Below are 57671 nucleotides of genomic sequence, written 5' to 3'. Positions count from 1 at the left end.
AAACAAGTTACCGAATTCGTACCTTTGAATATTGCTGTTCTGACCGTATCTGACACCAGAACGGAAGAGAACGACACCTCCGGTCATCTGCTGGTCGACAGTGTCAAGACTGCAGGCCACAAACTGGCTGACAAGGCCATTGTAAAAGACGATATCTATAAGATTCGTGAAGTGATTTCCCGCTGGATTGCCTCTGAAACAGTGCAGGCTGTTGTCGTTACTGGCGGTACGGGTTTCTCCGGTCGTGACAGCACGCCTGAAGCACTGCTGCCCATTTTTGATAAAGAAGTAGACGGTTACGGAGAGCTTTTCCGTCAGATTTCCTATGAGCAGATTGGTACTTCAACCATTCAGTCCAGAACTGTGGCGGGTTTTGCTAACGGCACTGTCATCTTTGTTATGCCGGGCTCCAACAACGCCTGTCGTACAGCATGGGATGGTATTATCCGTGAACAACTGGATAGCCGTCAGCGCCCGTGTAACTTCGTAGAGCAGCTAAAGAAGGTGGAAGGGTGAGCAGTATCGACCAGTCAGCACTGACTCACACCAACGAAGATGGCAAAGCCAGCATGGTGGATGTGGGTGATAAAGATAGCACTCGACGTGAAGCCAGAGCAGAAGCTTTTATCACCATGAAGCCAGAGACTATGGCTCTGGTGGCAGAAAATGGTCTGAAAAAAGGTGATGTACTTGCAGTAGCTCGTATTGCTGGCATTCAGGCAGCCAAACAGTGCGGTAACCTGATTCCACTCTGCCATCCTTTGATGCTGAATTTTATTGGCGTTGAGTTTGAAATGCCGCTAGAGCAAAGTGATGGAAATAGCAGAATCCGTATTGAAAGCTGCTGTCGTTTAAGTGGCAAGACCGGCGTTGAAATGGAAGCACTGACAGCAGCCTCTGTTGCGGCCTTAACCATTTACGATATGTGCAAGGCTGTTGATAAAGATATGGTCATCAGCGGTGTCCGCGTGCTGGAAAAGAGCGGTGGTAAGAGTGGTCTCTACCTTGCCGAAGGAGTCGAGGCATGATTAAAATTCTGTTCTTTGCTGGTTATCGTGAAAAGCTTGGCTGCGACAGTCTGAAACTGAACTCTGGTGAATACCCTGAAACGCTTGAAGCACTGCGTGTGAAGCTTTCAGAGAAAGGTGCTGACTGGCAGGAAGTATTGGAAGATAAGCGCACATTAGTAGCCCATAATCAGGCCATGACCCGTAAGGATTTCACCATCAGTGAAGGTGATGAGATTGCCTTTTTCCCTCCGGTTACCGGCGGCTAATAAGGGTTAAGTTTTATATATGATTTCCATCCAGCAGGAAGATTTTAACCCCGGGCTTGAGCAGGATAACCTCAGCAAGCTGACAGGTACGGGAGCTGTTGTGACTTTTACTGGTCTGGTTCGGGATGAAAACCTGGGTGATGATGTTGGTGGCTTATACCTTGAACATTATCCGGGCATGACCGAGAAAGCATTGCAGGAAATTATTGATGAAGCAGCTGCTCGCTGGCCACTGCAGGCGATCAAGGTCATTCATCGAGTGGGCCAACTTCATCCGGGTGACCGTATTGTTTACGTGGGTGTTGCCAGTGCTCATCGTAGAGCAGCTTTTGAAATCTGTGAGTTTGTTATGGATTATCTGAAAACCCGGGCACCTTTCTGGAAACGGGAAACAACCGTTGATGGTGAGCGTTGGGTTGATGCCAGAGAGTCTGACAAACAATCAGCAGAGCGCTGGTATGAAGAGTGAGGTAAGAGTTGCGTTATCATTCACTGCTTTTCTAGCCAGCGTACTGTTGAGTTTCAGCTTGCAGGCACAGACACTGCGTGTAGCCGTGTCTGCAAATTTTAAACCTGTACTTGAGTCACTTGCTGAGCGATTTGAAAAACAACTTGAAGAACAACAGGAAAAGCAGCATCAAAAGAAAGCAGACAAGATTCTGCTTTCTACAGGTTCAACAGGCACCCTGTATAACCAGATTATTAATGGTGCCCCGTACGACCTGTTTTTGTCTGCAGACTCTGCAAGGCCGATGAAGCTTGAACAGAAAGACAGGATTGTTGCAGGCAGTCGTAAAACTTACGCTTATGGTCGTTTGGTTTTATGGGACAGGCGAGCATCTGATCAGAAAGCGCCAATAACTCTGGAACAGCTTTCCGGTTGGAAAGAGCGACTTGCTATCGCAAACCCCGGTACAGCGCCTTATGGTGTTGCTGCTCAACAGACTCTGGAACACCTGAATTTATGGAATAAATTGCAGGGTAAACTGGTTATGGGCAACAGTGTTCAGCAAACATGGCAGTTTGTTGCCAGTGGCAATGTCAGTATTGGTATGGTGGCACTGTCTCAATTAAAGCAATCTCAATTAAAAGATAGTCAATTAAAAGATAGCCAGCTAAAACAGGCGACACTGATCCCTGATAGTTTTTATCAACCCATCAAGCAAGAAATGGTTGTGTTGAAAGAGAGTCAGTTGGCCACACAGTTTGCGGACTTTATTCTTTCTGAATCCAGCCAACAGTTTATTACAGAGCATGGTTACTACTCCTTTTCAGGAAGGCATGCTATAGCTAGGGATGCTGCCCCTTAATGCTTCTGACTGCGATACTGCTAACAACAAAACTGGCTTTAATCACCACGCTGATACTGTTGATGATTGGTATTCCTCTAGCCTGGCGGCTTTCTGTGATGAAAAGCCGATTCAGACCCGTTATTGAAGCGGTTGTTGGTTTGCCACTGGTATTACCTCCAACAGTGTTGGGTTTCTATCTACTGGTCATGTTTTCACCCGATAATGCTTTAGGCAACTATTGGCAGGAAATGACAGGCAGCACGTTGGCATTCAGTTTTTCCGGTTTAGTATTGGCTTCGGTTATTTATTCCCTGCCTTTTGTCGTACAGCCGTTGCAGCGAGCATTTGAGCAAATGGACCACGGCTTGCTTGAGGCTGCGGCAATGCTGGGTGCGACGCCTTTCGATCGTTTTATGAATGTTGTTATACCCAACAGTCTCAGAGCTTTACTGTTAGCGGGTTGCATGGGTTTTGCTCATACTGTCGGTGAGTTTGGTGTTGTGCTGATGATTGGAGGCAATATCCCGGGTGAAACACAGGTGTTATCTATTGCCCTGTTTGATGCGGTAGAAACTCAGCAGTTCAATGAAGCGCATACCATTGCTGGTGGTTTGCTGTTGTTCTCTATGGTGTTGCTGGTTGCGCTCTACAGTATTGGTCAGCGCAAATGAAAATAAACATACAGCTTCCCAGAGACAGTTTTGACCTGACAGTGGATACCAGCCTGAGTCTCGATGGTATCTGGGCGATTATGGGACCATCCGGTTGCGGTAAAACGTCATTATTGCGATGCATTGCAGGCTTGGAAAAAAAAGCGAAAGGCAAGATCGTTTTTAATAGCCAAACATGGCTTGATACAGAGCTAAGAATATTTGTCGCACCAGAACATCGCCGAATAGGTTATATCTTTCAAGAAGCCCGTCTGTTTCCTCATTTAACCGTGTCAGGAAATTTACAATTTGCGGTGAAACGAGCAGGAAGAAATACACCGCAAGCAAGTAGTTATTCCTGGGATGATATTATTGACCAGTGTGGCATTGCTCATTTAATGGACCGTAATATCGATAAGCTGTCTGGTGGTGAGAAGCAGAGAGTCGCCATTGCCCGAGCCTTGTTAAGTTCACCAGAGCTTTTGTTGATGGATGAACCGCTGGCTTCACTTGACTGGCAATCTAAAGCAGAATTATTGCCCTGCCTGAAAAACATTCATCGTCATTTTAACATTCCTGTTGTTATGGTCAGCCATTCCCACGAAGAAATTGCCCGACTGGCTGACTTTGTCGCCGTGATGGAAAAAGGCGCAATTCTCAGAAAAGGTTCGGTGTCGTATATAGTCTCAGACTATTTCGATAGTCAGGCTGCACTGGCGCCGCTGAGCCCTTTGAATGCAACAGTTATGGGACACGACAGAGAGTATCTTCTGACTGAATTGGATATTGAAGGTATTAGATTTCTAGCGAACCAGTCTGAAAAGAACATAGGTGAAAAGGTCAGACTGGTTATTTCTGCACAGGAAATCAGTCTGGTGCTGGATGATGTTCAACAAACCAGTGTTCAAAATAAAATCGGGCTTTTCATCTCAGGTATTAAAGCGGCAGATGATTATCATCAGCTCATTGACCTTTCTCTTGGCCAGCAAAAACTGACCGCTCTTATTACCCGTAAATCTGCTGAAAGTCTAAACCTGAAAACAGGGCAGAAGGTGTTTGCTCATTTTAAGGCTTCGGGGCTGGAGGTTATTTAGGTGGGAGGGCAATAGGATTCCATGCCTTGAAGAGAACCCCGACACCGTAAACCTTTAATTCATATCGTTTGAAGCGTTTAGCCAGTGCCGCTTCAAGTTCTTCCAGGCTGTCCTCGGTGTTATGGAAAATGCCCTTGTCGTTATAGAAAGACATTAAACGACGAGAGAAAAAGTTATGCGCTCCTCCCTTATTTAATAAGGTGCTTCCAAAAATAACACCGTCTTTAGCAAGGTAGGGAAGCAGATGGTCGAACACAACTGACTTGGTTGCTATAGAGCCTGGTAAACAGTGCAGAAGGTAATTCACCGCTATGGATTGAAAGGGTTGTTCCTTAACATTCAGCGGCTCAAGGATATTGATCTGATGGCTGACTGGGTGGTAACGCATAACACGCTGAGATGTTTCCTCAAGGCAGTTCAGGTTCATGTCCAATAATACAAGCTCCGGGTAACTGACAGGAAAAGAACATTTATCGAGAAAATAGCCTGTGCCAACCCCTACATCGAGATGCCTGACAGAGAGGTTTTGCTCATAAAGTCTTTTTATATGAGCAGTGCGACATCGCCATATAAAAGGGTTTGAAATTCTGAGCACCAGCCAGTCATAGATGTTAAGTATCTTCTTTGAATACACTGCCTGACCTTGCTGAACGGCCTGTTGAGAGGGAGGCGCTGTCATTACTTTAACCACGATTATAAGAATCTTGCTTTGACCATTAAATCAGTCATTAGTTCATCTTTCTTACACCTTCAGCTATCCGGTAGTCAGGATCAGGAGATAGCTCTCTGAGGGTTAAACCCACATTACTCAGTATATATTAAGTGGTACGCCTTACATGTGTTAACTAAGTGCCAAAAAAGCCTTGTTTTCTAGGTTTAAATACATAATTTAACTTGCATTTTGTACTGTTGAAGATAAGGTATTGACCTCAGGAATAACCCTTATTTATTAGGGTGTGTATGAATTGGCTAATGATCGATCAATAGAGAGATTGTTGGAGCAACTGATCTCGTGCACAGGCTCCCAGCGAGCAGTCAGGATGACATATAAACGACCATAGATGACTGATGTGAACACTCCTTGAGTGATAACAATAAGACATCATGGATGAGGCTTCTGCCGGGTTCCGCGGGTAGCAACTGCTATGTATAAGGCAGACTACAACTCGGCAGGGCAGTTTGATCAAACTTTTTATGTCCTCAGGGGGCGAAAAATGAAAAAACAACAAGGCGGTTTTACGCTGATTGAATTGATGATCGTTGTTGCGATTATCGGTATTTTGGCGGCTGTGGCTTTGCCGGCTTACCAGAACTATACAAAGCGTGCAAAGTTCTCAGAAGTAGTTCTGGCTACAAGCCCGTATAAGACAGCAGTTGAGATTGCTTTTCAAGTAGATGGTAGATCTTCAGGGTTTGCTCAAGGAAAGTATGGTATTCCTGCTAATGCTTCTGCCGCAGGTTACTTGAAGTCATTATCTATTTCGGGTACTGGAGAAATTACAGCGACAGCGACAGATGACATTGGTGGTGAAGACTATATTCTGACTCCTACTTACGCTAATAACCGTGTTAGCTGGGGTCTTAAGTCATCATCTGGTTGTATTAACGCAGGTCTCTGTAACTAAATCAAGAAAATAGAAATGAGTCAGCAGTTTTTGCTGACTCATCAGGTTAATATGTCAAACTATCAGCGCTTATTTTTTTCATTAAATTTTTTTATTCTTTTTGTTTTTTCAGTTCTATACACAGGGGAGAATCTCCCTCAATTCTTTCTCATATTTGCTTCTTGCATGCTTTTTGTCTTGTTTTTTTTGGATAGACAGTTTGAAAAAAACATATCCATTAAAGTAATGTTGTTTTTTGTTTTATATGTTTTTTTAAATACTGTTTATAGTAAAACACCTGGCCCAAGTATTTATCAGGCATGGAATCTTGTAATAATTCCAATTGTGTTTCTTGCGTATAGAAATGCTGAGGAAAAAATATTTAATATTGCATTGATATTAGTTTTAATGGTTTCTTCTGTTGCTTCTATTAATGGATTGGTGGAATATTTTGAAACTTTTAAACGAGTTGATTCAGTATATTTGGATGCTAATATTTTTTCATCGTTGATGTATTTGTCATGTTTCATTACTTTGTTTGAGCTGTATAGGCAGCCTAAGTATTTAAGCTATAAAATTATATTATATATTTTTGTGTTTTTGTTTTTTTGCTCTTTTTGGGCGGCCTATTCACGTGGTGGAATTGCATCTTTTTTAGTTGGGTTTATCTTGGTAACTATTTTTAGTTATAGGTATAATGACTCTCTCTTAAAGAAAATAATATTTAATTTTATTTTTATATCACTATCTTCATTTTTTATAATAAAGTTTTCACCACTTATTTTTGGTGAGGATTTGTTATCTCGAAATTTTGGGATTTCCACAGAAAGCGCTAGATGGAAGTTGTTTTCATCAGCAATAGAAATGATAGAAATAAATCCGTTTTTTGGGAGTGGCCTTGGTAGTTTTTTTCTTATTTACCCCCAGTATCGTCAAGAAACTGGTTCATATGGAGCATATGTTCATAACGACTATTTACAGTTTTTAGTTGAGGGCGGTTTTTTTCTTTTTTTGTTTCTTGTTTTTATACTTTTATCTCATGTATGGCTAATAGGAAAACTATTTTTCAGGAAAATAGCTAATACAAAATTAGTGATACTTCTGGCGAGCAGTTTTTCACTGTTAGTACATGCTTCTGTAAATTATATTTTTTATATTCCTAGTCTTGCTGTAATTACAGGATTGATATTAGCTGGAGTATATAGAGAGATAGAATCCCTTGAGGTGCAAAATGGTAAAAAAGATACGCTACATTCTTTATATGTTTTTATATTTTATTTTCTAATTGTTGTGTTTGGCTTTAGATTCGTTGTGAGTGCAGGTCTGACATCAATATTTGATCATAAAACATCAAAAGAATACTATAGAAATTCACAGTTAATAGATATCTCTAGAATTGTTGATCCAAACAATTTAGCTGTAGGTCACACAATTATTTCTCATTCATCTTACGCTTTGATTAATGAGAATAAAAAAGAAAGGCGTCAATCAATACTTGACTACTCTTTTGATTTGTTTGATGAAATGATAGATGCAAACTCTTATGATCCATCACTATATTTTAGAAAAGGAAATTTCATATCACTGTGCAAAAAATATGAACTTTCTTGCGACCAAGTTGCATCTGAAGAAAAATTATGGCTCATGACACTAGAAATTGATCCTGGTTTTTTGCCAGCTTATGTAGCCTTATCAAAAATATCAAATAAGTATGGTTTGATATTCTTGAAAAAAGCACTTATTTGGGTACCTTCTAGAAGTAAGTCAGAAATAATTGCTTTCTTGAAAAGGCTGGTTATTTTATCTGAGGGAGAAAATGAGCATGACTTATATTTGAAATTATATGAGAATTATCAAGATAAAAAAGTTACTAAATTTCGAAAGGAATTAAAATTATTAATAGAGGAGATTTAAGGAATATAAGATGTTCATATATTCTTTGATGAAACGCTGGGCGTGATTGAACTCAGAGGCTGTTTTAAAACTACACAAGGCGCCTCACCATTATTCGGATCATACATATATAGATAAAGGACTCTGAACTCTCTGGCAGTTGCTCATAGTCCTTTGCTAGACGGCGAGAGCCTTCAAACCAGCCAAATGTTCGCTCGACGACCCAACGCTTTGCCTGAACAATAGTCAGAGGAAGAATATAGGACATCCATATATTCTTTGATCAAATAGAGAATATAGGACACCCATATATTCTTTGATCAAAAGCCGAACGTGATTGAACTCATGTTCGGCTTTTTGTTTTTTGGATGTCCTTTTTTTTTCTTCTTCTCTCCCTTCCCTCGTCTACTTTACTTCCGGTAAGTCTAAAAACCGGACACATCATGACAACCGCACGCAAGCACCAGATCGACCCAAAAAGTACTCCGTACTACCACTGCATCGCCCGCTGTGTTCGCCGTGCCTTCCTGTGTGGCAAAGATAAATACTCCGGCATAAATTATGAGCACCGTCGCCAGTGGGTGGTTGAGCGTATCAAGGAGCTGTCCGGAATATTTGCCATTGAAACCTGTGCCTATGCGGTGATGTCCAACCATTATCATGTAGTTTTGCATATTAACCTTGAACAATGTCGGTCATGGGATCGGAGGGAAGTGCTGTCACGCTGGTGTAAATTGTTTTCCGGACATCCACTGGTGCAACGTTTTTTGGCCAATGACAAAATGAGTAAGGCTGAGCTGGACAGGGTTGATGAATTTGCCGAAGAGTACCGTTGTCGCCTTATGGATATCAGTTGGTATATGCGTTGTCTCAATGAGTATCTGGCAAGAGAGGCTAACAGGGAAGATGGTTGCAAAGGTCGTTTCTGGGAAGGCCGTTATAAGTCTCAGGCGTTACTGGATGAAGCGGCTCTGTTGACCTGTATGGCGTATGTTGATTTGAATCCGATTCGTGCCAGGCTGGCAGAGACTCCGGAAACCTCTGAATACACATCAATAAAGGAGCGGATAGAGAAGAACGCCCAGCCAGCACTCGGTAAAGACAAGCTGACAGCTCTCAAAGCTTTTCAGGCTCAGGGGGGAAATCCCGACACAACTATTCCTTTTCAGCTGAATGATTATCTGGAATTGGTAGACTGGACTGGTCGTGCAGTTCGTCAGGATAAAAGAGGTTATATTCCCGAAGATGTACCTTCGGTTCTGCAGAGATTGAACATTGATTCAGAAGAGTGGCTGAAAACCATGCGCTGGAATAACCGTTTTCGCCAGGCTGTTGGCAAGTTGGCTGCCCTGAAAGCTTATGCAGAGCAGCAGGGTAAGCAATGGGTTCAGGGAGTGGGTTCTAGCCAGAGGCTCTATCAATAAGCTGCGGAATTCGAAGTACTCAGCATCAAGCAGTTAATGTAGACTCATACAAAAGGTAACTGACAAGTGCTTATACACAGGAAATCAGCTTGATTGAAACTCTCCAGCAGCTCACAGAGGCCATCTGCCATCAGACTGAAGTTGATGCAATCTATTTGTATGGTTCTCGTGCGAAAGGAACCCACAGAGAAGAGAGTGATTGGGATCTTGCTGTTCTGTACACATCTTTTGAACAAGATATATTTGAGAGAGCGGTTCGTCCTCAAATGCTGGAAGCAGAACTTGAGAAGCAGTTTCCTGATCTCGATCTCAGCATGGTTGACTTGCGGGAGGTGCCTGTGCCCTTGCAGTGGAATATTATTCAGGGCAACACCCTTTATGACCGTGGTGTTCCAGCGGTTCGACGTATGGAAAATGCGATAATTTCTGCCTGGGAAAAAGACTATGAGAGATAAGGCTTATGAGCAGGAAATCGAATTGACCCAGCAAGAGATGATACTGGTTCTTGATGAGCTTCATGATGATCTGGGTAGCTGGAAAGCGCGGGATATATTGGCTGCACAAAGGGCTCTTCAGGTTTTAATCGAATCTATGATCGGTCTTTCCAGATACGTTTACCTGATTAGTTTTGGTGTGAAAGTTGGGAGATCCAGAGAAGGCCTTGATGGCCTTGCAAAACGTGGAGCTCTTCCGAAAGCAGACTATGAGTTAGCAATGAAGATGGTCGGGTTCAGAAATGTATTGGTCCATGATTATCTTGACGTTAACCGTAAGGTGATTGAGTCCATTGTGTCTAAAAAAAGTTATTTGGATATCCAGAGAATGTCACAGGATTTATCATCACGGCTATGATTTTTTTATAGGATCAAAGATTTACTGATCCTATTTTGTCAGATCAGAAAATCTTTGTGTCCTTTTCATTTTTTCTCTTCAGACAACTCAAGGCAACAGCCTCACTTGCCTCCCAATCAACTTCCTCTCAAACAATCCAGCAAAAACAAACTCCTGTTCAGTAGCCCCTCGCTCATAATCCACCCGATAAATCATCACAAACGGAAAACTGTCAGGGTGGCTCAGTTCTGAAAAATCAGCATGCCAGCCGACAGGCTTATGACTTTTGTAGTCACCTAGCTCATTAGAAAGAACATCGGTAAAAGAAAGAAGGCTGTCCTTTTTAGTCGTAACACGATAATTGCCAGAGTGAATGCTGAGAATCTGCTCAGAACCAGATTCACCACTGGTGAAGTAACGATCAACTATCGGTTTATAGAAATAATTCAGGCTGACAGCCAGGGTAAATATGGATGTCCCCAAAATAGCTAGAAAGCTAATCGACCGAATTAAGCGTGAAGAGTTTACGTTTTTAATAATGACCGAATTTTTAATTACCATTTGATTTAACCCTATCTTGAAAAACAAGTGTTCGGGCAATAACCGGCATGGTTAAGCAGAAATCCTCTAACTACTCTTAATTCTAAAGCCGCTCTGGACAGCGCCAATTTATAGCTGCTCATTCAGAGTGTCATTTTGGGAAAGAGATTTCAATGACCGAGGATCGGACGATGGAAACAAGGAAGTTAAGGCAATCGGGCTTTACGCTTATCGAACTGATGATCGTTGTTGCGATTATCGGTATTTTGGCTGCTGTGGCCCTGCCTGCTTATCAGTCTTATACAGAGAGAGCTAAGTTCTCAGAAGTGATACTAGCGACTTCAACCGTTAAATCAGCTGTAGAATTGTGTGCTCAAACAACTGCTACTACTGCGAACTTCAGTACTACCTGTATTGCTACCTTGAATGGTGTTCCTGCGAATATCACAGCGGCAGACGGATATATTGGCAGTATTACCACAGCAGCAGGTACTACAACTGCAAAAGTTTCAATCACTGCTGCATCCGCTGGTCTTACAAATATAGGCTCAAACCAGCCTACCTATATTCTTATAGGCACACTTGCTGCCGGTAAAGTTTCTTGGTCGAAAACAGAAGTAGCTGGTACATGCATCGCTGCAGGGCTTTGCTAAATGGTTTTGTAGGCCAAGTTATAGTGTTTGTTCCCACGTTGCACGTGGGAACAAACACTATAACTATTTTCATTCAACCTTCTCCCTTCTAAGAACAGCAATAATCTGTCTGATTTCAGATAACTCTAAATACATCTCAAATTTCAGCACGTCTCTTTTATCTAATCTTTTAATATTTCCCCAATTTTTATATTTCAAAGAAATCTTCCCAGCCCTTTTCTTCCCAACCCCAGGAATACTCAAAGCCAACAGTTGCGCCTTAAAAGACTTCTTATGAATACTATACAAAGCATTAACAACTTGAATAGCCTGATCCTTACCCAACCCAGCCCGCACCAAAACGTCAGCTTTCAAAGCAACAATCTGATCAAAAGACCTAAGCGACCCATTAGCAATCAAGGTTCTTAACAAAGGCTCATCAATTATCGGAACAGCCAGCTGTTTAATAAACCATTTCAAGCGAGCCAGAAACTGTTCATCACAAGCTTCAGACCATTTCAAACAGGTGTAACCATCGTATTGAGATACATCAGGCAGGTCAGGGTGAATTCTGTGCTTTGGGCGGTTAATAACCTTACCAAATACAGGCGTAGCATCACCCTTCAAAATTACAGTGATGCGGTCTCCTACGGCAACATTCTTTTTCTTTAACTGCTTGATACTGCCCAGAGAGATCTGCTGAATAACCTCGCCACGGATTTTGGCGGGTGAAATGGTCAGTACAGGCGTAATTTGCCCCGTCCTGCCAATATTGAATCTTATTCCTGTAACCTGGCTGATCGTACTGCCTGCAACAAACTTCCAGGCAATGGCCCAGTTAGGGTGATTGCTGCTCCAGCCCATAGTGTTTCTGAGAGTCAGGTCATCCAGCTTGAGAACAATACCGTCCATCAGAAAAGGTTCGTTGCTGCGGTTACGGTAGAAATCATGACGAATTTTCTTAACGTCCTTAAGTGACTTTGCAGACATGGTGTAAATGGTGGGGAGATCAAAGCCAATACTGTAAAGAGCATTAAGAACAGCGTTATCGCTTTTGAAAGGGCTGTTTACCCATAACCATGGGAAGTAGTTGACATTAACCAGTGCCAGAACATCGGGTTCAGATTTAGCCAGTTGTCCAGCAACATAGTGCCTTGCTGAGGAATAACCGGAATAGTCGACACCAATATCCATGCGGGCAAACAGTTCGCCATGGAGAACCACTTCCGGATACTGGTCAGGAATGCTTTTGGGAATGGAAGGCATCAATTGAACAGCTCTCAAAATGTCCCTGCCTCTATCACCCGTACCACGGGTTGACGCTGAAACAAGCTTACCTTCCTGATAGACCAGCTCAGCTGCAACACCATCGATTTTGGGTTGAACCAGAATCGGGCTCTTACCTGCTTTTTTCAAAAATCTCTGGATGTCTTTTTCATCTTTTGCTTTATCAAGGCTGCCCATAAAAGCGCGGTGATTAATTTTACCTTCACTGTCTTCCACAGGTTTCAAGGGTTGCGCCAGATTTGGGTAGCAGTTTTCCATAAACTTCAGCTGGGATTTCAGATCATCGTATTCGCTGTCGGTAATCTCAGGAGCGTGTTTGTTGTAGTAAAGGTCATCGTGATGCTTTATTTCATGTCTTAATTCTTTGAGCTGTTTATTGACCTCTGAAGATGGCCAGTCGGGGCAGCCAGCATAGGTGATGACAGGAAAGAAAATCAGGAGAGAAAATAGTAGGAAAAATCGCTGAAAAGATAGCTGAGAAAATAGCGGAAAAGAAAGTTTCATAAGGCCGATGTCCAGATAGATATGAATCTACTTTTCATCGGCCGATGGTGGCTTCAATCAATAATCAGGAAGCATAACCGTTAGGGTTCTGTGACTGCCAACGCCAGGCGTCCGTCACCATCTCTTCCAGCTCGCGCTCTGCTTTCCAGTTCAGCTCTTTCAGGGCTTTTTCAGGGTTGGCGTAGCAGGCGGCAATGTCACCGGAGCGACGATCAACAATTTCATAGGGAACATCTTTACCGGAAGCTTTTTCAAAAGCAGCAACCATTTCAAGAACGCTGTAGCCTTTACCAACACCAAGGTTCCATATCTGAACACCTTTGTTGCTCTTCAGACGTTCTATAGCCCGAACATGACCAATAGCCAGGTCCACAACATGGATATAATCCCTGACACCGGTGCCATCAACAGTCGGGTAATCGTTACCAAACACCCGCAGCTTTTCCAGTTTGCCAATAGCCACCTGGCTGACAAAAGGCATCAGGTTATTGGGAATGTCGTTAGGGTCTTCACCAATCTGGCCTGAAGGGTGTGCGCCCACAGGATTGAAGTAACGAAGCAGGGCAATGCCCCAGTCGTTATCAGATTTGAAGAGGTCGCCCATCATCTCTTCTACCATCAGCTTGGAACGACCATAAGGGTTGGTTGCACTGAGTGGGAAGTCTTCCATAATCGGCAGACTGGCTGGGTCACCGTAAACCGTGGCGGAAGAGCTGAAGACAATGGATTTCACATTGGCTGCTTTCATGGCCTGACACAGAACGATAGTTCCGTAAACATTGTTGTCGTAGTAATCCAGCGGAATCTCGCAGGACTCACCAACAGCTTTAAAGCCAGCAAAGTGAATGACCGCTTCAAAAGTGTTTTCACTGAACAGCTTGTCCAGTAGCTCACGATCACGGATATCGCCGTTAACAAATTCCAGCTTTTTATGAGTAATGGTCTGAACCCGTTTCAGGGATTCATCACTGCTGTTGCTCAGGTTGTCCAGCACCAGTACTTCATAGCCGTTGTTCAGCAATTCAATGCAGGTGTGGCTGCCAATATAGCCAGCACCACCTGTTACTAATATTTTGCTCATACTCTCTCTCAAATTGTTCGGTGACAGGAACGTCAGTAAGTCAGGTTGTTCTTTCAAAGGCCGGGAAGGCCTGCTAGCGAATTCAGACCATGGATGGTCTGTTGAGCGGAAAGAACAGCCTGACTTACTGGCCACAAAGCCGGAAAATCAACCAATAACCCGCATGGAGAGATCAATAGACTGGCAATCCTTGGTCAGGGTTCCTATTGAGATAAAATCAACACCGGTCGCGGCAATGGAGGGCAGGCGTTCATTGGTAATACCACCGGATGCTTCCAGCTTTGGACGTTCAGTTTTGCCAGCAGCTGCATCCAGAGATTTATTAAGGTCTACAGTTTCGCGCAGCAGATCATTATTGAAGTTATCGAGCATGATGATGTCTGCACCGGCACTGCGGGCCAGTTTGAACTCTTCAATACTCTCCACTTCCACCTCTACAGGCTTGCCCGGAGCGATCTCTTTAGCCGTAGTCACTGCCTGATCAATACCACCACAGGCCGCGATATGGTTTTCCTTGATCAGGAAAGCATCATAAAGACCAATACGATGATTGTGGCAGCCACCTTGAGTTACTGCGTATTTCTGGGCCAGACGCAGCCCGGGAAGTGTTTTGCGGGTATCCAGAATCTTAACATCAGTATTCATAACCAGATCCGCATAGAAACGACAGCGGGTAGCGGTGCCAGACAGTGTCTGCAGAAAGTTCATGGCAGCACGCTCACCGGTCAATAGGCTGCGAGCAGAGCCTTCGAGGTAAACCAGTGTCTGGTCAGCTTCTACCTGCTCACCTTCTTTCACCTGCCAGTCCAGTTTTACTTCCGAATCAATCTGATGAAAGACTTCGTTGAACCAGGCTTGTCCGGCAATAACGGCCTGTTCACGACAGATGATGCGTGCTCTGGCCTGCTGGCTTTCCGGAATCAGGGACGCGGTAATGTCGCCTGAACCAATATCTTCCGTCAGCGCATGGCGAACATTGGTGGCAATCTCAATAATAAGCGCTTCTGGCAGTTGGGCTGGGGAATTCTGCATAGTGGTGATATCTGGCAAGGTCCAAGATCAATTTGGGCAGAGATTATAAACATTACATGTGTCATAAGCCCACGGATTTTACGCTGGACTGACCGCTTCCTCATGATATTCCAGCGGTAAACTGATACTGAACTCAGTGCCTTTGTCAGGAACGGAAAAGACACTCATAGTGCCTTTATGGTGCGCAGTGATAATAAAGTAGGAAACAGACAAGCCAAGCCCGGTGCCGTTACCCACTTCTTTGGTGGTAAAAAAAGGCTCGAAAATACGCTTGCGGGTTTCACCATCCATACCGCTGCCGTTGTCTGATACAGAGATAATGACTTTGTTTTTCTCTTGCTGTGTGCGGATGGTTATAAGACCAAGCTCTGTTTTATCCCTGCGGTTATGGATGGCAAAAGCAGCGTTCTTTAAAAGATTTAGCAGAACTTGCTGCAGTTCACTGGCAATACAGGGCACTTCAGTAATCATCGGGTCCAGTTCTTTGTGGACTCGAATATGCATGAAATCCAGACCTTTCTTGAGATTGAAATCATTAGACGCAATTTCAATGGTGCGCTCTATCAGGTCGGTCAGGTTTGCAGGGGTCAATACCGCTTCGCCGCCACGACTGAACAGCAGCATATTGGAAACAATTTTCGAAGCACGTACGCCAGCATCCTGAATATTATCAAGAAAACGGATAATTCCCCGCGTTTCCAGATATTGATTAACAGCACTTAGATCAATGTTCTGTTCTTCTGCAGCCTGAACATTAACGGGTAATTCTTTGGACACACGACGACGTATATTCTGGCTGCCCTGAATAATAGCGCCCAGCGGGTTGTTGATTTCATGGGCCATTCCTGCAGCCAGACCACCGACCGACATCATTTTTTCGGTCTGAATCATCATCTCTTCCAGCTTGTGACGGCGGGTAATGTTGTCGATCAGTATTACCGCGCCAGAGGTTTCATCACGGCTGAGAGGGTAAATGATCAGGTCAAGATAGTTCTTGGAGCATTCCAGCTCGATAGGTAGCTTTTCTATGCGTTGAAACTTCTGTTCCTGTAAAGCAGTTTGCAGCTGATCATGGCATTGATAAAGAAAGGGAAGAATATGTTCCAGAGGCTTGCCAATCATCTGATCGAAGGGCAGTGATGCCAGCTCGGTCGCTGCTTTATTGCACTGGTTTACGGTCATATTGTCATCAATGGCCAGCAGTGCTGAAGGCATGGAATCAATAATATCGTTCAGGTAATTCTGAAACTGGGTCAGCTTCCTCTCTACTCGACTTCTGACTTCTACTTCCCTCGCTAGTTTGCTGTTGCTTTGCTGCATCTCTGCGGCAAGCTCTTGAGCTTTAAGCCCTGCTTTTTCCGCTTTATCTCTCTCTTCAGTCAGTTGCTGGTCTCGTAGCTCGATACGGCTGAGCATAGCGTTGAATGTGTTGGTGAGTTTACCAATCTCATCGTTATGAAAACGTCTTGCCCGTATCGAATAGTTCTCCTGTTCGGATACACGGTTGGTGACTCGAATCAGATGCAACACCGGCAGGGTGACAAACCGTTTGATAAAACCTGTGGATAAGCTGGTCAGTAATACAAACGACACAAGGATGATAAAACTGGCCAATCCCATAAAGAAGAAAAAGAACATAGGAAGAGCTGGATCGGCCTGAATATAGAGGGTGTACTCTTCGCCGGGACTTTGTTCAATCTTGCTGAGGTATTGATAGTCTGCGTTTATGTTTTCTGGAACGACATAAGGAATAAAAAAGTGTTCAGGCTGATTGTTATAGGATGCATGAAGCTTGCCGTCAGGATTGTAGATAGCTAATGAGCGTATCTGGGAGTATTCACTGGCCGCAGCCAATGTCTGTTCAGCTCTGGTTACATTGCCTGTAAGAGTGGAAAGCACTGAATCTTCCGAAAGAATTTTCACCATGGCCTGAACATTGTCTGGCAGAAAGTAGTGCTTGGACATCAGATAGGCTGACAGCATCACTGCACTGGTAGCGATAAGGGCGATAGTGAGAACAACACTGACCAGTCCACCCAGCAACTTCTTGCTCAGCGACAGTCCGGAAAGGTAACGATAAAAGATCTGACCAGGTCGGCTCATACAGTTCGTTTTCCATGAACGTTTTTTCCATGAATATCGTGCACAGCTGGTTTTTTTTATAGAGTGCTATGCCTTTCTGCGAACCTACTGTATTTATGGTCTAAGCACAATCGTACTTATGAACAGCCATCTCAGAGTCTGCTTACCAGCGAATGCCTTTATTCTTGAGTTCTCTCATTAACATCAGGTTCTCTGTCAGTTTAATGTTCAGTTGTTTAGCGTGATTGATCAGATAACCATTGATAAACGCTAGCTCTGACTTACGGCCATGACGAGCATCCATACAGGTGGAAGAGTGGTTTGCTGCGGTGGCTATGCAGACTTTTTCAACAATATCCTGAAGGCTTTCTGGTGAAGAAACTGCGAGCGCCTGTCTGACTGTTACCACTTCTTCAATCAATAACAACATGCGTTTTCGATATTGACCGGTTTCAAGAAGCGCTCCGTTACGGCAATCGTACAGGGCTGTTAACCCATTGATTGCGCAGTTAATGGCCAGTTTATCCCAGAGTTTTTCTTCAATGTCTGATACAGGAATGATGCTTTCAGACAGGCTAGAAAAAGCAGGACAGGGCAACAGTTTTGCTTTCCTGTTCATTGGTCCAAACCATGTATTGCCATTACCCGCATGGCAAACATGAAGAGGTTCTTTTAGCCAGGCGCCTTCCGTTGTACTGGCGGCAAAAACAGCGTAATGCTCAAACGCTTCAGCAATCTGTTGCTGACTCCCCATACCATTTTGCATCAGTACAATCTGGCAGTTCTCAGTAAGATGATCTTCAACTGAGCTAATGGCTTCAAAGGCATCCTGCGCTTTGGTGCAAAGCAGTAGTCTTTCGATAGGCTGGTTGAGTGTGTGCGATGTTGCGGTTTTAACTGGCCAGCAATGAGTGCTTCCATCCAGCTCAACAAGCTTCAGTTCAGTATTCTGATATTTCTGCTGGCGAACAATGATGGTTGGCTGCTGTTGCTTCTGCAGTAGTTTGCTGGCCCAGAGACAACCAATACTGCCTGCTCCGAGAATGTGCCAGTCCGAGGTTGGCTTCATAGATCTGTCTGATGATTACAAAGCCTGCAGTGTAACCGCTTCAAAGACAGTTTGCTGGCTATACTGGATTGAAGGCTGCATTAGAAATCAAGCTTTTTGAAACTGACTATTCAGAACCGGAACAGGAGAATGAATATGAGCCATGTTTATAAAATTGTTGAAGTGGTAGGAAGTTCAACCACTGGTAGTGATGATGCTATTCGAAATGCTATCACTACTGCCAGTGCAACACTGAAGAATATTGGTTGGTACGAAGTCGTTGAGCATAGAGGCCATATTGAAGACGGTGAAATAAAGCACTTTCAGGTGACTGTTCGTATCGGTTTTAGAATTGCGGGCTCATAAGCTCTCTCGATAGTCTTGCCATCAGTCAGGTATTCTCGGATACATGTTGTGAGGGCAGTATTCTTTGGTCAGACATTCCCGGTGGCTGCTTTCTCGAATACAGCTTTCTCGGATACAATAGAGGCATTCTTTTTTAATTTTTTGGGAGTGCCTCTATGCCTTCTTTTGATATTGTTTCCGAAGTAGATATGCATGAATTGACCAATGCGGTTGACCAGGCCAATCGTGAACTGACCACTCGTTATGATTTTCGTGGTGTGGATGCCAGCTTTGAAAAGAGCGGCGACAAACAAATCATCATGTCTGCGGATGCCGACTTCCAACTGGTACAAATGATTGAAATTCTGAGGACCAAAATGGTCAAGCGCGGAATTGATGTTAAGTGCCTGGAAGTAAAAGATAACTACGGTCATGGCAAGCATGTTAAGCAGGATGTCATGGTTCGTCAGGGTCTGGAAAAAGACCATGCCAGAAAGATCGTTAAACTGATCAAGGATAAAAAACTGAAGGTTCAGGCGGCTATTCAGGGTGAGCAGGTACGTGTGACGGGGAAGAAACGTGATGACCTGCAAACGGTGATCGCCATGCTGCGTGAAGAAGACACCGATATGCCTCTGCAGTACAATAATTTCCGCGATTGATCACCACAGGAGGGTAGCCCATTTATATTGAGCTACTCTCCGGATTAATACAAAACTCGGGATTGTCCGGTGACCCTTTTGTCCTTTTCCATTTTTTCTGGTTTACAGAGGGGGCATAGTGTTGCATCAGTGCTTCGCTTAGTTCTTCTGAAAAATATCCCAGCGGAATAAAGAAGCTAAATGCTAGAGAGCTTTCAATTCCATCATGATTAAACTGTTCTCTGTTATAGCCTATGGCGATCAATTCTCCCTTCATATTAAACAAGGGGGCTCCATGAATAAATTTTGCTTGAATAGGGTAAAAGTCAGGTAGTGCGCAAAAGGTTAATGGTTGATGTTTTTTATGATGATCCTGACAATCATTCAAACTCATGGCCATAAGCAGAACCAGTTGGATATTGTAGGAAGGAAGCAGTGGCGGGGAGGCCTGCTGCTTTTCTGTATAGCACGCCTGCCATTGATCTTTCTCAGAGACCTTATCAGGTTCCTGGAACGCTATCACAGGCAACTTGTCAAAACTCATACTTTCAGCCAGTGATGTTTCAGCCAGCGATATCAGTGCAACACCTGCATAGTCTGACCCAGATTGAGAATTCAGAGTCAGGTACTTAACATTTCTGGCTTTAAAAGCGGTTCTGTCATTACTGTCACTTTTAATCACACTGACCATGGTTGAAGTATCATGTGGTGAACCTGTGTATGACTTGGGAACACAGTAATCAACAGTCAGAATCAGATCATCAGCAATGGCTATTCCTGAGCAGTTGTGCTCTAACTGGTTATCCGGCGTTTCAATAAAAAACTGCCAGTTTCTCAGATCTTCTTCAGTGCGAGGTTCAATATCGTTCGCATGAACGGACAAACTAATACTGAGACCAAAGTACAGAGTGGTTTTGATTAAGATGTTGTTCAGGCTATTAGCGACTATCATTCTCTGCTCCAATAGAGAACAATTAAATTAGTACATTTTTCAATGAAAAGGCTTTTCCTTTTGGAGCAAGTGAATGCACACAGAGGCAAATAGAACCCGAAGCTGGGGAGAAGCCTGGCAGAGCTTTAAACACCCCAGAGTGATCAGTGCGCTCTTTCTGGGTTTTTCTGCAGGCTTACCTATTCTGCTTATCTTCAGCAGCCTGTCGATCTGGCTGAGAGAAGCCGGTGTTGAAAGAAGTATGGTGACTTTTTTTAGCTGGGCCGCCTTGGGTTATTCGTTCAAGTTCGTCTGGGCGCCTTTAGTCGACAGGCTACCCTTGCCCTGGCTGACTAAAACGCTGGGGCGAAGACGAGCTTGGTTGTTGCTGGCACAGTTTGCCGTCATGGCTGCCTTGCTGTTTATGGCCAGTAACGACCCGGTTAATGGTTTGACCTGGGTGGCGATAGGCGCAGTGATGCTGGGTTTCTCATCGGCGACTCAGGACATTGTTATTGATGCCTGGCGGATTGAAGCCGCAGAAAGTGATCTGCAAGCCATGATGTCCTCTGCTTATATCGCGGGTTATCGAATCGGTATGCTGGTAGCAGGTGCGGGCGGTCTTGCTCTGGCCAGTTGGTTCAGCGGTGGTGATGACTCAATTTATGACTACAGTGCCTGGTCATCCACCTATCAGTGTATGGCAGCCTTTATGCTGATTGGCGTGGCCACTACCCTTATCATCTCCGAACCGGAAACCGGTGCGCCGTTTTCTTCCCAGAATTACGGTACCAGTGATTACGTTCGCTTTGTCGGTTTGTTTATAGTTGCCGCCGCTGCATTTGTAGCAGGTTTTACTCTGTCGCCCTCGCTGACGGCTGATATCAAGTCAGGCCTTATGGATATAGGCATGGCGAAACACGTAGCGGGCTTTTTTGCAGAAACCATTCGACTGTTTATCAGTATTGGTTGTGGCGTTTTGGCTGCATGGTTGATGATTCGTCTGCATGTAGCACCAAGAGCCATGGTTCGTGACACCTATGTAGCACCGTTTACGGACTTCTTTGACCGTTACGGCAAACTGGCTCTCTATATCCTCTTGTTGGTGGGAACCTATCGTATTGCAGATATTGTCATGGGAGCCGTGGCGAACGTTTTCTATACCGATATGGGTTACACCAAGGATCAAATCGCAGCGATTACCAAAACCTTTGGTCTGGTGATGACTATTGCGGGTGGCTTCCTGGGAGGTCTGCTGGCGGTTCGTTATGGTGTGATGCGTATTCTTTGGCTGGGTGGATTACTGGCTGCAATCAGTAACCTGCTGTTTGCCATGCTGGCAGGTATGTCTCCAGAAAGCTGGATGCTGGCATTGGTTATTGCCGCTGACAACCTGAGTGCCGGTATTGCATCTGCAGCTTTTGTGGCCTTCCTGTCCAGCCTGACTAACCGTGCTTTCACGGCGATGCAGTACGCAGTGTTCAGTTCCTTAATGACACTGGTTCCAAAGCTGTTGGCCGGTTATTCAGGTACTGTCGTGGATGCGGTGAATTACCCGATGTTCTTTATCGGATCGGCCTTCCTTGGCTTGCCTGTGTTGCTGCTGATCAGCTATGTGCAAAGATTGATGGAGAAAAGAGAAGAGTCCTGATAAGAGGCTTAACTAGTTGCTCGCTAACGACTGGCAGAGTTTCTTCTGCCAGTTAAGGCGATCTTCTTCCGATAACTTTGCCAGCGTATCCAGACAGATATGGCTCATGGCTTTGAGCACAGTATCAGCGTCATAGCCAAGGTTTTCTATCTGGCGAATAATTTCTACGGCCAGAGCAACATCCTCAGGTAACTGTTCAAAATCATCCGTGCTGTCGTCACTCATGTTATTCGCCTTGCCACTGATAGTGGTTAAGACTGACTTTACCGTTCAGTAAAGTGACGCCTTCCTCTTCCAGTAGTCTCTGTTGTTCAAGGTGCTTACCACTGCCTTCGGGAAAAGAAATTTGTCCCTTACTGTTAATAACTCGATGCCAGGGTAATCCTGAGCCAGCAGGCAGTTGCTTAAGAATATTGCCTACCAGTCTGGCATGGCTCGGGGCACCGACCATTCTGGCTAACTGGCCATAAGTAGCAACGGTGCCACTGGGTATTTTGTCGAGAATAAACCAGATATCTGAAGGGCTGAAAGGAGCGTGCAAGAAAATTCTCCAGGGAAAAAATGCAATCAAATAGCATATATCAACTGTTGGCTAAATGTCCTGTGTTCAATGAGTCACAGATAACAGCTATTGATGCTTACTTTTTTATATCCACGAGAAATTTGGCTGTACGAAGATAAATTTGCATATCATTCGGAACAAACGAAAACCATTGAGGCGCAAGCTCTATGGCTTTGACGTAATCACTTCGTTGCAAACGTTCATCTGCAATGTATTGAGCGATTTGACGATCGTCTTCTGAATCGTAGGGAGATAGTTCAGGCTTTTTCCCAGCCAAAGCAAAGTTCACTCGAACAACAAGAGGAATAAAGCCACAATCACTCTTTGAAATACCCAGGTTAAGTACCAGCTCACGAGCCCGAGCAATTCGGACTTCGAATTGATCCAGATCCACAAGCTCCTGTGGACGACTTGTGCGTGGCAAGACTGTAGCCAGTAAAGGTTCTGAGTGGTCAGACTCTTGATTTTTTATTGTAGGTGACTTGATAGTCGAACTGTTGAGAGAGCCTTCTAAATACATTCAGTGGTTTCCCTATATGACATAACCTGGCTCCGCCAAGTCGCAGCCCGAATAGTGATACCTGTTAGAACGGGATAAAGGCAATAAGTTTCAGAAGAGTGTTGGTGGTACTGACATCATTGTTAGATAAGTATGCAGAGCTGAGCAGCCGCTATCATGAAACAGCTGCTCATATTGATCAGATGCGCAGTCCGCCATCCAGCTCAAGAACCCGACCGTTGAAGTAGTCATTTTCAAAAATAAAGGCGACCGTTTCAGCGATCTCTTTGGGATCACCCATTCGACCAGCGGGAATACCCTGATTCATCTTGGCTCGTGCTTCCGGTTTCATGCTCAGCGTCATTTCGGTTTCGATCATACCGGGAGCAATAGCAGCACCACGGATGCCATAACGAGCCAGCTCTTTTGCCCAGGTCGTTGCCATGGCAACAACGCCTGCTTTCGCCGCTGAATAGTTGGTTTGACCAAAGTTACCGGCTCTGGAAATACTGGCGATGTTGATGATGGCACCTTTGGAGCCGGACTCAATCATACTGGCAGCCACTTCACGGCCACACAGGAATACACCGGTCAGATTGACGTCAATCACTGATTGCCACTGAGACAGCGCCAGTTTGCCGGTCACTTGACCGTCTTTGGCTTTTACCAGCATGCCGTCTTTCAGAATACCGGCGTTATTGACCAAACCATTAAGAGGTCCAAGTGCTTCTTTGGCCTTGGTAATGGAAGCTTCTACGTCCTGTTCGCTGGCAACGTTAGTCGGTAAGGCTACGGCGTTGACTCCCAGAGCCTTACACTCTTCAACGGCCAGATCCAAAGCTTCGCCGGCCAGGTCGACCAGGCCGACATTGGCACCTTTTTCTGCAAGGTGAAGAGCCATGGCTTTGCCCAGTCCACGGGCGGCTCCAGTGATCAGAATGTTACTGTTGTTAAGATTCATATTATTGTTCTTTCATATTCCTTTGAGCGCAGTAAATACTACCATGTATTGTTACTCTACGTAGATGTACATACTCATAGTGATTGATAATCAATCTCATTCTTATATAATCGCTGCCATGATTTAAGTAGCCAGTATGTATCTGGGCATCCGAATTCATAAATCTTTTACCCGCCGGAGGCTGGCAAAAGGTTTATCTAATGTTCCACTGCGTGTGCCTGTACATGTGCAAAGAGCTGCATAGACAATAGAATTTAACAGGGGAAATTATGGAACCTAAGGTTCAGGCTGCAAACGATGCTCGAAGTTTATTACTGAACGAATACCACGGTGTTCTTTCCACCCATTCCGATGACGTTCCAGGTTATCCGTTTGGCTCGGTTATGCCTTACTGTCTGGACGGTGAAGGTAATCCGGTTATTCTGATCAGCCGAATTGCACAGCATACTAAAAACATTGAAGCCAACCCGAAGGTTTCCCTGATTGTCAGCGAAACAGGTTTTGATGATGTCCATCTGGGCGGTCGACTGACCTGGATTGGTGATGCAGAACGTGTAGAAAAAGACGATGAGAGTCTGACTGATTTGGAAGCCCGCTATTACAGCTTTTTCCCGGCTGCCAAGGGTTATCACAAGGCCCATGGTTTTGATTTCTATCGCATCAAACTGGTGAGAGGTCGCTTTATTGCTGGCTTTGGGAAGATCTGGTGGGTTAAAAATGAACTGGTTCAGAAAGTAAATCCGTTCCATGGTGCTATTGAGCAGGGCATGGTGAAACACATGAATGAAGACCATGGTGATGCGCTGGTTAAGTACTGCAAGGCTGCTGGTATTGAGTTGCCTGAAGCTGTTGAACCGAAAATGGCAGGCCTGGACTCTGAAGGTATGCACCTGTTGATTGGCAGCCGTGTGGTTCGTATCCCATTCAGCGAAGAGGTCGTTGACCCAATGTCTGCCCGTAAGCAGTTGGTTGCCATGGCGAAGGTTGCGTAAAACGGAAGCTGATTTTTAAATAGGCACTATACTTCTCTATCCCTGTTCTGGCGGAGGTAGAGAAGATGTTTTTTCCTTCAGTGTTACTGCCCCGTTATGCAAAAATCATTTTCCTTCTGTTTGCTATTCCCGCCGCAGCTCAAAACCTTACTTCTACTCTGGTTACGCACACTTACCGTGTGAATGCTTCACTGTTCAGTGGTTTTCCTGATTCGAATATTGGTAGTAAGGTTTTGCTTTCCGGTGGCGGAGGGGGTGGTGATGGAGGTCATGATTTAGGTGGTGGATCTATTGATCATTGGGTTATTCAAGTGCCCTTGCCATCTCAAGAGACTCAGCCTGATCAGGCAGGGAAAACTTCTCTGACCAGCGAAGGTAGACCTGAAGATTTAGTCAGTCAGGCATCAGACGACTCCTGGATGAATGAATCTCCATCCTCCAGCGAGCCCTCTTCCAGTGCTGGAGGTGGAGGAGGTCAGAATCCGGGTCAACCTGAGAATTTAACGATAGCGTCCCTGCAATCCTTACTTGATGAATTAAATACTTTAATGAATCAATTACCCGCAGGTGTGCAGTTGACCATACTGAGTGATCTGGATGACACCCTTCTTCCTGCTCGACTAGCTGATTCCGAGGATGAAAGAAAAAAGAGAGAAATGTTCAGGGGTTTTATTAACTACTGGCGTGCTCAGGGCCGTATACGACTGACTATTGTGACGCATAATCCATTGGCTTCTGTAGTAACTTTCTATACGGAAAATGGGTTGCCGGTACCGGACTATGCAATTTGCGCTTGTGCTCTGGGCCGAAACCTGGAAGTTCGTCGTCTGAATGCTGGCAGTTTTAGTGATCAAGTGATGCCTGTACAGTGTGAAAATCAATATATCTCTGTTAGTGAGACAGGCTTTGTTATTAATCAGGAGTACATTAGTTTTCTCGGCTTTGATGAGGTTGTGAGAGGAGGTCTGATAGCCAGAGGGATACGCATAGCCGAAGTTACTTCCAGATCTGACAATGATGAAAATATTGCTACCTTCATCACTAGCGAAGTTCTAACAGATCAAGAGCAGGCTGAGATAAGGCGGTATTTGTTTGCAAACTATGGCCTGCTGGCTCGTGTTGAGTTTACTGGAAGTCAGTTTTTAGTGGCTCTTCCGATCTCGAAAGGTGCCTTCGTTACAAGGTTTGTAAGAGCAATGGATATCTTTGGTACAAGGGTTATGGCTGTTGGAGATACTGTTGATGATCTTAGTATGATGAGGAACCTGTCTTTCTGCTCTGAGTATCAGGTAGAAGCAGGTGTGGTTGTCCGTGCTTCAGCGCTTGCGGGGCAAGATTTGGAAGGAAGGCTTGCTGGCATAACATCTGTCGGTGGAACTTTGATAACGGGTGTTATGCAGGGAATGGTGAAATGGGTAAAAAAAATTATTGCTGAGCATCAATTATCTGACAGGCTGAATGCTCTGGAATTTTGAACGTACAGCCTTTGTAAGAATCATAAAATCGGGGTCTGTTTCTCTTGAATAAGGTATGATTCCACCCCATATAAAAAACACTATTTTAACCGGAGCCGTCAATGCGCTTCTTCCCGCTGTTCTTTTTTGTTGTCCTGCCAATCCTTGAAATGATTACCCTGATCAAGGTGGGAGGCTCTATTGGTGCTCTTAATACCGTTGCTTTGGTGATTCTGGGCATGTTCGCTGGTGGTACCATTATTCGCACCGAGGGTGTAAAAACCCTGATGAAAGCTCGGGAAAAAATGAACTTTGGCGAAATGCCCGCGGTTGAGATGCTGGAAGGTCTGATGATCGCTATTGGTGGTCTGTTCCTTATCTTCCCCGGTTTTATTACAGACTTCTTCGGTATTCTGTTGCTGATTCCGTTTGTACGTAAACTGATTCTTTCACGTATGATTAAAAGCGGGCGCTGGAAGTTCCAGCAATCCAGTCAGACCTATGATGCAGAGTACTACCGTGAAGATGTAGATGTTAACCGCACTATAAATCACACCCTTGATGGTGACTTTAAACGGGACGATGATCACAAATACTGATCAATACTTATCCTGCAGATATTCTCTGATAAACAGACGCAGCCGGAACTGCATATCTATTTGTGGTCCGGTTGCTAAAAAAATAAAAATAATTGCACGCAGCCCCTTGAAATAGCCTCTGGTTACCCATACCTAGAAACATACCGTAGAACAGGTTCGGTTCCATAAAGGGAGCCAGTAAAGAACCACCGTCTTACATGATGACTGGGTGTTCAATCGGGTTTTGTATTAAACAGATTCTAAATAGTGACACTCAGTCTAAACAGTTGGAGAGATACATCGATGAAAATCCGTCCGTTGCGCGATCGCGTTGTAGTTCGTCGTGAAGAAGAAGAAACCACTACCGCTGGTGGCATCGTACTGCCAGGTTCTGCTACCGAGAAGCCTAACCAGGGTGTTGTAGTAGCTATTGGTGACGGCGTATTTCTGGACAACGGGGAAAAGCGTCCTGTTAGCTTGAGCGTTGGCGACAAGGTGATTTTTGGTAAGTACGCTGGTTCCGACACAGTCAAGATCGACGGTGAAGAGCTGATCATCGTTTCTGAAAGCGAAATCTTCGCTGTACTGGAAGACTGATTCGACTCAGTCCAATACTCCAATTCCATTACAACTGTTTTATAAGGATTATCGATCATGGCAAAGCAGGTTAAATTCGGCGACGAAGCTCGCAAGCAAATGCTGGAAGGTGTAAATGTTCTGGCTGATGCTGTAAAGGCGACTCTGGGACCAAAGGGCCGTAACGTTCTGCTGGAAAAATCCTTCGGTGCACCAACCATCACTAAAGATGGTGTTTCCGTAGCAAAAGAAATCGAACTGTCTGACAAGTTCCAGAACATGGGCGCTCAGCTGGTTAAGGAAGTCGCTTCCCAGGCTAACGATCAGGCGGGTGACGGTACCACTACTGCTACCGTACTGGCTCAGTCCATCCTGAATGAAGGTCTGAAGTACGTTGCTGCTGGCATGAATCCAATGGATCTGAAGCGTGGCATCGACAAGGCGGTTGCCGCTGTTGTTGTTGAGCTGAAAGAAATGTCCACACCTTGTGCTGACACCAAGTCTATTGCTCAGGTAGGTACTATCTCCGCTAACTCTGATGAACAGGTTGGTGAAATCATTGCTGAAGCAATGGAGAAAGTAGGTAAGGAAGGTGTTATCACCGTTGAAGAAGGTTCCGGTCTGGAAAACGAACTGGACGTAGTAGAAGGCATGCAGTTCGACCGCGGTTACCTGTCTCCTTACTTCATCAACAACCAGGAAAGCATGTCTGCTGAACTGGAAAACCCGTTCATCCTGCTGGTTGACAAGAAGATCTCCAACATCCGTGATCTGCTGCCAGTACTGGAAAATGTTGCCAAGGCCAGCCGTCCGCTGCTGATCATCGCTGAAGACGTTGAAGGCGAAGCTCTGGCGACTCTGGTTGTGAACAACATGCGTGGCATCGTTAAAGTGGCTGCTGTTAAGGCTCCAGGCTTCGGCGACCGTCGTAAGGCCATGCTGCAGGACATCGCTGTTCTGACCGGTGGTACCGTAATTTCTGAAGAAATCGGTCTGTCTCTGGAAGGCGCTACCCTGGAAGACCTGGGTTCCGCCAAGCGTATCGCTATCACCAAGGAAGACACCACCGTTGTAGACGGTGCTGGCAACCAGGCTGATATCGTTGCCCGCGTTGAGCAGGTTCGTGCTGAAATCGAAAACTCCTCATCCGACTACGACAAGGAAAAACTGCAAGAGCGCGTAGCCAAGCTGGCTGGCGGTGTTGCGGTTGTTAAGGTAGGCGCTGCTACCGAAGTTGAGATGAAAGAGAAAAAAGCTCGCGTAGAAGATGCTCTGCACGCTACCCGCGCTGCTGTTGAAGAAGGTGTTGTTGCCGGTGGTGGTGTTGCCCTGGTTCGCGCTCTGTCCAACATCTCTGTTGATGCGATCAACCCTGAGCAGAAGGCTGGTGTTGAACTGATCCTGCGTGCTCTGGAAGGTCCAATCCGTCAGATCGCTTCCAACTCCGGTGACGAAGCTTCTGTTGTTGTCGACAAGGTTAAGTCCGGTGAAGGTAACTTCGGTTACAACGCTGCGACTGGCGAATACGGCGACATGATTGAAATGGGTATCCTGGATCCAGCTAAAGTAACTCGCTCTGCTCTGCAGGCGGCTGCTTCCGTTGCTGGTCTGATGATCACCACTGAAGCCATGGTTGCTGATGAGCCAGCTGACGCGGCTGCTCCTGCTATGCCTGATATGGGCGGCATGGGTGGTATGGGCGGCATGGGCGGCATGATGTGATCTTATGATCCATTAACCTCCTGAAGCTCAGCTTCTCTAAAAGGCCGCATACCTCCGGGTGTGCGGCTTTTTTTATGATGAAAGTTTTTGCAGTACATCACTGTTGATACTGTTTTTATGACAGGGTTTGCCGATGGATAGCACTAATCAGTGTTTTTTATTCGGAGACTTATCATGTCGGTGCTTCCTCCTGTTGGGCCTGCAGGCAATGCTCATGTTGACCCAAATTTGCCTCATAACAAGGTAAAAAAGGGTAAAACAAGCGGGAATATGCCTCCTCATAAGGTCAGGACTGAGGATGATCCTCAGAAGAATATCCCAAAGGGTAAAAAGGGGAAGGGAAAGCCTGGAAATAAGCCTTTATCCAAGCGAAAAGCTGCCCATATACAACCAGAGCCCAATGTAAACCAGAAAAAAGGCAAAAAGGCTGAGCCTCCTGTCCCTGCTAAGCCAGAAGAGACTGGTAAAAAGGAAGACGAAAAAGACTACAGCAGCATGACCAAAGAGCAGTTGCAGGAAGAGCAGTCTCAGGCGCTGAACAAAGCAAAAACCATTACCAAACGTTATGAAACTAATTCTTTGTTAGGAAGAGCGCAGCAGTTTATTAATGACCCTAATAATGCCCCAAAAGACTTAAGGGTAACTCTAACCCTGCCTGGTGAGTCGACACCTATTTCATTGATTCCCATGTCAAAAGAGCTGGCGGCAACACCGGAGAAGTTTGCGGAATACCAAAAGCTGGCTTTGGAAGTCCTGAAACAGTACGAAGAAAATAATTTCCAAAACTATGATCCGGAGCAGGACAAAAAAACACTGGAGCAGCTGAAAGAGGTCATGAGACAGACAGCCAAGTGTATGAAAGATGACAAGCATGAAGAGGGTGATAAAGGCGGTTATAAGAACAAATGGGAGCAGGCATGGAATAAGGTAAGGCATGAACCTGTAGCTTTGGAGGCTTACCCGGATGAAAAGAATGAAAGCAGTGTTCCAAGAGTGAAGGTCAGCAAGCCTGATATAGAGCAGCAGGAAAAAAAGAAGCCTGAAGAAAATCCTGATGATGAAAACATTCCAAAACACACTCAAAAACAAACTGCCGAGCCAGAGACTCCGATTAAGCCTGTAAAGCAAAAACCGGGAAGCAATATTCCTCCAACACCTCCACCTACCTTGAAAACCTAATAGTCAGGAAAAACGATAATGAGAACAGCTCTATTTTTATCAGGCTGTACACATTTGAATCAATCTTCTTTCGATAGGCTGGATGCCGGAATGAATATTGAAGAAGTAGAAGGGATTCTGGGTAAACCGAGTAATTGTGATGAAGATTTTGGCCGACTCAGCTGTATCTGGAATTCCGGCGAACGGGAAGTAAAGGTTGATTATGTTCAGGGGAAAATCGTTGTCTTTAGTGCCGAAGGGCTCCAGTAAAAACAGACGGTGAGGAAATAGCAATGTCAGGAGATTTTGGCGTCGGTAAATCGGGTGGAACAACACCTCCATCACAACCAAAGCAAGAAGACAGTAGGGGGGGCTCAGTCACCACCTGCAGTTACTCGACAAACAGCAAAAGGAAAGAGCACGACTGGTAAGTCGTTAAAGGAGAGGTTGGCTAAATCTCAACCAGCAGAAAGTGTCGTTGGAGCGAAGAAAAATAAAGTTTCTACACTCCTGAGCGAGCAGGTTAATAGAGTCAGAGGCGAAAGAACATTGAAGCAATGCCATCAGATGTTGACAGACTATCAACAACATCTGCAGAAAAAACCTGCAGGAGAGATTCGTGTCAGGGTTGAAGGAAGTAATGAATGGATTCGACTGTTGCCGCCTGATGAAAAACTTTTGGCACAACAGGGTTTGAATGTTTCCGAATTGATGGCTGACTTAAGACAGCAGATTGAAGCTCATCAAAGTGGCGCGTTGTTGAAAAAAAGCGACCAGGAGTTTCAGAAAGAACTGAACCAGCTCAAGCAGCTATGGATGGTTCAGCAACAAAGCGATAAAAATGATAATACCATCGATCCGGAAGATGCATGGCGTAATCTGTTGAATCAGCCGGTAGAGACCAGAATAGGAAAGGCTGGAGATACTATACAGTTTGTCACTCTTTCTGGTGAAGCCCCTTTGTTGTAAATCTACCTGACAGAGTTGTCAGTGGTACTGTCAAATTCCCACTTTATTAAGAAACCTTTTGTCTGAACCGCTCTCTATTGCACTGAATATATAAAAATATCTTTGCAGCAGGAGATGTAGAATGAATTTGGATAATAAAAAAACAGCGATTACAGGCCCGACTCATTTGGTTATGGCCAGTGAAGGAGTTGAACTCTTTGACCTTGGTGAAGACCGTCAAATCAGTTTTTTCACTGTCTATGATCATGATAAAGAAGAGTCTCAAACTTTCCAGATCCCAAAACTTGTCGGGTCAGCGAATGGCGAATATCTACAAGAGGGTCAAACCAAAGACAGCCTTCCTATAGTCAGCACCCTCTATGAAGCGGCAGATGGAACCCTCTATATAGGCGGAGCTGGTGGCGTCCTGAATAGAATGACACCGAATGGCGCAGGTGGTTATAGCCATAGTTTTGCTATTTTGTCGAAGCCTGCTAATCATGGAACACAACTGCGTTTTCAGGAAAATCCGGTTGAGGTCAAGCTGCTGGCTGTTGGTGACCAGATAAAACATAACCCTGAGGTTACGCGTGTAGTTGGCGGTCAGAAAGCGAAGGTAGGCTTTTTTGATGCCTATGAAAAACGATCTTCTAACCCTGATTATGATGTCCTGGTTGAAAAGGGAATACTGGACAATAAAGGCAAGGATGCTCTCTGGAAGCTGGAGAAGCAGAAATACAATAAAGACTCTTTTACCGTTCAGGGTGAAGTTCAACAGTTGAAAAAGCCAGAAGTAAGTTTGGACAGTGGTTATCAACACCTCAGGTCTATGACGGATGATGAGCGTGAATCCAGCCCAATGCGGGCGTTCATGGAATCTAAAGGTGGTCCAACCAAACGGATATGCCTGAAAATCTGGGAGCGAAACACAGATTATTTCTCGAAAGAAGGGACAATAATTCAAGGTGGCATTGAGAAAACAGGAAAAGTCGTTAATGCTGATTTATTGAAACCGGCTACCGAGAAGCTTGTTCCAGGCTTATGGTCAGACTGGGAAAATAACCTTATTGACCCAATTGCTGAGAAATTAAAAATCTTTGATGAAAGACTGCTGATTCACCGTGTGAACGTGTCAGGTGATGTGGAAGATGAAAACCAGGTGCTGGTGTGTGTTAAGGATCAACTCTACCGGTTAGATAACACAACTGGCGTCATGACCTGCGCCGGAAAAATACAGCATGAAGCTGACAGGGATATTGATATCAGAGCTCTGGTTCCTCTGAACCACAACACGTTTATTCTTGGTGATATGGGTACAGTTCAGGCCGCTAATGGTCCGGCTACATTCAGAGTGGTTGTGGATAATGGACAGGGAGCGATCAAGACTGATCAGGCTATGACTAAAACTCTTCAGGACAGCTTTAAAGCTAACTGGCGTGAGCCGACGGCCCCAGCTGAACCCAATGGTACACCAAGGGTTGAGAACTTGATGTATGAACGCTTGCCTAAAGATGCTGATGGAAGTCCTCAAACAAAGCTACTGGTAAGAACCAAACATGTAGGTGCTGACCTTGTAGAGGGCAAGGTTACCTTTGGTGGTCGCAGCATTCAGGTGTCTGATGTTAAAAAAGTGGATTTTCCTGACAAAACCAATAATGAATATATGGCTTTGTATAATGGTAAACCTATCCCTGCAAGGCAATTAGAGTGTGTCATGAGAGCTTCTCAAATGAGTGTAAAAGGCTATGTAAAATCCGCTGAGGATATAAATTTATGTGAATATTTAGGGGATGGTAGTCATGCGTCATTACCTAAATGGAACTATTTCACAGCCACTGGTTGCAGCTCTATTGCTGTTAAATAGCCATCATGACTCAACAGCCAGTAGTGAGTGTTCTACTGGCTGTTGAGTGAGACTTAAGTAGCTATTAAGTACCCAGACCTATAAATACAGTTACTAAATATTCGATTTCGTGTGGCTACACATTTAATACATCTCTTGAATATACAGTGAACCTGAGTTGATCAGTCTCAAGATCAATGTCTGCACTTCAGCTGATGCCTGATTTTCCCAATCTTCGGGATAAAGCACATTGTTCTTGCAAAGATCCATAGCGATAAACTGTGTTACGGACTCCAGGCATGGATAATCACAACCATCCGCAAACAAAATAAACTGCTCGTTATCTTTTCTGAAGGCCAGACGTGATCCTTCATTAACTGCCAGAGTTGTGCCTGATAAGGCTTCCAGAAGAGTACCCCAGCTTTCGAATTGGCAATCCACTTCCTGTTCATGCTTCAGCTGTGTCATCTGATGACCAAACCACTGAGCCAGTTTGCTTCTGTCTTCAATATGCTCACGCAGAATAGCTTGCAGACGATCAAGAGCTTTGTCGTCTATTTCGCCTTTGTTGGCCGGTATTGTCTGATCGGAATCAGCGTATCGCATGCTATCTGGCAGCTGATCAGCAATAAAATCAGTGTACTGCATCAGAATTTCACGATGGCTGGGCGCTCTGAAACCAACGGAAATGGTCATACAGTTATCACCAACGGCCACACCGTTATGACCAACACCTGGGGGAAGGTAGAGGATGTCACCTGGCTCCATTACGTGTTCTTCCAGTACTTCAAACTCTGAAAGAATGTGCAGTTCAGTGCCTTCCAGCTTTGGAGAACTGGCGTCGTACACTGGGCCAATCTGCCAGTGTCGCTTACCTTCAGCCTGGATTAGAAACACGTCGTACTGATCAAAGTGCGGGCCGACAGAACCACCGTCAGAGGCGACACTGATCATAATATCGTCCATTCGCCATGAGGGTAGAAAATCAAAGCCTTCTAGAATGTGGTGAACGTCAGGTACCCAATGATCGACGGCCTGAACCAGAAGAGTCCAGTGACTGGGAGGGAGTGAAGCAAAGGTCTCTTCGGTAAATGGGCCGCGCTTCAGTTCCCAGGGAATTTTGCCCTTCTCGATAATGATGCGGGACTCGACTTCCTCGTCCAGGGCGAGGCCAGCCAGCTCATCTGCTTCAACAGGCAGTTCAAAATCATTGAAAGCCTGACGAATGACCAGAGGTTTTTTTTGCCAGTACTTTTGAAGAAAATCGTTCGGTTCGATCTGGCCCAAAATAGATGATGTCATAGGGGGTAATATCCTGAACTGAAGTGAAGCATCGTATTGTCGGGCAGTTTAGAGCAATAGATGGATCAAAGGAATTGGTGGGCTGACCCGTCGTTGGAGCTGATTCAGATTAAATCAACTCATTTTTAAAAGTGAATCACCGCCGACTTTTACGGCTCGAAGACCTGCCTCGATTTCGGGGTTGTGGAAAAGCCTCAAAATTACCAAACTCATCATCGTCCAATGGGTGTGCTGTAGCCTTCTCACTGGGTGCAAAACCGGGAACGATCATACGCTTAAATTTACGTCCCAAAAGACACTCAATAGACCGTAACTGTTTAGTTTCCTCTTCGCTGAATAATGAAATTGCTAAGCCTGAGATGCCAGCACGGCCGGTACGACCAATACGGTGTACATAGTCTTCCGGGACATAAGGGAGGTCAAAGTTAACAACGCAAGGCAGTTGATTGATATCAATGCCTCGAGAAGCAATATCAGTGGCGACTAATGCAGTAATTTTCCCATTTTTAAAACCCTCCAAAGCATGTGTTCGTGCATACTGGGTTCTATTCGCATGGATTGATGCGGCACTGATACCGGCGCTTTCCAGCTGGATTACCAAACTGTCTGCTCCATGCTTGGTGCGACTGAAGACTAAAACCTGCTGCCACTTGCTCTTTTTAATCAGGTGTATCAGTACTTCGCTTTTACGATGTTTATCAACAGGGTGCATTTTCTGCTTAACCGTATCGACCGTACTGTTCGCAGCTGTCACTTCAATCAAAAGTGGATTGTTTAACAGACCATTAGCAAGTGACTTGATCTCTTTAGAAAAGGTAGCTGAGAACATCAGGTTTTGGCGTTTGGTGGGCAACAGGCTATTAATAAGACGTATGTCGTCGATAAACCCCAAATCCAGCATTCTGTCAGCTTCGTCCAGGACTAATATTTCAAGCTGATCAAAATTAATGGCTTTCTGATTATAAAGGTCAATTAATCGACCAGGTGTGGCAATAAGCACATCCAAACCACCTTGTAGCAAGGATATTTGCGGTTCAATCCTCACACCACCAAACACTGCCGCTGAGCAGATATTCATGCGACTACTGTAGCTTTCAACGTTTTGGGCAACCTGGGCGGCAAGCTCACGAGTGGGCGTAATAATTAACGCGCGCACACATTGAGCTTGTGGCGTAGGGCCATCAGATAATAACTGAATCATAGGCAGGGTGAAGCCTGCGGTTTTACCTGTGCCAGTTTGAGCTACAGCTATAACATCACGCTGACTAAGCACCACAGGAATAGCTTCAGCCTGTATGGGTGATGCTGTTGTATAACCTTGCTCTGAAACGGTCTTAAGCAACTCGTCACACAAGCCTAAAGAGCCAAATGACATAGATATACATTCCTTGGGTTGACTAAGAGTTTCTATATGAATGCCCACATTAAGCCATTAAGTACTCGGACATGTGAATTCGTATGTCATTTCCCCGCCTGGGGCAGGGAAATGACAATCTAATATTCGATTTCGTGTGTCTGCACACTTAAGGGCGCAGCATTATAAATACTCTATTGGCTCATTTCAGTATTACCGAGTCTATTTGTTCATTCCAAGCATGAACGATTTTAAAGTATGGACACGGCAAGTGGCTAAAGGGGAGATAGCTTTGAAGGTTGTCGATCGGTAATTAGCAGTCTGATTTTCTTTGTTCAAGGAAAAAATAATAGTAAGAGCAGTCGATTGACAGGTAAGCAACGCGTACCTGTCAATTAAAAGTTAAATCTGGAACTGATAAATAGATCCCAGCTTCAGAATTTGAGTCAATTCATCCAGTGCTGTTCGGGATTCGATCAACAGTTGCGGGTCAGCCAGATCGGCTTCTATCAGGCGATCACGGTAGTGCTTTTCAACCCACTGATTCAGAGTTGTGAATAGCTGATCATCTATCAGGCAGCTACTGTTGGTTGCTGCCAGTTCTGCCTGATTCAGGGCAACACGCAGTCTCAGGCAGGCTGGGCCACCACCATTGTTCATGCTTTGGCGCAGGTCAAAAACTTTCACTTCGTTGATCGGGTTATCAGCCGCCACTAACTTATCAAGGTATTTCTCAACCTGTTGGTCACTCAGGCAGTCAGAAGGTACGACAATGGTCATACTGCCATCAGGGTTGCTCAAAAGCTGGCTGTTAAACAGGTAGCTTTTAACCGCAGTTTCAACCCGAATCTTGCTTTCCGGCACTTCAATAATACAGAAATCATCCTTGCCATAAGCCTGTTTAAGGTTGGTATAAACCTCAGCCTGATTCAGAAAAGCCTGTTCATGGCAAAAGAGTACGTTACGGTTGCCTACAGCAATAACATCATTGTGAAAGACGCCCTGATCAATCACATTAGGGTTTTGCTGCGCAAAAACAGTTTTGCTCTCACTCAACCCATGACGACGGGCAATGGCCTGCGAGGCTTCAAAAGTCTGACGTGCAGGAAACTTCTCAGGTTTTGGTTTTGATGAATCAAAGGCATGTTGCCCATAGACAAAAAACTCAACACCTTGTTCACCGTATTGATGACAGAAACGAGTATGGTTGGCGGCACCTTCATCACCAAAGTGGGCAGTACTGAGCAGAGCTGGATGGTGGCTGAAATGATCTTCGCTGCCAAACACACCTTTCAGAATTCGTCCGGTGGTTTCATGTTCAATAGAGCGATGAAACTTGCTGCACAAGTTTGCAGGCGTGAAGTGTACCTTGTTGTCTGCAGTATCAGCACTGGGAGAAACAGTCGCTGCATTGGCTGTCCACATGCTGGAAGCAGATGCGCAGGAAGCCAGTACAAAAGGTACTTCTTCGGCAGCCTTGCTCAGTACATCAGCATCAGAACCAGTGAAGCCCAGTGCTCGCAGGCTATGAACGTCAGGTCTTTCCTGAGGAGCCAGAACACCCTGTACCAACCCCATGTCGTGCAGGGATTTCATTTTGGTCAGCCCTTGCAGAGCCGCTTTTTTAGGGTTGGAAGGCGCAGACTGGTTATTGGTGGAAGCGATATTGCCAACGGACAGTCCGGCATAATTGTGAGTAGGCCCGACCAGACCATCGAAGTTTGCTTCTACAGTTTTGCTCATAAATATTCCGTCAAAAGCCGAGCTATATAAATATATGGCTCGGCATATATTTAATTAAAGAGTCAGGCCTGGAGCCAGCTTTTCTGGCAGTACCAGAGCATCCGCTTCGACACTGGCAACCGGGTAAGCGCAGTAGTCAGCAGCGAAATAGGCGCTTGGGCGATGGTTGCCACTGTCACCGATACCACCGAAAGGCGCGGCACTGCTGGCGCCGGTAATAGGACGGTTCCAGTTCACGATGCCGGCTCGGCTGTGCTTCAGGAAAGTGTCGTAGTCATCACGGCTGTCACTGAACAGACCTGCAGAAAGACCAAAGCGAGTATCGTTAGCCTGTTCAATAGCCGACATCAGTCCGTTATAGCGAATCACCTGCAGCATTGGGCCGAAGTACTCTTCGTCAGGCAGTTCATTAATGCTTGATACGTCGATAATGCCCGGTTTCAGCAGGCCAGTTCCGGACTGAATCTTCTCAACGGCAACCAGTGATTCTCCACCCAGTTCTAGTAAACGTTTCTGTGCGGAAACAATGCCGTCAGCAGCCGCTTCGGAAATAACAGCGCCCATAAACGGCTGTTCTACGTCGTTGTAACGACCGACCTTGATTTGTCGTGTTGCTTCAACCAGCAGGTTCAGGAACTGATCACCCCAGTTACCTTCCGGAATAAACAGACGTCGTGAGCAGGTGCAACGCTGACCAGCAGTGATAAAAGCAGACTGAATAGCGTCGTGTACGGCGGCTTTAATGTCAGAGACTTCAGCCACGATCAGCGGGTTATTACCCCCCATTTCCAGAGCCAGAATCTTGCCCGGCTGACCGCCAAACTGTTCATGAATCAGCTTGCCAGTATTGGAGCTGCCAGTGAAAAACAGGCCATCAATGCCTTTATGGCTAGCCAGAGCAATACCGGTTTCCTTTTCACCTTGCACCAGATTCAGCACACCCGCTGGCAATCCTGCTTTTTCCCAGAGCTTAACGCTGACTTCAGCCGTTGCCGGTGTTAGTTCACTGGGTTTGAAAACAACAGTGTTGCCTGCCAGCAGAGCAGGAACGATATGGCCGTTAGGCAGGTGTCCCGGGAAATTGTAAGGACCAAATACAGCCACAACACCATGAGGCTTATGACGAATCATAGCTCTGGCACCGGGCATGGCATTTTCAGTGGTGCCAGTACGCTCGTTATAGGCTTTGATGGAAATCTCGATCTTGCCTTTCATGGCCCCGGCTTCGGTTTTCGCTTCCCAAAGTGGCTTGCCAGTTTCACTGGCAATGGTTTCGGTGATCAGGTCGGCATTCTGGCCAACCAGCTCGGCAAAACGTCGAATAATGACAACGCGCTCATCCTGTGACAGTTCAGCCCATTCAGGCTGAGCTTTACGTGCAGCTTTGATGGCGTCGTCTACTTGAGCCGCATTTGCACAGGTTCCGGACCAGACAATTTCGCCAGTACCCGGATTAATGGAGTCCAGTGTGGAGTTACCGGCAAGCCATTGATTGTTGATAAAAAGAGACTGGCTCATGGTTTAACTCCTGTTGGAACGTTCTTGATCGAATAAAGGGGAAATACGAATCAGGTCGCCTTCTTTCAGTTTCAGTGCCGTTGCCAGTTCCTGACTGATATTAGCGATATCATTGCTTCCAAAAGAAAGCTGGGCGACAGTGCAGCGAAAATCTTTGACGCCTTCGGAAGCAACCAGCCACTTTCTGTCTTCAGTGATCGTGTTGTCGGAAGAGCCATCTTCCTGAATCGCTACACGACAGTTAAAGGATTCACGAACAGCGCGAATGTCATTAACCCGGGTTTCCAGACAAGGACCACCATCAAAAATATCGATATAGCCGGTATAGCGGAAACCTTCACCTTCCAGCAGCTTTCGAGCTGGAACAGTATCTTCGTGGGTCTGACCAATCACTTTCTGAGCTTCTTCAGACAGCATATTGGTGTAAATCGGATACCGCGGCATAAGTTCGGCAATGAAAGACTTGCCACGGGCTACCTGTTGGTCAGCATCAACAAAATCGACAGAAAAGAAGTGTCGTCCAAGAGCTTCCCAGAAAGGTGACTGACCCTCTTCGGAATAACCGCGCATCTCGGCAATAATGCTTTCACGGAAACGCTGAGGATGTTCAGCCATAAACATAAAGCGGCATTTAGACAATAAGTGACCGTTGAAACTTTTTCGAGAATCAGGAGCCAGAAAGAGCGTGCACAGCTCCGAGTGATCGGTGTAATCACAGCAGAGTGTCAGGGTATTAATCTTGTTGTAAACGTCTAGCTCACGGGAGGCATGAACGTGGGTGTTGACCTTGTAGTTATACCAGGAATCACTGAGTCCAACGGCTGATTCAATGCCGGTGACCCCTACAACGTCGCCTGTAACAGAGTCTTCCATTACAAACAGGTAATAAGCTTCTTCCAAAGGAGTGCTGGCGTTGAAAGAGCTGACGGCCCATTCCAGTTTTTTACGAACCATTTCCCGGTCAGGTTGCAGAGAAGAAAAACCTGGCCCGGTAAGGTGGGCCAGTTGCCACAAGGCATCATGGTCTTCTTCTCTGATCGGTCTGATGATCATCATAGTGTGTTGTCAGGCCTCTAACTGTGTAGACACGCGTAGTCGAAAAGTCAGTTCACCATTTCCCCGCCTCTGGTGGAGGATGGTGTTTAAGTTGTCGCTCGGCTACTCAGCTGAATGTTCAGCTGTATATCATTCTCATGCAGTAAATGCGGGATGACCGTTTTTACTGCTTCATTGTCGTTATTATTTTTGTTTAACTTCTGTCCAGCACAAATCAGCGTTGATCAGTACTTTCAAAAATCTTGTCGGCAGATGCCGCTACAAAGCCGTGGTACAGCTGGCCATCTGCCATTGGGTAACGTTTGGCGAACTCGTAAAAGCAGCTGGGAATATCAAGGGACTGACCATCATCGAAGGTAACCTTAACTTTTCCGGCCATGGTTGATGATTGTTCCAGCAGAACTTCAGGGGAACCTTTCACTTCACCGCCATTGGTGTTCAAAGTGTAGCCGCTATTTATAAGAGTCTGATTCAGATCCTGAATATCCTGATGTGATGTCAGGTGATTGATGGATACCGTGAAATGATTAGGGCGGTAACCAAAAGCAGACACCCAGGCAGCGTATTCGCTTTCGGCCAGTAGAGTCTCGTACTCAGCTTTGCTGACTTGCCAGTTGCGGCCAGAGAAACAGAACTCATCTTTGGCAACCTGTTCATCACTGACCTGATCAACCAGTTTGTTAATGATGGTCTGTGCTTGGGTAGATAGCTTTTCTACCAGCAGCTCACTGATAAAGACTTTCGGCAGAGTGTCGTCTTTATGCTGATAGTGACGGGCGACCAGTTTTCGGTTCGGAAACTCATAGTGCCCGGCTTCAATATAACCGGCTTCAAGAAACGGTCGGGCGACTGTGTCGATATTCACTTTATTCAGATTGAAAGTACGCAGAGCTATATGGTCGTTAATCACTAAACCATTGTTCTGCTCAGCAAACAGGTCATGAATACTGCGGGCATCCGGTGTCAGTTCCAGATAGTTTTGCCACATGGCTTCCAGCAAGACATTAATTTTATTATTTGTCATTGCTCAATTCCTCAGATAGCTGGCAGTTAGTCGAGCGGAATTACCGTCGGCCAGTTGCAGTTGGTTTAGTTGTTGCGGAGCAAGCACAGGTTGCTCCGGGTTACAGAATGTCAGGAGACAGCGGAAGTCTTCTAGAGACTGGTTGGAGACCAGACAGCTCTCTTTGATACAATCTTCACCTGCTGTAACGAGTATCAGAGCGTTTTCCCTGATGGTTGTCAGCCGATCAATACCGCCTTCCAGAGTCGGGCCGGCATCGAAAATATCGACATAGCCCTGATAGCTAAAACCTTCCTGCTCCAGCAGGTTTAACACAGGTTCGCGATCAGGTCGGTGTTCACCGATGACAGCGCGGGCTTTCTTTGGCAGCAGTCGTGTATAAATCGGGTATCTGGGCATCAGGTCAGCAATAAAGCTCTTTTCCTGAATGCCGGTCAGGTAGTTGGCTCGGGACATTTCCATGGAGAGGAAGTGATTACCAAGGCTTTCCCAGAAAGGTGAACGATTCTCTTCGTCTACTACACCCTGAATTTCTGCCAGAATTCTTTCTGCAAAGCGGTCTCTGTGTTCAGCAATAAACAGCAGTCGTGCACGACTCAGTAGCTGCATGTTCTCAGCACTGTCATGTTCTGGTGCTAGAAAAAGAGTGCAGAGGCTGGTGTAGCCAGTGTAGTCCTGACACAGCTTCAGTGCGGTCATGCGATTGACGATTTGCAGGTCTTCAGAGGCATGGACTTCTTCATCAATGCGAAAAGTATAGAAAGGTGTCGTCATTCCCAGACAGGCAACAATACCGGAGATTCCCAGGATGCTTTTGGTCAGGGTATCTTCCAGTACAAAGTGATAGCTTTCGTCACCGGCCAGATCAACGCTTTTACTCAGGGAAATCTGAGTATTGTTGATCAGTTCCTGCAGGTGTTCTCGGCTGGCAGGCAGCGTTGTCATGGAATCGCTGGCACTTTCAGCCAGAGCTTCCAGTGCAGCAAGGTCACTGTAGGTTACGGGTCTGACAATCTTCATTGCGAACTACCTGTCATCAGTCTCTTTCAGCCAGTCATTACCGATACCTTCGGCCTGATTTTTGGCCAGAGTCATCAGCAGTGCAGCACTGAGTTTGGCTCTTGGCACCAGACTGCTGACCTTCATATATTCACGGTCGCTGTGGATATTGCCACCCTGAACTCCAAGTGTGTCGATATTGGGAATACCGGCGGAAGCCAGGTTGTTGCCATCACAGCAGCCACCAGTAGGTTTCACATCAATGGCCATGCCCAGTGCATAACCGCATTCCTGCGCCAGAGAGAACAGCTTTCTGTTGGCTGGAGTCAATACTTTCGGTTTGCGGCCAAAGCTGCCATGGAGTTCTAGCTTCAAACCACTTCGACTGTTAATGTCGTTTACGATCATCTGTAGCTGATCGAGACACCACTGTTCGTCTTCCGGATTTTCGATGCGAATATTGAAACGGCTGATGCAGCGGTCAGGCACAATGTTGGTAGCACCACCGCCGTTTATATAGCCGGGGTTAAAGGTAATGCCTTCACGCTTGCCGTTCAGCTGGTCCATCTTTGAAACAAAGTCACACAAACCACGAATCGCGTTACGGCCAAGATGATGTTCTCTACCTGCATGTGCAGCCTTGCCATAGCAAACGGCGGTGAAGTTGCCGCTGCCTTTACGTTGACCTGCCAGGCTACCATCGGGAAAGCTTGGCTCATACAACATGCCGACATCCACCCGTTCTGCTGCTTCAGCAATCAGCTTTGCAGAGGCGGGTGAGCCAATCTCTTCATCGGGATTGAACAGAATTTCCCAACCGATCTGTTCTGCCCAGGGGCTGGCTTCCAGAGCCTTGAGTGCATTCAACATCACCACAATGCCACCTTTAAGGTCGGCAACGCCGGGACCATTGATGGTGTCGTCATCGAGATGTCTGACGGTTTGAAAAGCATCATTTTCAGCAAATACCGTATCGAGATGTCCGCACAGAAATACTTTCAGTGGCGCATCGGGGCGCTTGCTGATTCTGAGTGCGTTACCCAGAGTGTTTAGCTCTGCTTCCCCTCTGTCATTGATAACCTCGAAAGGTTTCAGTTCAATGACTTCTTCCTGTCCTCCCAGAGGTTTAGCCAGTTCACGAACCGCAGCCAAAACACGGTTAACACCGGCGGCGTTGAAGCTGCCAGAGTTGATTTCAGCCAGAGAGATGGTTTGCTGCAACATGGTTTCCTGTTTGGAATCCAGTGTCTTTAGCCAGGGTGTCAGGGGAGTCAGAATGTCGGACATCAGCACTCAACGTTGTTGTTATTTATACATCAATTATAAGAAAGAGTACGTATGGGTGCTGTTGAGAATGCGACAGTGACTATTGATATTCAGACACGGCCTTTCAGGATCGTTCTTCTCTGGGTGTTTTACCAAAATGGTTTTTATAGGCTGTGCTGAAATGAGATGCATTGGAAAAACCACAGGCTATACCGACTTCAACCACTGGCGTTACCGTTTCCTGAAGCAGTTTACGAGCCTGCTCAAGCCTCAGCTTTAGGTAATGTTTTGAAGGAACCGTGTCCAGATGTTTTCTAAACAGTCTTTCCAGCTGACGTCTTGAGATACCCACCAGTGAAGCCAGTTCGTCGGCTCCCAGAGGTTCTTCAATGTTGGCTTCCATCAGCTCTATGGCTTCTTCAATCTGTGGCTGCTTTCTTTGAATGATCTGTTTTTCATGAGACCGTTGAAAGCGTGAGCTGACAGACAACTGAAGTTGTTCGGCTACAGTCTGAGCCAGTTCTGTACTGTGCAGGCTGGCCAGTATTTCCAAAGCCAGGTTGGTAGCGGATAGAGTGCCATGACAGGTTATTCGGTCTCTGTCGGCTTCACAGTTCTTTTGGCTGATCTTAATATTGGGGAAGTCACGACAGTTGTCAAAAGGGCTACCGGACAGGCTGACATGGTAGCCATCCAGTAAATTCTGACTGGCCAGAATTCGTGTTCCACCTTCTATGCCTGCCAGCACTTTATATTCAGGGAGAAGAGTTTGTGATTCTGGTAGTTGATGATTGCCAGCAATCAGCACACAGGCGTCCAGTGATTCAGAAACGCTGTCAGCTGTCTGTACAACCAGCCCGGAATCACTCTCAATGCTTGGCGCAGCAGCATAATATGAAGTTTTGAAACTGTTGCCAGAAAGGAGATTGGCTATTTTGAAGGTTTTCAGAACAGCGGACAGTTCGAGCAATGGAAAGCCCGGAAATAGAATAAAACCAACCTCAAAGTGCCGGGACACAGTATCTGTCAAGATGGTTTCCTTTCAGTTAAGTACTGCGTGATTAACTAAGGTATCTGAAAACTGATGCCGGTATAAACCGAATTATATCTCGTAATTGTACTGAATTTGCCGAAATGAATTAAAGGAATTTATTTCAGGGTTCTTCTATGTCTGTTCCAGGTCCAGGTTCTAAAAAAGACATTCCAATGGTTACTGCCTCCCCGTCAGGTAGTCAGAAGACTGGTCAGGGCAACTGGAACCAAAGGCAGGTAGGTACAGTATCTGCAGAAAAGCACCTTCCCAGACCTTCCTGGTTACCAGTGAAAAAAAGCCTTGGACAGATGGTTGTGTCTTATCGAGGTGTGTTCCAAGTATTTCTCAAACCTATTGCAAATATGCTGACATCAAAAGCCGCAAAGAAAGCTGCGAGAGTTTTCAAAGAATGTGATGTTGATAATACCCATATTTCACTTAAGAACGTGGCTAAGTTTAATAATGAAGACAAGCTGGTTTTGAACGCTCTGGTCACACTGGACAGGCTTTACCAGAGAGTAGGTAATATTGAGGTCGACTTGGGCGAAGGTAGAACAGAAAATCTACTGGAGCTAAGAGACCAGATGATTATCCGGAGGCTGTTATCAATACTGGATACTGATGGTGATTTACCTGACAAGCAAACATTGGCCGATTGTGAGAAGTTGATCGATTTTTTACCTGACACAGACCTGGACTTTACAGAGGCCAATAGTAAGGCTCTGAAAGGGACAGCACTGGCTTACAGAGCAATTCATAATCGTGATGAAACTTTAAAGCAGGCATCCCTTAAGATTTACGATGAGATAAAACAGATGCACGAAGGGTTTTCTATGAATCTAACTGAAGATATGGAAACGCTTGACATTAGCTGGCAAAAAGCTCTCGGATTAAAGTCGGACGAAGACGACTTTTAAAAATAACCCCGTACCTAAAAACAAATTTCCCGTCGCATGATGTAAACTGCTGGTTCGATTCCTCGTCCATAATATCCCTGTCAAAATAACAAGCTCCCTGAGGACATAGAATGACCGAGTATGCCGTAACCAGAGCCACCTTTGATGAAGTAATGGTGCCGAACTACGCGCCACAGGCAATGATTCCAGTGCGCGGTGAAGGTTCGCGAGTATGGGATCAGGAAGGTAGCGAATACATCGATTTTGCTGGTGGCATCGCAGTAAATGCTCTGGGACACTGCCATCCAAAGCTGGTTCAGGCTGTTAAGGAACAGAGCGACAAGCTCTGGCACCTGAGTAACGTCTATGCCAATGAGCCTGCTCTGGCTTTGGCACAAAAGCTCACCGAAATTTCTTTTGCAGAAAAAGTCTTTTTCTGCAACTCAGGCACTGAAGCCAATGAGGCCGCCTTCAAGCTGGCTCGTAAATATGCGTTTGATAACGTTGGCCCTGAAAAACATGAAATTATTTCCTTCACCAGCTCTTTTCACGGTCGCAGCCTGTTTGCGGTAACCGTTGGCGGTCAGCCAAAATACTGTGAAGGTTATGCTCCTGTTCCTGGTGGTGTTACTCACCTTCCATATAATGATCTGGAAGCACTGAAAGCTGCAATTTCGGATAAAACCTGTGCCGTAGTAATGGAACCGGTTCAGGGTGAAGGTGGTGTTATTGCTGCTGAGCCTGAGTTCTTGCGTGGTGTTCGTGAACTCTGCGATCAACATGATGCTCTGCTGGTATTTGATGAAGTTCAGACAGGTGTTGGGCGTACTGGTGATCTTTACGCTTACATGGGCACTGATGTTGTTCCGGATATCCTGACCTCAGCCAAGGCTCTGGGAGGTGGTTTCCCTGTCGGCGCGATGTTGACTACAACCAGGGTTGCCAAGAGTTTTGGCTTCGGTAGCCACGGCAGCACCTATGGTGGTAACCCAATGGCTTGCGCCGTTGCGCTGGAAGCGGTCAGCCTGATCAATGAGCCTGCAGTTCTGGAAGGTGTTGTTCACAAGAATGAACTGTTCCGTACCGAACTGGCCAAAATCAACGAGAAGTACGGCATCTTTAAAGAAGTCCGTGGTAAAGGTCTGCTGATTGGCGCTGAGCTGGTTGAAGAGTGGCACGGCAAGGGCAAGGAGTTTCTGGCAGCAGCAGCTAAGGAAGGTCTGATGTTGCTGGTGGCTGGCCCTAATGTTTTGCGTATGACGCCTTCACTGGTGATTCCTGACGAAGATATTCGTGAAGGTATGGCTGCGCTTGAAAGAGCGGTTGCTAAAGTTGTCGCTTAAGTTTCCTTTCTCAGTCAGGCAGTGATGCTGTCTGGCTGAGTTCATAATAACCTGTCAGACTCGGTTATTCAGAAACCACTCTCCACCTCTCTTCGTTTAATGACTCTGGTTGTATATTCTCTGACATGATCATGAGTACAGCAGTGATAACCACTGACTTTTCCCTTTCGTAAATATTCACTGCTTTCCAGCAGGATTCTTTTTCCAAGGTTAGTGGGAGCAAATTGCACTCTGAATCGCGCTGTTTTGGGTGGATTATTGATGGGGTCGTTCTCGACCAGAACATGAAAGATATTGTTTTTGATCCATTCAGGATTGAGCTTGCCCTGACGTTGTAACTCTTGCAGGGCTGGTTTACCAAGAGCGGCTGATGCGAAGCAGTTGGCGGGTACTTCGTGCATACAGCCGGCGTATTGTGCCAGACCTCCCCCAAGAGAGTGACCCGTAAGAGTCAATGTATTCGCCGGGAAAAGGGACTTGGTAATTTCTACGAGGGCATCAGCCTGTTGGTACATTTTTGGTATACCTATGCCGGAGATATTCTTGAAATCAGCTGCGACCTGGTTCATGGCCAGTCTTTTTGTATCCTGAGGAAGTTTGCGGCCGGAAAAGGTGCCACCAAATGCCAATTTGCTCTGTCCGGATTCTTTATCGGTGAACAGGGTAAATACAAGCCCGCTTTTTTTATCGTATATGAGGCCGTCTTTAACCTGGAGTACAGAGCCTTTAAAGACGGGAAGTGCTTTGAGAGCAAGAATGAGGGCTTGAAACTGAAGCGGCTCAGCTTCCTCGAGAAGTTCGAAGTTCCTCCCTATTCCCTGACGAGCTGAAGTTTCTTCCAGAACGATCTCTGAAGGTTCAGAAATCAGATCCTTCCTTTGTTCATAGGTAAATTCAGCAAGAGCAGAGTCAATGATCAGTTGCCTGCAGAATTCAGGGTCATCAGGTAGAGAGGGTGCTATTTCCCAGAGTTTACTGCGTAGAGTCTGATTGAGTTCAGGCAGTCGGGCCTCTCTTTGAGTGACAGGTGCGCTGGTAGGTTTAGGGTGATGTGGGCTGGTAGCCAGATCGCTGGCAATGGCTTGGCCCTGTTTTTTTTCAACGCTCTTATGGGCAAAAGAACCAGAATCTGGCGTTGCTGTATCAGTAGAGCGTTTGGGCGGAGAGAATGGTGAATTAAATGGCCGGCCTGGCTTTGACACTGGCATGACTCAATCCCTGAGTAATGATATCAATAACCTTAATTCTAGACGTAAAAGCCGCCGTAAATAAAACGCACCAGACCGAACCCCCTTGGTTAACGGCCCGGTGCTAAAAAGGGTCAGATGCTTTTCTTACTCATCAGCTTATAAAGCACGGGCACCACAATCAAAGTCAGCAGGGTGGAAACCAGCAGACCACCAATAATGGTTGAACCCATGGGAGCCCACATGGATGAGCCGGACAGAGTCAATGGCAACAAACCGCCAATAGTCGTCATAGTGGTCAATAGAATCGGCAGCAGGCGAGTCTGACCTGACATAATAATGGCTTCGGTAATAGAGTTACCTTCCTTGCGTAGCTGATTGGCGTAATCCACTAGGATGATGGAGTTGTTGACCACAATCCCCACCAGTGATGTCAGACCAATAAAGGCGGTAAACGAGAAGGTAAAGCCAGCCAGCCAGAGAGCCAGAATCATACCGGTGACGGCAAAAGGTATGGCTGCAAAGATCACCAGAGGCTGAGAGAAGGAGTTAAACTGCAGCACCAGTACCGCAAAGATACCAATCAAGGCGATCAACAGTACTTTTGTCATACCGGCGAAGGACTCCTTTCTCTGCTCCTGCTCACCACCAATCTGATAGTAAACGCCTTCAGGCCAGACATATTGATCCAGCTTTTCTATGATCTGGTTAGTCAGAGCTTCAGCCTGATAGCTGCCTTTAATATCAGCCGTGATTCGAACCATTCGTTCGGTCATATGGTGCTGGAATCTGGGCAGGGCACTTTGTATTTTCAGCGACACCAGTTGTTTGATAGGAATCAGCTTTCCGGAAGCTGATTTGACCATCATGATGTCGAAATCTTCCATACGTGGTCTCTCAGTGCCTTGATAGCTGACCACGATAGGGAAGTCTTCACCCACTTCATCACGGAACTGGCTGACGGTAACGCCTACAAGGCTGGCACGAATCACCTGATCAATAGCATTAACGGCAACACCGTACATTGCAGCCTTTTCACGGTTAATGCTGACTTTCAGATCAACCTTGGGTTTATCCAGAGGGTTATCGACATTGACCGTACCGGCTGTCTGCTCAATAAAGCTCTCAACATCTCTGGAAGCTTTCAGAACCTGATTCAGGTCATCGCCTACCACCCGAATAGCAATAGGTGCTTCGTAAGGAGGCCCCTGGAGCAGTTCCTTAATGGTAATGCGAGCTCCCGTCACCTTGGCAAAGGATGTTCGAAGCTCTTCAACAAAAGGCTCCACTTCAGACAGCTTGCCGGTATGAAGTCGTACGACCAGCTGAGCGTAGTTAGGCACCTGACGACTCGGGAAAATATTGTAATAAATTCGTGGGTTGCCCTTGCCGATATTGGTGCTGATAGAGCGAACCAGTTCGTGCCCCTTGACGATGTTTTCAGTTTGAATGGCGACACGAGTTGTATCATCAAAACTGGAACCTTCCGGCAGCTCGATGTTGACCATAAACATCGGCTTTTCAGCCTTTGGAAACATGCTGACTCCCAGCTTACCTGCCAGCATGACTGAACCAGCGAGTGTCAGTACCGCAATGCTTAATATCACAATAGGGTGTCGTAGAGCGGCTGACAACAGTCGTCGATAAGGTCGTTTGGCAAAAGCATCCAGAGCCTGTAGAAGCTTTGGTGTTTTACGTTTCTTGCCCTGTAGAAACATACTCGCCATTAGAGGTGTCAGCATCAGGGCTATCAGGAGAGAAGCCAGCAGAGTCAAAATGACGGTTACCGGCATGGAGCGCAGGAAAATACCGGCACCTGTCTGCAACATCAGAATCGGCACAAAAGCGAGAATGGTCGTGAAAGTACCGCTTACTACTGCCCAGCCAACCTGACTGGCACCTTTGGCAGCGGCCTCTTCCTTTGAATAGCCCTGTCTGAGAAAACGATCGACATTTTCGGTGACAACAATAGCGTTATCAACCAGCAGGCCAAGGGCAATAACCAGCCCCGCAATGGACATTTGCTGAATACCAAAACCTGCAAGATCCAGCCAGCCAATACCGATAAAGAACGACAGTGGTATGGCAAAAATAATGACCATGGCAGGTCTGAAACCAAGGAACAGTAATGTCAGGATACCAACCAGCAGCAGACCCTGAACCAGACTGTCGAAGAACTGGCTGATACGGTCATCCACCGATTCGGTCTGATCATGAGTCACGCCAAGAGCAACACCCTCAGGCAGCTTTTCCTCAAGCTCAGCCATGGCGCTCTTGATCTGTTCCATAACATTAAAGATATTGCTGCCTTCACGCTGAACCACGGTAACAAAGACCGACTTCTTTCCCTGATAACGAGCCAGATAGCTGGGCAGAGCATCACCAAAGCCAACGTCTGCGATGTCTTCGACATAGATAACTTTACCGGGACTTGAAAGTACGGCTGTGCGTCTTATCTCTTTCAGCGAGCGGAAGTCGCCACTGGTTCGAACGGTAAAGCGGCGGTTGCCGGATAGCACATGCCCACCCGGCAGGTTTACACCGGATACTTTAATGGCATTGATCAGGTCTTCCAGGCCAATGCCCAGCTCTTTCATTTTCTCAAGGTTGGCTTTGATCTGTAGCTGTTGATCAGCAAAGGCTTGTGTTTCCGCACGCTTTACGCCGGGAATTCTTTCCAGTCGTTTTTCAAATTTTTCAGCCAGCGGCTTGAGAACGTCATAGCCCTGCTCTTCAGACTTGATAGCAATCTGAATAATATTAACGTCGACAGGGGATATACGATCAATGTTCAGTACCGCAATATCATTGGGCAGCTGGTCTCTGATACGGGCAATGGAAGAGACTACATCGTCGTATTTATCCTGTGGGTCAGAGCCGTAAAGAAACTCGACGCGAATAACCGCCAGACCATCTTCGATATTGGCTTTAAGAACCTTGATATCATCCAGCTCATTGATGACTTCTTCTATTGGATCAACAATCAGCTTTTCCATATCCATGGGGTTAGTGCCGGGATACACCGCCTGAATCATGGTGGCTGGAAACTCAAACTGAGGATCTTCAGAGCGGGGCATATTCTGCAGGGAGACCAGCCCCAGCAGAATGAGCAACAGCATGGCGATAAGAGTAAAACGACGATTCTTGATCGCCAGAGCAGGTAAGCGCATGACCGTTACTCCCCGGTGTTATCAGAAGAGCGGCTGTCAGTCGCAGCAAGTTGCGCGGGCTCACCTGCGCGAAGCAGGCCTGCACCACGGGTGACCAGTAATTCGCCTGCTTTCAACCCGCTATTGCTGGCGGCAAAGCCAGGCTCCAGATAATCGAGGTGAGCCTTACGAGAGCTGACAATTTTTGAGCTGAGAGAGTAAACAAATACTTCAGCGTAGTTGCCATCGATGCTGATGATGGACTCCATCGGAATCAATGTCAGCTGCCGTGTTCCTGCGGGGTGGATATTAACCCGGCCAATAAAACCTGACCTCAACCGATCTTCCGGGTCTTGCAGAGTGATCTCAATTTCAAAGGTACCGGTCTTCTCATCAGCCAGTGTCGCCAGCTGTGTAATCTTCCCGGAAAAGATATGTTCAGGCCATGCATCAAAGCTAACTGAAGCGGTATCATTTTTCTGTAATCGAACAATGTCGGCATCGGTGACACCGGTTCTGATGACCCAGCCTTGTTGAGTGTCCGCGACCAGTAATACCGGTTGATAGGCCGTAACCAGTTCGTTCGATTCTACAAACCGTCTTAACACCAGACCATCGACAGGTGCCTTGATACTGGAATACTTACGGTTAAAGCGGATAACGTTGAGTTTGCTTTGAGCAACTTCCAGCTCTGTTTCTGCCGACTGAAACTGATCCAGTGACACCACATTGCTGGCATGAAGTTTTCTAAGGCGTTCAAGGTTTCGTTTGGCAAGCTCGACACGAGCTCTGGCTTCTGCAACCTGAGCATTGATTTCCCCAAGACTGAGACTGGCGAGTAACTGTCCGGCTTTAACCTGGTCGCCTTCATGAACGGTCAGCTTATTAATGGGACCAGCGGTTTTAAAAGAGAGTGTCTGTTGAGATTTATAGGAAAGAATGCCACTGGTGCGAATAGGTCTGGCATGGCTCTGGTATTGAACTTCACTGGCATTGACGACGGCGGGGGCTCTCTCTTCAGCCCATGAGCTGTTGGTCATTCCGACCATCGACATAAGCGTCAGTAAGCCGGTGAACATGCCGGATCGCAAGCAGCTCATTAGTGCATTCCTTGATTTTTATTAGAGTTGTGCGGCAGCCATGCCTGTGTGGTTTTTATCATGCCGCTTATTGGCTGCTAATGCTAGGCGAGCAATGTGTTCACTGTCAACAATGTTGACGATTATTACATTATTGCTTCAAACTGTGACTGCGAATCGTAGTAATAAGTGTGCAGACACACGTCATCGAATATTAGATTGTCATTTCTCGCCATAGGCGGGGAAATGACATAGGAATTCAAATGTCCGAGTACTTAAGAAGGCAATGAGTCATTATCACCATGGCAACTTGAGAGAAACCTTACTCTGCGAAGCTGTCCAACAGCTGGAGAATGTGGGTCCTGAAAAGCTAAGCCTCAGAGCCCTTGCTCGAGCTGTTGGAGTTTCACAGACGGCGCCTTATCGTCATTTTAAAGATAAGGACGCCCTGCTGGATGCAATGGCAGAGTCGGGCTTTATGATGCTCAGGAACAGGATGCAGGAAGCCGTTGATGCTTCTGATAACCTGGATGAAGCCTTGATAGAAGTAGGTGTTAGTTACATTGAGACCGCGGTCGCTTATCCAGCCATGCATAAGCTGATGTTCAGTTCCGGGCTGGCACGAAAAGACGTCTGTGTGCCTTTAAAAGGTGCAGCGGACAGCTGCATCGGTGTTTTGAAAGAGTTGCTGCAAAAACGGTTAAATATTACTGATCCCGATGACGAGATGCTTTGGTATATGACCATCAATGCGGCAGCTCATGTAAAAGGGCATACCAGTATGGTGCTGGAAGGGAATTATTGCCATCCGGCCACAGGCGAGCCTCTGGATATCAGAACGTCACTGGGTTTCTTTTTGAACTGCCTGAATCTGCCGGAACAGCAGTAAAGTGTTAATACACTATGAATATTAAATAGCTATCCCACCGACGTTGATGGGGGATAGTCTATGAATTCGTATTTCCGGGAACTGAGTCAGAAAGACCCTGCAGAAGCAGGGTTTTGGAAGATTTTACAGTCCGAGCTTTTCTACAACAAAATCAATATCTTTATCACCGCGACCGCTCAGGTTGACCAGAATACTCTGATCTGAAGAGAGCTGAGGCGCCAGACGAATAGCACCGGCCACTGCGTGAGCACTTTCCAGAGCGGGAATAATGCCTTCCTTGCGTGACAGCGTCATAAAGGCGTCAAAGCATTCCTGATCGTTTATTGATTGATACTTCACACGACCAACGTCTTTCAAATAGCTGTGCTGTGGACCAACGCCTGGATAATCGAGACCGGAAGCAATGGAGTGAACTGGCAGAGGTTCACCCTGCTCATCCTGCAGGACATAGCATTTGAACCCCTGAATCACCCCTGGAGTTCCCAGAGTCAGAGTGGCTGCATGTTCCTCTGTGTCCAGACCTTTACCGGAAGGCTCAACACCAATCATTTTCACAGACTCATCGTTCAGGAATGCGGTAAACAGGCCAATGGCATTACTGCCACCACCAACGCAGGCCATCAGGTAATCAGGCAGCCTGCCTTCCATCTCCTGAAACTGATCACGGGCTTCCTCACCAATGATCTGCTGAAAGTCTCGAACCATCATCGGGAACGGATGTGGACCCACTACAGAACCAATGGCGTACAACTGGCTTTCCGGATCGGCGAGATAAGCCTGAAATGCACTGTCTACGGCGTCTTTCAATGTCCGGGTGCCGAAGGTAACAGGAACTACCTTACAGCCCAGAATCTTCATACGAGTAACGTTCGGTGCTTCTTTCTCGATATCCACCTGACCCATATGAATTTCACATTCAATGCCGACCAGAGCACAGGCCGTAGCCATGGCAACACCGTGCTGGCCGGCACCGGTTTCGGCAATAACTTTCTGCTTGCCCATGTATTTAGCAAGCAGAGCTTCACCCAGAGCGTGGTTTATCTTGTGAGCACCCGTGTGGTTCAGATCTTCACGCTTCAGATAAATCTTCGCGCCACCAAGTGCATCGGACAGTCGTTTGGCATAGAAAATAGGACTTGGGCGACCAACGTAGTGTTTGTAGAGGTCGTGAAGTTCCTCGCGGAAAGAGGAATCGTTACGAATGTCGCGGTAGGCTTGCTCAACATCGGCAATGGCTTTCTCCAAAGCCGGTGGCACCATTGCACCCCCATACTCGCCAAAGTAGCCTGTTGCATCAGGCATGGGAGCAAATTCAGTCTTCTGGCTCATGTCGTCCACCTGTTCTTTTTGACTCAGCCGATCAATGGCTGTTTTGTTTTTTCTTCAGGTGCGACAGGATGCCATTATTTTTTCAAAATGTCCTCATACATCCATGGGAGACTAAGGATTGAAGGTTACTGCTGGTTTAGTTTTGTACGAATTTCCATCAATGCTTCCCTGAAGCTGGCATCGTACTTCTGCAGGCTGGTGATTAATTCAGGCAGTTGCTGCTGAGCTGTATGCTGAGTGTAATGAGGAAGGGTTTCCGGCAGTTGGCTGAGAATCTGATTCTTGCGGCCTTCTGCCTGAATCATAATGGACGTCAGTCGTTCATACTCAATACCAAGGCTATCCGGATCCGGTTTTCTGCCGGCGCGTGACAGGGCTAGTGCATCAAAGATCTGTTGCAACTGCAGATCCTGTTCACCCATCATGCCTTCTACCAGTCTGAGTTTATTACTGGCTTCAACAGAACCTGTTGCTTCAACCGGGGCAATGCCTTGAGTGTTGTTCTGGTTAACCGCATCAATGGCAGCGACATCAGGTTGTTTGCCTTGATAGGTATCCGGTCGAACAGGTGCGACGGCAGCAACCTGTGCCATCAGTTCATGGACACTACCGTAGTTAAACTGCAGCATTTCTTCTACGTAACTGCGCAGCTCTTCAAACGTTATGTCCACTTCCTGTTCGGAAGAGTCCTGAGTGGAGCGGCCCAGTTCAGGATCGAGGCCTGTTTCAGGTCGTTGCGGGCGGTTATTGATATCTTCAATACTCATGGTGAAAGTCCGTTTTCACAATGGGATATCTCTTTAGAGTAGCAATAGTCAGAGGCTATGCTCAGAGCTTAGGGAGTGGTCACTTCTCGCAGATAGAGCCTTTATTAAAGCCTTCAAAAGCAACAACTTTGATATTGCTGGCAGGGAATCTGTTCTTGTGAACATCGGCGATATGCTCAGCCAGTAACTCGACAGTCGTGTCTGTGTCCAGCAGATAGCAACGCTCTTCAGCAATGGTCAGTTCAAAATAGCCCTGATCAGAGGTGTAGCCAAACTTCAAATGATTGATGCCATTGAGGTCGAACTCGGTCAGCAGATCTTCACGGGTGGCGATATAGATGTCTTTCCAGGTTTCAGCCCACTCTTCTTCAAGATCTGAATCCCTGTTGCCATCCAGATAGATATGGATCGGTGAGCGATGGCCGTGAGCGATTCGCTGGCAGTCACCAAGGTGTTTCTTCAGGCCGTGACTGTAGTGATAGAAAGCGCCCTGAATGGCTTCCGGATAAATATCGAGCTTGATGCCTGTGACATTGGCAGGTACTTCTTTAAGCAGTTCAGCTTCAAGAATCGGCGTCAGGATTTCCGGAGTGATACGAGTATCGTTGACCAGCAGAATCGCCTGAGCGGGAGCACTGCACTGAATCTGATCGCCAGTACTGGTGACCATGGCAACATTCAGCTGGCTCTGATCGGAAGAGATAATGACATGGGAATGATTGGACGGTACCAGCAAACGGTGATCTGCGAGAATATCCAGCGAGGCCTTGATCTGTTTTTTAACATGGCCAAAGTCGAACACCATTCCCTGTTCATCCAGATCCCCTTCCAGGGTTACGTCGACCAGCCAGGACTCTCCCACCACGCCTCGGGCGGGATCAAGGTAGCTGAAATCAAGGGTGGTCAGTTGGTTGACAAACAGTGCGGTCATTGAGGTCTACTGCAATTAAATCTTGGATTAAACCGGTAATTGTAACTGAAATTGACCGCGCCATGAACGAAAGGTCTGAAGTAATGAAATATGAGTTGGTGTGCTCAGTAGCCGAAGCGTCATCATTGCCTGAAACTCGATTCGATTGAACATTGTCAAACTTTAAGGGTCATAGGAGTTTCGAATAGAAAAATTAATTATAAATTTAGGTTTATGATATGAAAAACTACCCTGTCAGATGGCTGTCCTTTTTCTCCTTTTTCTCTTTCTCTCTTTGTGCTGTATTTATGTTCGGTAAAGCCTATTCAGACCCTTTGACAGAATCTGAAGCCTACCGATATGCCTTCAATGAAAATCCGTCTTTATATGATGTTGGGGTGTTCGGTTCTTCCTGTGGACAGTTTCTGGTGAAAACGACCAGAAAAAATACCCTGGAATTTGCCATGCTCGAACTTCTGGGTTTTGGAGGCCATCAATACGGAAAGCAAATTCAGGTATTTCCAGAGGCAACACTGTTTTCTGGTTTGAAGTTTCAGCATGTCGTCAGTGCAGAGTTTAGTCATGACTGCAAACATCTGGTTTTACTCAGTCATATTGGGAGAGCAAAGTATTTCTCCAGAGAGGATATCAGTCAGCCTTTTGATTTGAACTGGTATCCGACCTGTTCCAGTAGTAATAGCACAATGTGTGACTTTTCAATGAAGAGAGTGAAACTAATACAATTTGGAATAGGGGAGCCATTGCTTGAAACCAGAGACAGTACGAATAGAGATTTAGAAATACAGCAGCGATTTTGGAGATTTAATAATCTTGAATTGCTAAAAGAGACGGGTAAAGCAACTATCCACCCTGAAAGTGTCTTTTTTGAGCAAATGCAGTGGCCGAGTGACAGGGGCTCTTTGAATACCCCCTGGTTATTGATGCCTATTTTGTCACAGTCATCCAGATACAATCAGGAAATACCTGTTGATGATAACTATGAAGCCGTTGTTCCAGACTCACTTTTTGTAACCAGTACGCCTGATCAAGAACTTTCTTTCCTTGCCTGGTATAGAGGTTGGGGAGTCATTAATTTTATAACCGCTGGTATGCTGTTTTACCCTGTTCAAACAGATTCAGAGGCTCTTCCTGCAGATGGGATTTTGAAAACTGATAAAGAGAGAAAAGTTATTGTTGCCGGAGGGGCTCACGGTGTCGATGTATTTAAAATAATAGGTGGGATGCTAATGGCAAAGGCTGGCACAATAACGCCTGATGGAGACGATACTCTGAGATCAGTGCATGTCAGTATGAATGGTCAGTTTATCTGGGTGACAACCTCACAGGGAAGCATCCAGAGATGGCATATTGTTGATGATCAGCTGGAACCGGTTACGGCATATGGGCACAGTTATCTTCTGGACAAAGAAACGGAATTTCGAGAGGCTTTCCATTTTGAAGAAAAAGAGCTTCCGGAAGGTTTATCTTTCTAATGGTCTGAAGGTAACTGGAAATAAAACAAACTTTACAGAGCTAGCTTAGTAATAAGCTAGCTTTCGTCTTATTATTCCTGAATTACATTAGCCATGAATACAGCAATGCTCATGGTAAACATGTCCTCGGTAAGAATCAGAGCATCAGGAAGCGGTCTTGAATACACCCTTTACTTCGTCAGATTTTGAGTTTGATGCCAGAC

At 46.0% G+C, this 57671-nt stretch carries 57 protein-coding genes and 1 pseudogene (2 of these 58 cut by a window edge); 30 read left to right on the top strand and 28 right to left on the bottom strand.

Going from position 1 to position 57671, the window contains the following annotated elements; all coding sequences use genetic code 11:
* The 7 genes in view from moaB to modC are tightly spaced (at most 19 nt apart) and all read left to right on the top strand, a layout consistent with a single transcriptional unit that may run on beyond the window.
* Nucleotides 1-516 carry the 3' portion of a molybdenum cofactor biosynthesis protein B gene (gene moaB / locus EOPP23_RS11005; protein WP_153766043.1) on the top strand. 9 nt of this gene lie to the left of the window's left edge, so only the last 516 of its 525 coding nucleotides appear in the window; its start codon lies beyond the left edge, outside the window; it ends in the stop codon at nt 514-516.
* Nucleotides 513-1028, top strand: a complete 516-nt coding sequence (moaC, locus tag EOPP23_RS11000) for a cyclic pyranopterin monophosphate synthase MoaC (RefSeq protein WP_370514754.1) — start codon at nt 513-515, stop codon at nt 1026-1028. The genes moaB and moaC overlap by 4 nt, the downstream gene beginning before the upstream one ends.
* Nucleotides 1025-1276, top strand: coding sequence for a MoaD/ThiS family protein (locus tag EOPP23_RS10995; protein ID WP_153766042.1), 252 nt, complete (start codon nt 1025-1027; stop codon nt 1274-1276). Before moaC ends, EOPP23_RS10995 begins: the two co-directional genes overlap by 4 nt.
* 19 nt (nt 1277-1295) lie before the next feature.
* Nucleotides 1296-1745, top strand: coding sequence for a molybdopterin synthase catalytic subunit MoaE (gene moaE / locus EOPP23_RS10990; RefSeq protein ID WP_153766041.1), 450 nt, complete (start codon nt 1296-1298; stop codon nt 1743-1745).
* On the top strand, nt 1735-2586 hold the full coding sequence (modA, locus tag EOPP23_RS10985) for a molybdate ABC transporter substrate-binding protein (protein ID WP_194842581.1): 852 nt from the start codon (nt 1735-1737) through the stop codon (nt 2584-2586). The genes moaE and modA overlap by 11 nt, the downstream gene beginning before the upstream one ends.
* A complete protein-coding gene (modB, locus tag EOPP23_RS10980) occupies nt 2586-3239 on the top strand; it encodes a molybdate ABC transporter permease subunit (RefSeq protein ID WP_153766039.1) in 654 nt (217 codons plus the stop codon). The genes modA and modB overlap by 1 nt, the downstream gene beginning before the upstream one ends.
* Nucleotides 3236-4312 (top strand): molybdenum ABC transporter ATP-binding protein, encoded by a 1077-nt coding sequence (modC, locus tag EOPP23_RS10975; protein ID WP_153766038.1) that lies wholly within the window; start codon nt 3236-3238, stop codon nt 4310-4312. Before modB ends, modC begins: the two co-directional genes overlap by 4 nt.
* Here the strand turns inward: modC and EOPP23_RS10970 are convergent.
* A complete protein-coding gene (locus EOPP23_RS10970; protein WP_153766037.1) occupies nt 4305-4991 on the bottom strand; it encodes a class I SAM-dependent methyltransferase in 687 nt (228 codons plus the stop codon). The two genes, modC and EOPP23_RS10970, sit on opposite strands and share 8 nt — an antisense overlap.
* 535 nt (nt 4992-5526) lie before the next feature.
* On the opposite strand from EOPP23_RS10970, the gene EOPP23_RS10965 reads away from it, so the two are divergent.
* Together EOPP23_RS10965 and EOPP23_RS10960 are read left to right on the top strand one after the other, a co-directional pair.
* Nucleotides 5527-5937, top strand: coding sequence for a prepilin-type N-terminal cleavage/methylation domain-containing protein (locus EOPP23_RS10965; protein ID WP_153766036.1), 411 nt, complete (start codon nt 5527-5529; stop codon nt 5935-5937).
* 15 nt (nt 5938-5952) lie between these two features.
* Nucleotides 5953-7830, top strand: a complete 1878-nt coding sequence (locus EOPP23_RS10960; protein ID WP_153766035.1) for an O-antigen ligase — start codon at nt 5953-5955, stop codon at nt 7828-7830.
* Nucleotides 7831-7900: 70 nt separating this feature from the next.
* Here EOPP23_RS10960 and EOPP23_RS10955 read toward each other — a convergent pair.
* Nucleotides 7901-8050, bottom strand: a pseudogene (locus EOPP23_RS10955) (transposase); the annotation flags it as partial.
* Between the two features lie 202 nt (nt 8051-8252).
* On the opposite strand from EOPP23_RS10955, the gene EOPP23_RS10950 reads away from it, so the two are divergent.
* The 3 genes from EOPP23_RS10950 (at nt 8253) to EOPP23_RS10940 (ending at nt 10085) form a co-directional block, all read left to right on the top strand.
* On the top strand, nt 8253-9233 hold the full coding sequence (locus tag EOPP23_RS10950) for a transposase (protein ID WP_153766034.1): 981 nt from the start codon (nt 8253-8255) through the stop codon (nt 9231-9233).
* A gap of 89 nt (nt 9234-9322) precedes the next feature.
* A complete protein-coding gene (locus EOPP23_RS10945) occupies nt 9323-9688 on the top strand; it encodes a nucleotidyltransferase domain-containing protein (RefSeq protein WP_153766033.1) in 366 nt (121 codons plus the stop codon).
* Nucleotides 9678-10085, top strand: coding sequence for a DUF86 domain-containing protein (locus EOPP23_RS10940; RefSeq protein ID WP_153766032.1), 408 nt, complete (start codon nt 9678-9680; stop codon nt 10083-10085). Before EOPP23_RS10945 ends, EOPP23_RS10940 begins: the two co-directional genes overlap by 11 nt.
* A gap of 87 nt (nt 10086-10172) precedes the next feature.
* Here EOPP23_RS10940 and EOPP23_RS10935 read toward each other — a convergent pair whose 3' ends face one another.
* Nucleotides 10173-10625 (bottom strand): hypothetical protein, encoded by a 453-nt coding sequence (locus tag EOPP23_RS10935; RefSeq protein ID WP_153766031.1) that lies wholly within the window; start codon nt 10623-10625, stop codon nt 10173-10175.
* 152 nt (nt 10626-10777) lie between these two features.
* Here EOPP23_RS10935 and EOPP23_RS10930 point away from each other — a divergent pair, with 152 nt between their 5' ends.
* Nucleotides 10778-11257: a prepilin-type N-terminal cleavage/methylation domain-containing protein gene (locus EOPP23_RS10930; RefSeq protein WP_304598728.1), complete on the top strand. Its 480-nt coding sequence runs from the start codon at nt 10778-10780 to the stop codon at nt 11255-11257.
* Nucleotides 11258-11326: 69 nt separating this feature from the next.
* On the opposite strand, the gene EOPP23_RS10925 is transcribed toward EOPP23_RS10930, so the two are convergent.
* The 5 genes from EOPP23_RS10925 to EOPP23_RS10905 form a co-directional block, all read right to left on the bottom strand.
* Complete coding sequence (locus tag EOPP23_RS10925; protein WP_153766030.1) at nt 11327-13027, bottom strand: hypothetical protein; 1701 nt, start codon at nt 13025-13027, stop codon at nt 11327-11329.
* Between the two features lie 64 nt (nt 13028-13091).
* Nucleotides 13092-14108, bottom strand: coding sequence for a UDP-glucose 4-epimerase GalE (gene galE / locus EOPP23_RS10920; RefSeq protein WP_153766029.1), 1017 nt, complete (start codon nt 14106-14108; stop codon nt 13092-13094).
* Between the two features lie 147 nt (nt 14109-14255).
* Complete coding sequence (nadC, locus tag EOPP23_RS10915; RefSeq protein WP_153766028.1) at nt 14256-15140, bottom strand: carboxylating nicotinate-nucleotide diphosphorylase; 885 nt, start codon at nt 15138-15140, stop codon at nt 14256-14258.
* A 78-nt stretch (nt 15141-15218) separates the two neighbouring features.
* Nucleotides 15219-17243 (bottom strand): HAMP domain-containing sensor histidine kinase, encoded by a 2025-nt coding sequence (locus EOPP23_RS10910; protein ID WP_153766027.1) that lies wholly within the window; start codon nt 17241-17243, stop codon nt 15219-15221.
* 142 nt (nt 17244-17385) lie between these two features.
* Complete coding sequence (locus EOPP23_RS10905; RefSeq protein ID WP_153766026.1) at nt 17386-18291, bottom strand: ketopantoate reductase family protein; 906 nt, start codon at nt 18289-18291, stop codon at nt 17386-17388.
* A gap of 129 nt (nt 18292-18420) precedes the next feature.
* Between EOPP23_RS10905 and EOPP23_RS10900 the strand changes: the two genes are divergently transcribed.
* Both EOPP23_RS10900 and EOPP23_RS10895 read left to right on the top strand, forming a co-directional pair.
* Nucleotides 18421-18636, top strand: a complete 216-nt coding sequence (locus EOPP23_RS10900; RefSeq protein ID WP_228550683.1) for a dodecin — start codon at nt 18421-18423, stop codon at nt 18634-18636.
* Between the two features lie 155 nt (nt 18637-18791).
* Complete coding sequence (locus tag EOPP23_RS10895) at nt 18792-19277, top strand: YajQ family cyclic di-GMP-binding protein (protein WP_153766024.1); 486 nt, start codon at nt 18792-18794, stop codon at nt 19275-19277.
* Nucleotides 19278-19299: 22 nt separating this feature from the next.
* Here EOPP23_RS10895 and EOPP23_RS10890 read toward each other — a convergent pair whose 3' ends face one another.
* Complete coding sequence (locus EOPP23_RS10890) at nt 19300-20208, bottom strand: trypsin-like serine protease (protein ID WP_153766023.1); 909 nt, start codon at nt 20206-20208, stop codon at nt 19300-19302.
* A gap of 73 nt (nt 20209-20281) precedes the next feature.
* On the opposite strand from EOPP23_RS10890, the gene EOPP23_RS10885 reads away from it, so the two are divergent.
* Nucleotides 20282-21838, top strand: a complete 1557-nt coding sequence (locus tag EOPP23_RS10885) for an MFS transporter (RefSeq protein ID WP_153766022.1) — start codon at nt 20282-20284, stop codon at nt 21836-21838.
* 12 nt (nt 21839-21850) lie between these two features.
* Here the strand turns inward: EOPP23_RS10885 and EOPP23_RS10880 are convergent, their stop codons facing one another.
* From EOPP23_RS10880 to EOPP23_RS10865, 4 genes are all read right to left on the bottom strand, one after another.
* Nucleotides 21851-22063: a hypothetical protein gene (locus tag EOPP23_RS10880; RefSeq protein ID WP_153766021.1), complete on the bottom strand. Its 213-nt coding sequence runs from the start codon at nt 22061-22063 to the stop codon at nt 21851-21853.
* Between the two features lies 1 nt (nt 22064).
* Nucleotides 22065-22379, bottom strand: coding sequence for an MGMT family protein (locus tag EOPP23_RS10875; protein WP_153766020.1), 315 nt, complete (start codon nt 22377-22379; stop codon nt 22065-22067).
* 97 nt (nt 22380-22476) lie between these two features.
* Nucleotides 22477-22920, bottom strand: a complete 444-nt coding sequence (locus EOPP23_RS10870; protein WP_194842580.1) for a hypothetical protein — start codon at nt 22918-22920, stop codon at nt 22477-22479.
* A 178-nt stretch (nt 22921-23098) separates the two neighbouring features.
* Nucleotides 23099-23860, bottom strand: a complete 762-nt coding sequence (locus tag EOPP23_RS10865) for an SDR family oxidoreductase (RefSeq protein ID WP_153766018.1) — start codon at nt 23858-23860, stop codon at nt 23099-23101.
* A gap of 269 nt (nt 23861-24129) precedes the next feature.
* Here EOPP23_RS10865 and EOPP23_RS10860 point away from each other — a divergent pair, with 269 nt between their 5' ends.
* From EOPP23_RS10860 to EOPP23_RS10820, 9 genes are all read left to right on the top strand, one after another.
* The gene (locus EOPP23_RS10860) at nt 24130-24852 is read left to right on the top strand and encodes a HugZ family protein (RefSeq protein ID WP_153766017.1); all 723 of its coding nucleotides are present in this window, start codon (nt 24130-24132) and stop codon (nt 24850-24852) included.
* Nucleotides 24853-24917: 65 nt separating this feature from the next.
* Nucleotides 24918-26327 (top strand): HAD family hydrolase, encoded by a 1410-nt coding sequence (locus EOPP23_RS10855; protein ID WP_153766016.1) that lies wholly within the window; start codon nt 24918-24920, stop codon nt 26325-26327.
* A 101-nt stretch (nt 26328-26428) separates the two neighbouring features.
* Complete coding sequence (locus tag EOPP23_RS10850; protein ID WP_153766015.1) at nt 26429-26905, top strand: FxsA family protein; 477 nt, start codon at nt 26429-26431, stop codon at nt 26903-26905.
* A 282-nt stretch (nt 26906-27187) separates the two neighbouring features.
* On the top strand, nt 27188-27481 hold the full coding sequence (groES, locus tag EOPP23_RS10845; protein WP_153766014.1) for a co-chaperone GroES: 294 nt from the start codon (nt 27188-27190) through the stop codon (nt 27479-27481).
* A 57-nt stretch (nt 27482-27538) separates the two neighbouring features.
* Entirely contained in the window at nt 27539-29182 is a 1644-nt protein-coding gene (groL, locus tag EOPP23_RS10840; RefSeq protein WP_153766013.1) for a chaperonin GroEL, read from the top strand.
* 174 nt (nt 29183-29356) lie between these two features.
* On the top strand, nt 29357-30361 hold the full coding sequence (locus tag EOPP23_RS10835) for a hypothetical protein (protein WP_153766012.1): 1005 nt from the start codon (nt 29357-29359) through the stop codon (nt 30359-30361).
* Between the two features lie 18 nt (nt 30362-30379).
* Nucleotides 30380-30610, top strand: a complete 231-nt coding sequence (locus tag EOPP23_RS10830) for a DUF3862 domain-containing protein (protein ID WP_153766011.1) — start codon at nt 30380-30382, stop codon at nt 30608-30610.
* A gap of 54 nt (nt 30611-30664) precedes the next feature.
* Entirely contained in the window at nt 30665-31309 is a 645-nt protein-coding gene (locus EOPP23_RS10825; RefSeq protein WP_194842579.1) for a hypothetical protein, read from the top strand.
* Nucleotides 31310-31430: 121 nt separating this feature from the next.
* On the top strand, nt 31431-33152 hold the full coding sequence (locus EOPP23_RS10820) for a hypothetical protein (RefSeq protein WP_153766009.1): 1722 nt from the start codon (nt 31431-31433) through the stop codon (nt 33150-33152).
* A gap of 123 nt (nt 33153-33275) precedes the next feature.
* On the opposite strand, the gene EOPP23_RS10815 is transcribed toward EOPP23_RS10820, so the two are convergent.
* The 9 genes from EOPP23_RS10815 to EOPP23_RS10775 all read right to left on the bottom strand — a co-directional run bounded on the left by EOPP23_RS10815 (nt 33276) and on the right by EOPP23_RS10775 (nt 44423).
* The gene (locus EOPP23_RS10815; protein WP_153766008.1) at nt 33276-34433 is read right to left on the bottom strand and encodes a cupin domain-containing protein; all 1158 of its coding nucleotides are present in this window, start codon (nt 34431-34433) and stop codon (nt 33276-33278) included.
* A gap of 136 nt (nt 34434-34569) precedes the next feature.
* Nucleotides 34570-35856 (bottom strand): DEAD/DEAH box helicase, encoded by a 1287-nt coding sequence (locus EOPP23_RS10810; RefSeq protein ID WP_370514753.1) that lies wholly within the window; start codon nt 35854-35856, stop codon nt 34570-34572.
* A 333-nt stretch (nt 35857-36189) separates the two neighbouring features.
* Nucleotides 36190-37530 (bottom strand): N-succinylarginine dihydrolase, encoded by a 1341-nt coding sequence (gene astB, locus EOPP23_RS10805; protein WP_153766007.1) that lies wholly within the window; start codon nt 37528-37530, stop codon nt 36190-36192.
* Between the two features lie 54 nt (nt 37531-37584).
* Entirely contained in the window at nt 37585-39048 is a 1464-nt protein-coding gene (astD, locus tag EOPP23_RS10800; protein ID WP_153766006.1) for a succinylglutamate-semialdehyde dehydrogenase, read from the bottom strand.
* Nucleotides 39049-39051: 3 nt separating this feature from the next.
* Nucleotides 39052-40104, bottom strand: coding sequence for an arginine N-succinyltransferase (gene astA, locus EOPP23_RS10795; protein WP_153766005.1), 1053 nt, complete (start codon nt 40102-40104; stop codon nt 39052-39054).
* A gap of 214 nt (nt 40105-40318) precedes the next feature.
* Nucleotides 40319-41128: a DUF1338 domain-containing protein gene (locus EOPP23_RS10790; RefSeq protein ID WP_153766004.1), complete on the bottom strand. Its 810-nt coding sequence runs from the start codon at nt 41126-41128 to the stop codon at nt 40319-40321.
* 3 nt (nt 41129-41131) lie between these two features.
* Nucleotides 41132-42148, bottom strand: coding sequence for an arginine N-succinyltransferase (locus tag EOPP23_RS10785; RefSeq protein WP_153766003.1), 1017 nt, complete (start codon nt 42146-42148; stop codon nt 41132-41134).
* A gap of 6 nt (nt 42149-42154) precedes the next feature.
* Nucleotides 42155-43414, bottom strand: a complete 1260-nt coding sequence (locus EOPP23_RS10780; protein WP_153766002.1) for a hydrolase — start codon at nt 43412-43414, stop codon at nt 42155-42157.
* Between the two features lie 103 nt (nt 43415-43517).
* Entirely contained in the window at nt 43518-44423 is a 906-nt protein-coding gene (locus EOPP23_RS10775; protein WP_153766001.1) for a GlxA family transcriptional regulator, read from the bottom strand.
* Nucleotides 44424-44560: 137 nt separating this feature from the next.
* Here EOPP23_RS10775 and EOPP23_RS10770 point away from each other — a divergent pair, with 137 nt between their 5' ends.
* Nucleotides 44561-45343: a hypothetical protein gene (locus EOPP23_RS10770; RefSeq protein ID WP_153766000.1), complete on the top strand. Its 783-nt coding sequence runs from the start codon at nt 44561-44563 to the stop codon at nt 45341-45343.
* A gap of 110 nt (nt 45344-45453) precedes the next feature.
* Nucleotides 45454-46665: an aspartate aminotransferase family protein gene (locus tag EOPP23_RS10765; protein ID WP_153765999.1), complete on the top strand. Its 1212-nt coding sequence runs from the start codon at nt 45454-45456 to the stop codon at nt 46663-46665.
* A gap of 68 nt (nt 46666-46733) precedes the next feature.
* Here EOPP23_RS10765 and EOPP23_RS10760 read toward each other — a convergent pair whose 3' ends face one another.
* From EOPP23_RS10760 to EOPP23_RS10750, 3 genes are all read right to left on the bottom strand, one after another.
* Nucleotides 46734-47873, bottom strand: a complete 1140-nt coding sequence (locus EOPP23_RS10760) for a hypothetical protein (protein WP_153765998.1) — start codon at nt 47871-47873, stop codon at nt 46734-46736.
* Between the two features lie 113 nt (nt 47874-47986).
* Complete coding sequence (locus EOPP23_RS10755) at nt 47987-51022, bottom strand: efflux RND transporter permease subunit (RefSeq protein ID WP_153765997.1); 3036 nt, start codon at nt 51020-51022, stop codon at nt 47987-47989.
* A 5-nt stretch (nt 51023-51027) separates the two neighbouring features.
* Complete coding sequence (locus tag EOPP23_RS10750; RefSeq protein ID WP_153765996.1) at nt 51028-52101, bottom strand: efflux RND transporter periplasmic adaptor subunit; 1074 nt, start codon at nt 52099-52101, stop codon at nt 51028-51030.
* A gap of 265 nt (nt 52102-52366) precedes the next feature.
* Here EOPP23_RS10750 and EOPP23_RS10745 point away from each other — a divergent pair, with 265 nt between their 5' ends.
* Nucleotides 52367-52969 carry a TetR/AcrR family transcriptional regulator gene (locus tag EOPP23_RS10745; protein ID WP_153765995.1) on the top strand — a complete coding sequence of 201 codons (603 nt, stop codon included), beginning with the start codon at nt 52367-52369 and terminating at the stop codon, nt 52967-52969.
* A 123-nt stretch (nt 52970-53092) separates the two neighbouring features.
* On the opposite strand, the gene trpB is transcribed toward EOPP23_RS10745, so the two are convergent.
* From trpB to EOPP23_RS10730, 3 genes are all read right to left on the bottom strand, one after another.
* Nucleotides 53093-54298, bottom strand: a complete 1206-nt coding sequence (gene trpB / locus EOPP23_RS10740) for a tryptophan synthase subunit beta (RefSeq protein WP_153765994.1) — start codon at nt 54296-54298, stop codon at nt 53093-53095.
* A 125-nt stretch (nt 54299-54423) separates the two neighbouring features.
* Entirely contained in the window at nt 54424-55065 is a 642-nt protein-coding gene (locus EOPP23_RS10735; protein ID WP_153765993.1) for a hypothetical protein, read from the bottom strand.
* 79 nt (nt 55066-55144) lie between these two features.
* Nucleotides 55145-55996 (bottom strand): 6-carboxytetrahydropterin synthase, encoded by an 852-nt coding sequence (locus EOPP23_RS10730; RefSeq protein ID WP_153765992.1) that lies wholly within the window; start codon nt 55994-55996, stop codon nt 55145-55147.
* Between the two features lie 218 nt (nt 55997-56214).
* Here EOPP23_RS10730 and EOPP23_RS10725 point away from each other — a divergent pair, with 218 nt between their 5' ends.
* Together EOPP23_RS10725 and bioA are read left to right on the top strand one after the other, a co-directional pair.
* Nucleotides 56215-57468 carry a hypothetical protein gene (locus EOPP23_RS10725; RefSeq protein WP_153765991.1) on the top strand — a complete coding sequence of 418 codons (1254 nt, stop codon included), beginning with the start codon at nt 56215-56217 and terminating at the stop codon, nt 57466-57468.
* A gap of 157 nt (nt 57469-57625) precedes the next feature.
* Nucleotides 57626-57671, top strand: partial view of an adenosylmethionine--8-amino-7-oxononanoate transaminase gene (bioA, locus tag EOPP23_RS10720; protein WP_153765990.1) — the 5' portion only. The gene runs 1250 nt beyond the window's last position; only the first 46 of its 1296 coding nucleotides appear in the window; the start codon lies at nt 57626-57628; its stop codon lies beyond the right edge, outside the window.

The organism is Endozoicomonas sp. OPT23 (assembly GCF_009653635.1).
Classification (GTDB): Bacteria; Pseudomonadota; Gammaproteobacteria; order Pseudomonadales; family Endozoicomonadaceae; genus Endozoicomonas_A.
Note: the sequence above shows the minus strand (reverse complement) of the source record. Positions and strands in the feature narration are given on the sequence as shown.

Coding starts and splice junctions, on each gene's coding strand:
- EOPP23_RS10995 (WP_153766042.1), top strand. CDS start 1,025: ATGATTAAAATTCTGTTCTTTGCTGGTTATCGTGAAAAGCTTGGCTGC.
- moaE (WP_153766041.1), top strand. CDS start 1,296: ATGATTTCCATCCAGCAGGAAGATTTTAACCCCGGGCTTGAGCAGGAT.
- modA (WP_194842581.1), top strand. CDS start 1,735: ATGAAGAGTGAGGTAAGAGTTGCGTTATCATTCACTGCTTTTCTAGCC.
- modB (WP_153766039.1), top strand. CDS start 2,586: ATGCTTCTGACTGCGATACTGCTAACAACAAAACTGGCTTTAATCACC.
- modC (WP_153766038.1), top strand. CDS start 3,236: ATGAAAATAAACATACAGCTTCCCAGAGACAGTTTTGACCTGACAGTG.
- EOPP23_RS10970 (WP_153766037.1), bottom strand. CDS start 4,991: ATGACAGCGCCTCCCTCTCAACAGGCCGTTCAGCAAGGTCAGGCAGTG.
- EOPP23_RS10965 (WP_153766036.1), top strand. CDS start 5,527: ATGAAAAAACAACAAGGCGGTTTTACGCTGATTGAATTGATGATCGTT.
- EOPP23_RS10960 (WP_153766035.1), top strand. CDS start 5,953: ATGAGTCAGCAGTTTTTGCTGACTCATCAGGTTAATATGTCAAACTAT.
- EOPP23_RS10950 (WP_153766034.1), top strand. CDS start 8,253: ATGACAACCGCACGCAAGCACCAGATCGACCCAAAAAGTACTCCGTAC.
- EOPP23_RS10940 (WP_153766032.1), top strand. CDS start 9,678: ATGAGAGATAAGGCTTATGAGCAGGAAATCGAATTGACCCAGCAAGAG.
- EOPP23_RS10935 (WP_153766031.1), bottom strand. CDS start 10,625: ATGGTAATTAAAAATTCGGTCATTATTAAAAACGTAAACTCTTCACGC.
- EOPP23_RS10930 (WP_304598728.1), top strand. CDS start 10,778: ATGACCGAGGATCGGACGATGGAAACAAGGAAGTTAAGGCAATCGGGC.
- EOPP23_RS10925 (WP_153766030.1), bottom strand. CDS start 13,027: ATGAAACTTTCTTTTCCGCTATTTTCTCAGCTATCTTTTCAGCGATTT.
- galE (WP_153766029.1), bottom strand. CDS start 14,108: ATGAGCAAAATATTAGTAACAGGTGGTGCTGGCTATATTGGCAGCCAC.
- nadC (WP_153766028.1), bottom strand. CDS start 15,140: ATGCAGAATTCCCCAGCCCAACTGCCAGAAGCGCTTATTATTGAGATT.
- EOPP23_RS10910 (WP_153766027.1), bottom strand. CDS start 17,243: ATGAGCCGACCTGGTCAGATCTTTTATCGTTACCTTTCCGGACTGTCG.
- EOPP23_RS10905 (WP_153766026.1), bottom strand. CDS start 18,291: ATGAAGCCAACCTCGGACTGGCACATTCTCGGAGCAGGCAGTATTGGT.
- EOPP23_RS10900 (WP_228550683.1), top strand. CDS start 18,421: ATGAATATGAGCCATGTTTATAAAATTGTTGAAGTGGTAGGAAGTTCA.
- EOPP23_RS10895 (WP_153766024.1), top strand. CDS start 18,792: ATGCCTTCTTTTGATATTGTTTCCGAAGTAGATATGCATGAATTGACC.
- EOPP23_RS10890 (WP_153766023.1), bottom strand. CDS start 20,208: ATGATAGTCGCTAATAGCCTGAACAACATCTTAATCAAAACCACTCTG.
- EOPP23_RS10885 (WP_153766022.1), top strand. CDS start 20,282: ATGCACACAGAGGCAAATAGAACCCGAAGCTGGGGAGAAGCCTGGCAG.
- EOPP23_RS10880 (WP_153766021.1), bottom strand. CDS start 22,063: ATGAGTGACGACAGCACGGATGATTTTGAACAGTTACCTGAGGATGTT.
- EOPP23_RS10870 (WP_194842580.1), bottom strand. CDS start 22,920: ATGTATTTAGAAGGCTCTCTCAACAGTTCGACTATCAAGTCACCTACA.
- EOPP23_RS10865 (WP_153766018.1), bottom strand. CDS start 23,860: ATGAATCTTAACAACAGTAACATTCTGATCACTGGAGCCGCCCGTGGA.
- EOPP23_RS10860 (WP_153766017.1), top strand. CDS start 24,130: ATGGAACCTAAGGTTCAGGCTGCAAACGATGCTCGAAGTTTATTACTG.
- EOPP23_RS10855 (WP_153766016.1), top strand. CDS start 24,918: ATGTTTTTTCCTTCAGTGTTACTGCCCCGTTATGCAAAAATCATTTTC.
- EOPP23_RS10850 (WP_153766015.1), top strand. CDS start 26,429: ATGCGCTTCTTCCCGCTGTTCTTTTTTGTTGTCCTGCCAATCCTTGAA.
- groES (WP_153766014.1), top strand. CDS start 27,188: ATGAAAATCCGTCCGTTGCGCGATCGCGTTGTAGTTCGTCGTGAAGAA.
- groL (WP_153766013.1), top strand. CDS start 27,539: ATGGCAAAGCAGGTTAAATTCGGCGACGAAGCTCGCAAGCAAATGCTG.
- EOPP23_RS10835 (WP_153766012.1), top strand. CDS start 29,357: ATGTCGGTGCTTCCTCCTGTTGGGCCTGCAGGCAATGCTCATGTTGAC.
- EOPP23_RS10830 (WP_153766011.1), top strand. CDS start 30,380: ATGAGAACAGCTCTATTTTTATCAGGCTGTACACATTTGAATCAATCT.
- EOPP23_RS10820 (WP_153766009.1), top strand. CDS start 31,431: ATGAATTTGGATAATAAAAAAACAGCGATTACAGGCCCGACTCATTTG.
- EOPP23_RS10815 (WP_153766008.1), bottom strand. CDS start 34,433: ATGACATCATCTATTTTGGGCCAGATCGAACCGAACGATTTTCTTCAA.
- astB (WP_153766007.1), bottom strand. CDS start 37,530: ATGAGCAAAACTGTAGAAGCAAACTTCGATGGTCTGGTCGGGCCTACT.
- astD (WP_153766006.1), bottom strand. CDS start 39,048: ATGAGCCAGTCTCTTTTTATCAACAATCAATGGCTTGCCGGTAACTCC.
- astA (WP_153766005.1), bottom strand. CDS start 40,104: ATGATGATCATCAGACCGATCAGAGAAGAAGACCATGATGCCTTGTGG.
- EOPP23_RS10790 (WP_153766004.1), bottom strand. CDS start 41,128: ATGACAAATAATAAAATTAATGTCTTGCTGGAAGCCATGTGGCAAAAC.
- EOPP23_RS10785 (WP_153766003.1), bottom strand. CDS start 42,148: ATGAAGATTGTCAGACCCGTAACCTACAGTGACCTTGCTGCACTGGAA.
- EOPP23_RS10780 (WP_153766002.1), bottom strand. CDS start 43,414: ATGTCCGACATTCTGACTCCCCTGACACCCTGGCTAAAGACACTGGAT.
- EOPP23_RS10770 (WP_153766000.1), top strand. CDS start 44,561: ATGTCTGTTCCAGGTCCAGGTTCTAAAAAAGACATTCCAATGGTTACT.
- EOPP23_RS10765 (WP_153765999.1), top strand. CDS start 45,454: ATGACCGAGTATGCCGTAACCAGAGCCACCTTTGATGAAGTAATGGTG.
- EOPP23_RS10760 (WP_153765998.1), bottom strand. CDS start 47,873: ATGCCAGTGTCAAAGCCAGGCCGGCCATTTAATTCACCATTCTCTCCG.
- EOPP23_RS10755 (WP_153765997.1), bottom strand. CDS start 51,022: ATGCGCTTACCTGCTCTGGCGATCAAGAATCGTCGTTTTACTCTTATC.
- EOPP23_RS10750 (WP_153765996.1), bottom strand. CDS start 52,101: ATGAGCTGCTTGCGATCCGGCATGTTCACCGGCTTACTGACGCTTATG.
- EOPP23_RS10745 (WP_153765995.1), top strand. CDS start 52,367: ATGAGTCATTATCACCATGGCAACTTGAGAGAAACCTTACTCTGCGAA.
- trpB (WP_153765994.1), bottom strand. CDS start 54,298: ATGAGCCAGAAGACTGAATTTGCTCCCATGCCTGATGCAACAGGCTAC.
- EOPP23_RS10735 (WP_153765993.1), bottom strand. CDS start 55,065: ATGAGTATTGAAGATATCAATAACCGCCCGCAACGACCTGAAACAGGC.
- EOPP23_RS10730 (WP_153765992.1), bottom strand. CDS start 55,996: ATGACCGCACTGTTTGTCAACCAACTGACCACCCTTGATTTCAGCTAC.
- EOPP23_RS10725 (WP_153765991.1), top strand. CDS start 56,215: ATGAAAAACTACCCTGTCAGATGGCTGTCCTTTTTCTCCTTTTTCTCT.